Raw genomic sequence first — 42232 nt, forward strand, 5'->3', positions numbered from 1 at the left:
AATACCCAGCATATATCCCAAAAAGTCCGGCGATATACTACAAAATATGAATTTTTCAAGGTAATATAGGAATAGGGGCAAACTTATTTATGGTTTTGACCCCAACATCATCATTATACCAGTATATCACGATGGCAACAATAGGATGATATAAATGAACTCAGCTATTCAGAATGATATTCTATAATTACAGAACTCAGAGGGAATCATGAAAAAGATAATGACAGTAAATCCTTCCAAAATGTGCCATGCATCTACAATATTAAAACGGAATGATCACGAATTTCTGACCGCATGGTTTGGCGGAAGCGCAGAAGGTGCCGGGGATACTGCTATCTGGCTGGCCAAAGGAGACGGAAAGCATTTTGAGGAACCAAAAATCGCGGCATCTTCCGATGAATCGCACTGGAACCCGGTCCTGTTTCGTCTGAATAATGAAAAGATTCTTCTGTTTTACAAAGTTGGAAATGAAATCCGTACCTGGCGTACGATGTATCGTATTTCCGAAGACAATGGTGAGACCTTTGGAAAAGAGCAGGAACTTGTGCCTGGAGATAAGGGCGGAAGAGGTCCTGTAAGAAATAAGCCGATCCGGTTGAAAAGCGGACGGATTCTGGCTCCCGCTTCCACCGAACAGGGAATATGGAAAGCCTTCGCTGATATTTCTGATGATGACGGTATTACCTGGAGAAAGTCCATGGAAGTGGCAATCAATGGGATCTGTTATACAAAAGGAGAACGGATGTCTGACAGATCCGAGGGCAGTATCCCGGTAAGTGAGCAGTCTTTTTACGGCAGAGGAGTGATTCAGCCCACACTGTGGGAGGACAATAGGGGACGAGTTCATATGCTTATGCGCAGCACGGAAGGGAAAATTTACCGAAGTGATTCGGAGGATGGCGGAGAATCCTGGTGTGCTGCATATCCCACAGATCTTCCGAATAACAATAGCGGGATTGATCTAGTGAAGGTCGAAGACGGAAGACTTTTTCTTGTATATAATCCGGTTGAAATAAACTGGGGAGAGAGAACACCCATATCCCTGGCAGTATCATCTGACAATGGAATTACCTGGAAAAAACTGATGGATTTCAGTACAGGTGAAGGCGAATTCTCTTATCCTGCCATTATATGCGATCACGATTATCTCTATATTACTTACACCTATAAAAGGCAGAATATCGCCTTTTGGAAAATAGATATCAGAAAAGGAGAAGATAAGAATGGAGAATAATTTTCCAGGAGGTTCATGGCCGGTGATGCTGACCCCTTTTACCACTGATAATCAGGTGGATTATCCGGCACTGAAGGAATTGACAAACTGGTATATCGCAAATGGTGTTTCCGGTTTGTTTGCGGTTTGTCAGTCAAGTGAGATGTTCTTTCTGACTTTGGAAGAACGAATTAAAATTGCTCAAAAGACCGTCGAATTTTCGGCAGGAAGGGTACCGGTGATTGCATCCGGCCATATTTCCGATGACTTCAAACAGCAGGCAGAGGAATTAAACGCAATGGCAAGAACAGGAGTGGATGCTGTCATTCTCATTACCAATCGTCTGGCTGCACAGGAAGAAAGTGATGAAGTCTGGATCGAAAACTGTGCCAGATTACTGGACAAGATAGACAGCAGCATTCCGCTTGGTTTTTACGAGTGTCCCTACCCTTATAAAAGAATACTTTCTCCAAAGATGATTCGCTGGGCATCACAGACAGGACGATTTTATTTTCTGAAAGATACCTGCTGTGACATCGATCAGATAAAAGAAAAGCTGGAATGTATGAGGGACACAAATCTGAAACTTTACAATGCCAATACCACAACTCTTCTTGAATCATTAAGAGCCGGCGCGGCAGGCTACAGCGGGGTCATGGATAACTTCCATCCGGCTCTTTATACCTGGCTCTGCAGCCATTATGAAGAAAAAGAAGCAGATGGGCTGTCTGATTTTCTTACCATAGCCTCTCTGATTGAACGCCAGTACTATCCTGTGAACGCGAAATATCATCTTGGAACGAATGAAGGACTTTCTATTACAACAGTCAGCCGGACAAAAGATGACAAAGGGCTGACCGAAACATTCAAAAAAGAAGTAAATATGCTGGATCACCTTGCAAAAGAAAAAATAAATCAATTTATCCTGTAGATAAATCTATCTTGAAAATAGTAATCAGGAAGGTGAAACCAATGTTTACATCTTCCTGATTACAGAATATTCCTTCATCTATAAATCAATGTTTATCTCATACTTATTTTCAATAAGAATGTAATCTACATTGTACTTTTTAGCAAGTTTTAAAAACTGTGCATTTTCTTCTAAAACGTTCTCCAGCGTACACCATTCATCATCCGGCCGTTTTTCTATGACACTGGCATATTTTTTATACTGGCAAAATTATTCTTTATATAATTCTCACTCATCACAAGCTGCCTCACAGCCAGCTTGTCCGGCAGCTCCTCATCTCCACATAGAAATGGTCTCTACCAATGCTTCTATATTTTCATACGGAAATCCATTATCTGCTTCTACATAAAACCATGAACCGCCATCCATCATATGAAACGTTTCGAACTCTCTTTTTACCAGTTCTCTTACATCATCAGGTGTTCCATAAGTCATTGTTCTGGCACGATCAGTATGAATCGCCACTGCAAGCTGTAAACTTCTGCATAGATCAGCCAGTTTTTCCATGTTGTATGCCGGCAGCTGGGGCCAGATTGAAGTAACACCTATCTCCTTCAAGTCCTCCAAAATCGGCGTAACTAAACCGCAACTGTGAAAATGTATGTCCACACCTGCTTTTACAGCCGGCTCGAACAGACTTTTTAACCTCGGTTTAAAAAAATGCCTCCAGCACTCAGGGCTCATCAACATGCTTCTTTCTGTGCCGTAATCATCTCCAAAGGCAATTCCATCCACACCTGCTTTCAGCGCTCTCTGTACCAGAACTCCGTTATAATCTATAATCCGGTCAGCGAGCGTATGAAGTCCGGACTCATCTGCCGCAAGATCGCAAAGAACATTTTCATCTCCATACAGAGCAATCATTCTTTCATACAGATTACCGCAGCCCTCCAGAGTATAATAGCCGGATTTTTTCCGTTCTTCAATCATCTCCCTGAATATTTTAAATTCCACCCCATCCAGTGAAGGAGGTTCCGGCGCCTGATATGCTGCCAGCTCGTCTTCATTCTGAATCCGATACTCTCCAGGGATTCCCTGTACGCCAAAAATACGAAACTCCCTTGTAACGCCCCACTCATCTGTCTCTACTTTGTGATAATTCCCATCTTTATCTAAATCTGTTTCCGATATAACCGGTATTGGTTTTCGTTGATATGGTTCGAAATCACCCGGATGTGCCGCAAACAAATCATTCAGCTTTTCACCATGCTCATAAAATCCTACCGGAGTATAGTAATACTGCAATGGCACCTTATCTACACTTTTATAATGCATAGCATTTTTTACACGTTCACGACCTGTCATAAACAAAAATCTCCCTTCTTAATCCCTTTCTCTTTTGATAAAAGCCTGTTTTACTATGACGGAAATACTTTCGCCAGTTTTGCACACCTGATATATTTCTCCTTGTCAAATGGTGCCTCCCATGTCACATAATGACTATGGTGTTTTTCTCCGTCTGCAGTCCAATCTAGCGCAAAAAAGGCATTTCTGTTATCTGAACTTATCTTTCCGATCTCAATCGCAGAATTGGCAGGCAGCAATACCTCTGATTCCGAAACCATTCTTCCTGTCACCACATCTGCTATGCAATACTGCATTTTCTTAGCGGTCAGACAATCATTTACTCCTATAAGACATACATTTCCATTATCATCCGGTTCTCTGCAGAAAAGTGCCACGCGCTTCTGAGAATTCCTAATATAATCATAAGCAAGTTTTTTGTTGAAATAATAATCCACCACCGCATCTGAAAACTGAGGACATCCGTCCAGAATATTCCACCATATAATGCCTGTTCTTCGCCATTTTTCTGTCCGGAATTTCTCAATAAAATATTTCACCGCTTCCGCCTGAGAAATCTGGCTCAAAACCGAAAATTCCTCAAGAGATTCCGCTTCGCATCCGAAAAGTACTCTGATCTGACTTGCCATCAGCTCAATTCTGTAAGCAAAGGGCTCATCCGGTTTATCAGTAGGGCTGGATGCATGAAGCAGCCATTCTCCATTTTCATGATATGGCCAGAGAGCTTCTTCGGAAATGAATTTCCTGACAGACTCTGGTGCAGGACATCCATGATACCCGATCTCAGAAGCAAAATGTGCCGTTGTCTCGCTGTAAAACTTTCCTTTGTAGTAATCACGCGGTCCCCAGAGATGTTGCTCCGGCAGCATGGTTTCTCCTGTGCCGCTTTGATATGCCTTTCTATCTACATAAGGAGAGCTTGGAATATAATCTCTCACATAGTCATTCTCTCTGACCGCCCGGCGAATCATACCTCTGGTGTTCCGGTTTACATTCGGATCCACATGCCCGTTTGTCTCATAAATATAACTCTGGTCATTCTCATTATCGCCTGCCCAGACTGCAAGGCATGGATGCTGGCGAAGTCTTCTCACTTGAAAAACCGCTTCTTTATAGATTTTTTCCAGAAACTCCGGTGTCTCCGGGTATCTCCCGCATGCTTCCATAAAATCCTGCCAGATGAGAATGCCTGCCTCATCGCATCTGTCATAAAACTCATCATCCTCATAATAACCGCCTCCCCAGCAGCGGATCATATTACAGTCAAGATCTTTTACAAGTTCCAGGGCAGGTTCAATTTTCTCTTTTCCCCTTGACGGAAGAGAATCCAAAGGCACCCAGTTTGTACCCAGAATAAAGGTCTTTACATGATTTACATAAAAACAGAATTCTCCTGTACCTTCTTTATCCGTCAGGCTGGTTCTCTCCAGATCTATTGTACGAATACCGGTCTTGAATTTCTTTGATGCATAAACCACCTCATTCTTTACAAGTCTCACTTCAGTCTCATAAAGATTCTGTTCTCCGGATCTACGCAGCCACCAAAGTTTCGGATGTTCCACATCAAATTTTATCCGTCCTGATTTTGACCAGACATCTGCCGTTGCGAAAAATTGAGAATCCCCACATTTTCCCTCCACTTCCACAGCAAAATCCATGTAGGGCAAATCTCCTGCTTCCAGTTCATAAAAACACTCCAATGTGCATTTGGACCAGTCATCCGCCAGAAATTTAGTAAAAAGATAACTTTGAAGGAATTTGAATTCCGGTTTTTCCAAAAGCCGTACATCTTTCCAGATACCACCGGAAAGAATTCTCGGAAAAATGTCCCACCCGAACATATAAGCTGACTTTCGAATGTAAAGACCATCTGCTCCGTATTTCTGTGCATATACCAGCATCGGATAATCGTACTTTCTTGCTTCAACTGCAACAGGAATGATATGTACCAGAATTTCATTGTCTCCTTTGACAAATTCCTTCCCGTGAACCGGAAGGCTGTGTGTCATCAGCATATTATCCACCTTCGCAAGAAACCTTCCGTTCAGATATATCTCGGCAACGGTATCTATCCCGTCAAACTCCAGCAGATACGTACGGTTCTCTTTCGGCTCAAACTCAAACACTTTCTCATAAAACAGATGATTCATTTCCCGTTCCTGTTCCATAAGAAGATTTTTTCCAAAAAACGGATCCCGAATATATCCGTTTCTCTCCAGATCAATCTCATAATTCCCCGGAACCGTTCCATCGGTCACAAGAATTCCGCTTTCATCCAGAGATTTCATGTCTGTTATCTTACAATCAAGACCTCTGTATATTTCGTCTGAGCAGATTCCAATCTGCCATTTTCCATTAAGACTGTATATTTCCCCCATATCTTTTTCCTTTCCTGTTATATTCCTGAGATTTTTTTAAAAAACAGCAGGAGATGTTCTTCTCCTGCTGTTTTAAGACATCGTATCTGTTCAATACCTTCACGGATAATGGATTCTGAACAGTTACAAGGCATCTGTCATTCTGCCTTATTTTCATAAATTTCTCATCAATTTTACACATATTCCTCAATGAGATTTACTTCATTCCATTTTCCATCCGGCTCAATCAGAAACGTTTTTATCTCATATGGACGGAAAACAGCTTTATGATGACTGCCCATAAATTCCACTTCACATTCCGTTTCCTGTCCGATGCTCTCATAGAATCTTATTACAGTACCTTCTTTCTTCAATGGTTTTTTCAGAGCACTCATAATGATATTATTCGCATCTACAGAAATATAACTGTTCTTCAGAGGCAGTGAACCCTCATGAAAGGTTTCAAACATTGTAATCAAGGGCTGATTCAGAAGCAATGCGTCCTTCACCACCGATGTCTCTTTCCAGCTGCCTTTATGAGGTTCAATAATATACGAAAATTCACTGATTCCCTGATCCATAAAGGAATATTCTTCTTCCTCCTGCTGATTCAGTTCATACGGCTGGTGATGCGCAAATACCGGACTTCTCAGAACCGTAATGCCAATTCTGCTGTCTGTAAAGTCCACACCATTTTTACAGTCATTGAGAATAGCAAGACCATAAGATTCGTCCGAAACATCTGCCCATCTCTGCATAGGCTCTTCCAGACCGATTTTGTTTTTCGTCACATATCCGTATGGAATCTCCGCACAGGCATCACAATTATCGTCCAGTGCTGCTGTATAATACATCTTTACAGCCTTCATATGACCCTGCCAGTTTAATTTTGCCCGGACACGTACCACGTTCTCATTCTTATACAGGGAAAATACCTGTGTAAGTGTAGAATTCTCATATTTCGATATAAACTGAACTGCTTTTCTTACTTCTCCAAAATCAGCCACTTTCGCAGATACAAGCTGAAATTCCCCAATCTTTTTATCCAGTTTTTTCAGCTGATGTCCCCATGTATCATTCAGATCCTCTATAACAGAAACGGAAGAGCGCTCTTTGAGCACCTCTCTATGATTTTTCTTATCATAAATGGACTCTATCGTACCGGTTTCTTCTGAAAAAACAACTTTGAGCTGTTCATTTTCCAGCACAAATGGGTTCTCCGCATCCGTCTGCTTATCTTTTGCAGCTGCCTTATCACTCTGTTTTGCAAAGTATACCGCGTACCCCAATGCCGGTACATCCGCCATGAACGTAATTCTTCTTCTTCCCATAACCCGGCAGGATGGCGCGATGAGCTGATAATCAACAGGATTCCCTTTATCATCCAGCACTTCCAGGTTCTCAGTACGGATCGCATTTCCGAACATTCCATTTTCAAATTCGACAGGCGCCTTCACCGCCCATGAATTCGGATTAAATACGACCAGCGGAAGTCTGTCAGGATCCAGAGGTATATTAATGTCAAAGGAAATTCCATTTGTCGCTTCCGTAGTACAGCGGTCTGCAATTGCCAGTGCCTCACCCAACTGATTTCCGGCATCATAATAAGCAGACTCAATGGCAGATCCGGCCAGTGTATCATGGAACTGATTAAACAGGACATCTTTCCAGGCTCTTGTCAAACCGGTGTCATCCACATGCTTTCCCTGTGCCAGCGCAACTACCGATAAGGCCTCTGCGGCATACAGGGAAGCCTCCGCTCTTCGATTCAAACGCTTGATCATGGATTCCGCTGTATAGCAACCCGGAGAATGATGCTGAAGTTCTTCATTCACCACAGGAAGTTTACAGTCATTAATAGATGCAAAATAAGTATCCGGATCACTGAAAACAATATTAAGATCCGGTCTCTCCTTCTGAAGCGCTTTAATTGCTTCGATGTTTTTTATCGTGGGGCCGCCTCCATGATTACCCACACCATAAAAGCACATCATATGGTCATTATTCTCTGAATACTCCTGTTCACAAAGTTCAACACCTTTTGGTACATCTTCCCAGAAGCAGTACTGCACAGGAATACGGAATGCTTTTACGCGGCTGCCGTCCGGTGCCTGCCATACAAACGCCCTGGCCGGCAGATCTTTTTCATTCGGATCCGGTCTCATGAAAACATAGTTTTCCATTCCCGATAATTTCAGAATCTGGGGAAGCATCGCATTATGACCAAAGCTGTCCACACAATACCCGGTAAGTGCTTTCACACCAAATTTTTCCAGGAAATAATTCTGTGAGATCAGACCATGTCTGGCAAAAGACTCCCCTGATGGAATATTACAGTCCGGCTGTACCCACCATCCACCACAGATCTTCCAGCGACCTTCCTGTACTCTCTTTCTGATCTTCTCAAACATCTCCGGTTCGTTCTTCTCGATCCATTCATAGAACTGCGCAGAACTGGATGTAAAAATAAAATCATCAAATTCATCCATGCGGTCCAGCGCAGATTTCAGTGTTGCTTTGTTTTCCTGATAGCCTTCCTGCCAGTTCCAGAGCCACACCGGGTCCAAATGGGCATTTCCTATCATATGCATTGTTTTCATAGTAATTCTACCTCGCTTATACTGTAATATCCGTATCCGGATTATGAACTTAACACAAAATGACTGTTTCAGCCTTTTGTAGCTCCTCCCATACTGAAGCCCTGTGACATGTTATCCTGTGAAAAATGATACAAGACAAATATTGGAATGATGTACAAAACAGAATATGCTGCCACCTGACCGTACATAACCAGTCCATGCACATCATATAGTCGGTAAATGTTAACAGATGCCGGGAATTTATCCGCACTCATCAGCATCAGGAACGGTAAATAGAAATTTCCCCAGGCATTGATAAAATTATAGGTCGTAACGGTAATCAATCCCGGAAGCATCAAAGGAAGGAGCACTTTTGTAATTGCCTGAAATTTTGTCGCACCATCGATCCATGCCGCTTCTTCCAGATCAACGGATACCGTATTCATAAAATTCCTCATCATCCAGATTGCATAAGGTGTTCCTCCGGCGGACATTACCATAATTAATCCGAAGATACTGTCAATCTGGTGAAATTTAATCAGCAGCTTATATGTTGACAGCATCATTGCAGATGCCGGAAGAGAAGTCAAAAACAACAAACCCAGAGAAAAATTATTTGCAGCCTTTGATTTATATCTTGACAACGGATATGCAGCCATAATCGATACAACATCAATAATCACCGTTGTTCCGCCGGCAATGATCAAACTGTTAAGAAATCCCCTCAACATACCGTCCTTCTGAAGAATAAACGTGAAGTTTTCCAGAGTCCACTTTTCCGGCAGCTTAATCGCCAAAGTCGCCGTCGGGTCAAAGGCTGCAAAAAAAAGCCACAGCGCAGGAACAGCAAAAGCAATGCCGATCAGTATCAGGACTGTATAGGATACTGTATGGCCAAAGATTTTTCTTGTATGCATTTTCATAAGAATATTCCTCCCTTCCTAATCCTGATTTGCTTTTATCAACCGCATATAAACAAGGCTCAGCAGCGCACCGATAAAAAGTAAAATCAGCGCAATTGCCATTCCATAACCTACCTGAAAAGCTCCAAATGCCTGTTTATACATATAAACGGAAAGCGTTGTAGTCTTAATTCCGGGACCTCCTCCTGTAAACGCATAGATCATTCCAAAAGTTCCAAGCGTTCCTAGCGTTACCATGATAAAAGTGGTTGCTGTCGTTCCCTTGATCATCGGCAGTTCAATGGATTTAAAAATATCAAACTTGCTCGCCCCGTCAATTTTTGCCGACTCAATGATATCATCCGGTATGCTGTCCAGCGCAGCCTGGAACATCAGCATACTGTACGCGGATCCCTTCCAGATATTTGCGATTACAATACTGAGAAGCGGATATGTATAGGTCCAGCTCACTTTTTGCATTCCAAATAATTTCAGAAAGATATTCAAAGTTCCTTTGTCATTAAAAAACGCAGAAAACATATATGCAGCAATGATTTCCGGGGTAATCCATCCCAGAACCACCATAAATCCTGTAAATTTACGAACAGATGCTCTTCTTTTTTTCATCAGCTTTGCAATTACAAAGCCAAAGCACTGCTGTCCGATAATTCCGGAAAACAAAAGAAAGATCAACGTATTTTTTAATATCTCCGGAAACTTCGGATCTGTCAGGATGCTCTGGAAATTTCGCAGCCCGACAAAATGAACCGCTGTTGCAGATGATCCGGTCAGAGTCATATCTGTAAATGCGTAATAAACGGTCATCACCATCGGATATATAAAATAAACTCCGATCAATAATATCGCCGGGAGCATAAGTAGTCCGGCTGTAATCAGCTTTTTCCTCGAAAAGCTCTTTCTGGTTTTCATATCCAAATACTCCTTTCTGCTAATATCTCCCGGCATGAGCATCGATTCTCAGGAACATCTCAAAACATCCGGAATTTTTTATATCACAGAAAAATTCGAAACACTTTCCTGTGATATGAAAAACCAGCTGCAGAAAAATCTTCTGCAGCTGGCCATAAACACCTGTTACTTAACAATCACGTTTTCTTCACCAAACAAACGGATCATTTCTTCCTGCAGTGTGTCAATTGCCTCTTCCGGTGTTGCATCACCAGTTGCTATGCTTTCTACTGCTGCTGTAAAGGATGTTGTAATAGAAGAATATCCCTCATAAGCCGGACGGAAATGAGCAAAGGACAACTGTTCCTTGGTAAACGGAATTGCAGACGGAGTCTGATTCAGATAATCTTCTGCTTCAGCAACATCGGTTCTTGGAGATGCTTCTCCACAATACATAACTCTTGCATGGATTCCATCATAACTGCAAAGGTATTTCAGAAGCTCTACTCCGCCTTCTTTATTAGCAGCTTTTTCCGGAATTGCCCATGTCCAGCCACCGGACATTGTAGTATATCCAGGATCCTGTCCTTCAGATGTCGGCATGTTTGCGCATCCCCATACATCCATTACTTCCGGCCATGGATACTGTGTTGCAAACTGTCCAAGAGTCCAGCTTCCTGTTACATAAAGGCCAATTTTGCCATTCTGCATATAATCTGTCACGAGAAGATCTCCCATACTTGGATCTGCTGCCTGTGCAGGAGTTTCTGTTACACCATATGTATTGAAGATATCATTGACAAAGTTAAATGTTGTAAGAAGATTTTCTTTATCTACTACCCATTTTCCGGTCTCAGCATCATATAACTGTGACGGCCACTCTCCCTTTGTGCCGGACAGGAGCAGCTGGAATGTACGCATGGAAGTTTCTTCCGGATAAGTACTGGAAGCATACATAAACAATGGAATAAAATCTTCTACGTCCGCATTTGCTTCTTTTAATTTGGAAGCAACATCAATAACTTCCTGCCAGTTTGCCGGCTGCCAGTCTCCTTCAATACCAATACCAGCCAGAAGTTCTTTGTTATAAAACAGAATCTGTGTATCTGTGGAGCACTGAACCGCATAGGTCTTTCCATCTGCGCCTTTTCCGCCTTCCAGCATCGCATCGCTGAACTTGGAAAGATCTTCCCAGTCAGCGAGTGCATCATCCAGACAATACAGTTTTCCGGCTGATGCATCTGATTTTACCATGAATCCATCTTCTGCAATTACATCCGGACATGTTTCTTCGCTTTCCATAAGAAGCATCGTTTTGGTATACATATCCTGATCTGCCGGGATCAGAATCGGTTCTACTGTATAACCGGTTTCTTCCTGGAATTTGTCGACGATTTCCTGATGCCATGTCAGAGAATCGCCCTGGACTGCGATTTTCACTACCTTGTTCTCTTCTGCAGATACTGTAGTCGCTAACATTGTAGCAACCATAGCTGCTGTCATCACTGTTGATACAATCCTTCTGTTCATTGTGTATCCTCCTTTTATGTTTTAATATAATTTTAACCATCATAAAGAAATGGTTATGTTCCAATTAATCCTGCCCGAAGAAAAAAGCTTCCAGCATGGAGCATATCGTATGGTAAACGATAATATGTTTTTCCTGAACAAATGCCGTCTCCGTTTCCGGCACACATATGCATACATCAGACATTTCTTTCAGCATACCGCCTGTTTCGCCGGTAAAACCGATGACATGCATTTTCTTTTTTCTGGCAACCTCTGCTGCATACAATACATTTTTCGAATTACCGGAAGTCGTAAGTGCAATCAGCACATCTCCTTCGCAGCCATATCCGTAAACCTGCTGCGCAAATATCATGTCCGGATTCACGTCATTCGCATATGCTGTAGCCAGGACATGATTCTGTGTCAGTGAGATCGCAGGCAGCGCTCCCTGCAGAGAACCTGTAAGTTCTCCAAACTGACTCCCCTGATCCGATCCCAATGGACGGTCCAGATGAAATCCCTTCATCAGTTCCCCTACAATATGATCTGCATCCGATGCACTTCCTCCGTTGCCGCATGTGAGCAGCTTCCCATTTGCGCAATAGGATCGTTTCAGTATCTCATATGCAGTCTCCACATCTTTCGAAACACCTGCAAGATCCGGATGTCTGTCATTCATCTCCCTGAGATACTCCTGTTCGGTTTTCATAAGTCTTTATCCTTTCCTGCCTGTTTACAAAAACGAAACATTGCTCAAAACAATCGACAGCGCTGCAAAATCGCCAATGTATTCTCCCAGGCCGGAGCGTACAATTCTGCAAACAGACAATGATCTGGCCAGTGCTTCTCTTTGTAAAACTTCCGATGCCAGGTGCCATATCAATTCATAACTTCTTGTAAACACACTGCCGCAGACAATAATCTCCGGATTCAGAATATCGATCAGAACCGCCAGGGCTGTACCCAGATGTTCACCGCTGATTGCGAATACTTCCTTTGCAAAGCTGTCACCTTTTTTGGCTGCGTCTGCAAGAACCTTCGCCGTCAGGGTCTCCAGCCGGCTCATATCAGGACAAATCGACGGCGGGTTTCCCATCTGAATCAGTTCCATTGCCTTCATTCTGGCAATCTGAGCGATTCCCATGCCACTGCACAAACCTTCAAAGGATCCGGCTTTTCCATAGCCTACAGGTCCCATTTCTGCCAGTCGTATGTGACCTACTTCACCAGCCATATCATTTGTTCCATGGTATAATCTGCCATCCAGAATCAGTCCGGCACCCATGCCCGTCCCATAAGTTAAAAAAATAGCATTTCTGCATCCTCTGGCAGCGCCAAACATATATTCTGCAAGTGCACCTGCATTTGCATCATTCTCAAGGAAACACGGAACATTAAATTTTTCTTTAAAACGCTTCACAATCTCGACATTGTCCCACCCGATCAAATTCGGCGGGCTTAAAATAACTCCACTTTCATGATCCAGCGGTCCGCCGCAGCTGATACCTATTCCAACCACTTCACTCAAATCTACATGATGCCTTCTCATAATCTCTTCTATAATGTCATAGATCTGGGAAATAATCTTATCCGGACCATCCTGTATAATTGTCGGCATTATTACTTTATCTAAAATAAAATCCTCTGTTCCATAATCAGCGACAGAACCTTTTCCCAATACCACGGCGCATTTGGTTCCACCAATATCCACCCCAATAGCGTATTTCTTCATTTCCACCGCCCCTTTGTTTTGATGGCTTTATTATATCTCCCCCCCTTTCTATTTGTCAATTCATTTTATTATAATCATCTTTATATACAATTTAATTTGCCATTCATTGTGCATAATGCTACTTTTATTCTTTTTTTGTCAAATTTTATCATTAATTATTTTTTATCTTAGTAAATTCTATTTATTATAAGGGTTATTATTCTGATCTGACAGAACCGATTCATTACACTTCAGCAAATTTATTTTCATCTTTTTATTGCATTCCGACACACAGATGATAAAATACCTATAAGGATCTTTTATGACTTTTTATTTAAATTCGTAACTGTTCAGTACCTTCACAGTTACGAGCAAAAATCCATTTAAAATCGCCTGCGGCGATGGGATTTTTGCTTGTATGTCTCGGGATTTTCATGCATAAATGCATGAAAACACCTCGCGGGATATCCCTCCTGAATAGTTACTTAAATTCAACTTGGGTTTTATCTTCATTTATATCACCTATACCATATCATCTATACAGAATAAGACGCAGCATTCAGTTAAACACCATCGGCATATGACACCCATCTGCTCACAACGCATAGTGATACATATTTTGTATCTGTTCAGTACCTTCACAGATAATGTATTCTGAACAGTTACCATATTTCAATGAAACTTATAAAAAATATAATCATAACCGAGGCAGATCAATGAATAGTAAAAAAGGTACGAACAATCAGGATATTAAGCGTCAGAACAAATTATTAATTCTTAAAATGATTGCTACCGAAAGTGGGTTATCACGTGTCGACATCGCCCATAAGACCGGTTTAACCAAAATGACTGTAGGGAATTTAATCGCTGAATTGATCGAAGAAAATCTGATCTCCGAAAGTGAACATACATCCGACAGCGAAACAGAAAATAAATATGGGCGAAAGCCAATCACGTTTTCCATTTCTGACCGGTCACCGTGCACCCTGGGAATCCTGATCAAAAGAGAATTGTGTCAATTAATTATCGGGGATCTGAGCGGAACTATCCTTGATTCGATAAAGTACACCTACGAATCCATGAACAGTGCTTCCGAACTCCTTGAACTTCTTTATGAAGGATATCGTCAGCTGCAGGCACGCACACAACGCAGGATCATCTATATCGGAATATCGTCGGTCGGACCAATCGACACTCAGAAGGGCATTATTCTGAATCCCCCATTTTTTTATGGGATTCAGGATCTCCCTATTACTTCTTTTTTCAAAGAAAAAACAGGGCTTCCCACCTATCTGATCAATGACGCAAATGCCGGAGCTCTGGCAGAGAAATTATACGGAAAGATGACCAATGTTAAAAATTACCTCTACCTTCACATCATGAATGGAATCGGTACAGGAATTATCATTAACGATCTTCTTTATGAAGGAAACACCGGACAGAGCGGAGAATTCGGACACATCTCCATCAATTACGCAGGTCCGAAATGTGACTGTGGAAATCAGGGCTGTCTTGAATTGTATGCAAATATAAAAACGATGAGAAATTCTATCATCGAGCATCAGTCTCTGTTTCCGGATTCCCCGCTTTTGAAAATAAACAAACCAAACTGGGAAAACATTGTATCAGAAGCAAACAGAAAAGATCCGCTGGCAGAAATGGTATTGGCCAACTATTGTTCCTACATCGCATATGCACTGGTCAATATGCTGAAGATACTGGATGTATCTACTATAATCACCGGATATACCAATCCCGGAAATGGTGATTTTATTGAACGCCTGTTACAGGTTAAGCTTTCAAGGGCTTTACGTCATCGAAATTTTGGAGATATTATCGTCAGGCATTCCTCCTTTGATGACAATGCACCATTGATCGGTTCCATTGCCTTTATCAATAACAAAATATTTAACGGTGAACTTCCTCTTTAACAAAAATATCTGCTAACACAGTAATGCAGAATACACATGCTGCATTCAATGGCCTCTGCCGGTCCCGTAATTGATCAGATCTGCCGGATAATCCGCAAACCATCGGCTCTGAAGGAATAGAAAAGCAAAAAGAGTCTTTGCGACAAAAATATTCTGCAAAGGCTCTTTGTATTTTTTCATATTTTCAGCATCCGATCAGCACTTTTTTTCCCTCAAATGCAAATCCGTAATGCCTGATCTTTTCTCCGGGAATTCCTCTGGCAATCAGTTCTGTATCGTATCCTTTATCCGCTATCTGCTTCAGCGCATTCTGAACCGTTTCTTCCAGATTCTTTTCTTTTTGCGGTCTTCGTACCTTAAATTCAAAAACATATGCATTCAGACCATCCTTCAACGGTTCCAGCACCACATCATATCTCCCAAGACCACTTTCTCTGTTTGACATGATTCTGTATTTATCCGCCAGATCAACAATCAGTCCCAGAAGAAATCCATGATAAAATTTTTCCGGCTCCGCTTTTTCAGATGGCTTTTTCCCAGCATCAAAGCTGCTGAAGGTCTGCAGTGCAATCTGATTCATAAATTCGTTCATATAATCTACATCCTCATCCAACAGGGCTTTCACAAAATCATTGTATCGAACAGATGTATTTTGAAACCACTCATGAATCATTCGCCTGAACATTTTCTCCACTTCATAGTTCGTCAGTGACAGAACATAAATTCCCCCGCTTCCTTCCATCGGCGCTTTTTCCACCTTCAGGTAACCGGAAGCAAGCAGCAGGCTCCAGATTGCCGCAGTATTCTGATTCAACTGGCTGTATACAATTTCTTCATCAATCACCGATTCCATCTGCCTGCCTTTCAGCAGATCTTCCATAGCAATTTTAATGTCCGGTGTTCCTTCACGGATCAGTTTGCTTATCAACGAGTTAGAACTGGTATTTGCCCAGTAACTGTCAAATTTCCCGGAATCCAGGTATTTCGTAATTGACCATGGATTATAAATATCCTTTCTGCTGCCAAACCGAAATCCATCATACCATAACCTTACTTTTTCCATGGAGTCTGAAAGTTCAAATTCCTTTAAAGCAAACTGAACCTCTTCCTCTGTAAAGCCAAATGAAGTTTGATATTTCACGGATGTCGTCGTCACCACTTCAATATTATTGAGATCGGAAAAGATCGATTCCTTTCCTACTCTGGTAATTCCAGTCAATAGGCCCCGTTCCATATATGGATTGGTTTTAAATGTAGAATTGAACAGACTTCGCATGAATTCCGACAATTCCTCCCAGTATCCATTCACAAACGCTTCCTGCAGAGGTGTATCATATTCATCAAGAAAGATCAGCACTTTTTTTCCCGAATATCGGTACAGATATTCACAGAGATAATTCAGGGACACCGCAGCAATTTCATCTGTCATATCTGTTTTTATGGATCGAATATAATCCCAGTCTGCTCCTCTCAGTACATTGTCCGTTTTCAGATAATCATACATATTATACAGTCGGATCAATTTCTGAATAATGGCACTCCTGGCAACTTTGTATGTGGAGGCTTTGATATCTGCGAAGCTCAGAAATATCGTCGGAAAGCTACCCTGCATTTCCCGATATTCAGGATCATTCCATACGGACAGCCCTTCAAACAAGTCTTTTCGTCCCGCATACTGGTTCGAAAAAAAAGCTTCCGTCATGCTCATATTTAATGTTTTCCCAAAACGCCGGGGGCGTGTGATCAAAGTAACGACATCACGATTTCCCCACCACTCTTTTATAAAAGAAGTTTTATCAATATAAAAGCTGTTATTTTCTCTTATAGATGAAAAATCCTGATTTCCGATGGAAATAACCGGTTTCATAACCTTCGCCCTCCCTGCTTTTGAATATACAGGTTTATTATAGCAAATATTCTCTCAAAATAATATCTGTTTTTGTTGTCGGGTTATATAACCCCAAATCATTAAACTCTCAAGCAGCTGAAGCGCTACTTACTTCATTAGTGGGGAACCGTTGGCTTTCCCTCGAAGGTTCACCAGCACTATATTCATGTGCCTTACCTGATTCGCCCAGACCTGAATGAAACCGACTCCGATTCCCTTCCTGATTTTTCACTACCCCTTTAAGTGAAACCCAACTGCCAGCGCAGGAGAGAGACGGGAGAGCGGGGTGTGGAAGTGCTTACGTCCTGTTTCAGTGCACTCTGCAGGCGTCTTAGAAGTACTTGTCTCGTGGATTTTTGCGTTGCGGACCGGATTTCTGTTGTTTGAGCCGAAGGCGAGTTCAGAAATCCGGTTCGCGTTCTTAGCAAAAATACAGGGGGCTAGTACTTCTTAGGCGCCGAAGCCCGCACAGAAACAGAACGTAAGCACTTCCGCACCCCGCTCTCCCGTCTCTCTTCTGCGCGTCCAGTTTTTCACGCCCCCTTCACTGTCTTTCGCCTTGTATTAAAGTTCCGGCGAAAGCCAACGATTTTCCGCGTACCGTAAAGCTTCCCCCCGGCACCTTCAGAATCCCATTTTCCCATACCGCATCCCCGCCATAGGACAGCAGTACCTCACCCGGATTCTCTGCCAACGGACACTCTGCTTCTTTCTCAGAAGGATTTAAGATCACCGTTACGCACTCCCCTTCGTCCGTACGCTCATACACAAACGGAAATGCCTGTTTTTCCGCATAAAGCATACGGATATCTCCCCTGCTTTGAAGAGCAGGATGCGCATGACGAAAAGCCACCAGTTTCTTCACCATATTAAGAAGAGAATCCGGATCCTGCATCTGTTTTTCCACAGTAGGACGCTCTTCATCCGGATCCTGAGGAAGATACAGTTCATCCTTCGGGGCGCAGGAAAATCCGGAATTTGTGGTATGATCCCACTGCATCGGAGTACGGGAACCGGTACGGTTGTAGCCGCCCTCTTTAGAAACCAGATTATGTACATAACGCATACCAATCTCGTCACCATAATAGATATACGGACATCCCGGCATAGTAAGAAGAAACGCAAAAGCGATCTTCATTTCTTCCTCATCCAGATATTCACGCATACGCACCATGTCATGATTTCCGGACGGAATACAGCTCAGTCCGGCACCGTTCACCCGGCTGTGGATATCCATATAGGTTTCGGCAAATTCACTGATATCGCCGGTACCTTTTCTGGAAAAATAAGGATTTGTACGAAACAGATCCATATAATGAGTTGGACCGTTATGAAGCAGAAAATCCATATGAAAGCCTGCTTCCAGCGCTACTTTCGGATCTCCCCATTCCGATACCAGAACCGCTTCCGGATACTTCTCATCCAAAAACTTACGTATCTTCTGCCAGAGAAGCTTCGTCCATTTTCTGTCCGGGTCAGCCTTTACCAGGCTGCCCGCCATATCCACGCGGAATCCGTCACATCCCATATCCAGCCAGAACGCCATAATATCCTGCAGAAGGAGTCTTCCTTCTTCCGCTTCCGGTGAATCCGCTGCAAACTGCCAGTCCTCCGTCACTTCGCCAAATCCATAATTCAAAGCAGGCTGTGAGGAAAAACAGTTCACTCCTACAGCACCGTCTCTGTCAAAAAAACCTCTCAGCCACCCTCTGATCCCGGGTGTGGAATTGTCCCCTTTTTCAGCTCCGTCAGTCCAGACATAACGGTTTGTATACTTATTTTTTTCCGGTTTGCAGGATTCTTTGAACCACTTGCACTCCAGAGAAGTATGTCCTGCCACAAGGTCCAGAAGAACTTTCAGACCGCGTTTGTGCGCCTCCTCAAAAAGCATCTTCAGGTCCTCGTTGGTCCCGTATCTGGGCGCTGCTTTGTAAAAATCCGTTACATCGTAACCCGCATCAAAAAACGGGGATTCAAAACAGGGATTCATCCAGATCGCATTGCATCCAAGATCACGGATATAGTCCAGTCTCCGGATCACCCCCTGAAAATCTCCTATTCCATCTGCATTACTATCCTGAAAAGACTGCGGATATACCTCATAAAAAACCGCATCGTCAAGCCATCCAGCCATTATTCATCCTCCCAAAAACGAAAATATTTTCATATCCGGCAGATTATACTGCCAGTCCGTGCTTTTATCATCATATATCCGGATACCATGTTTTTGCTTGTCTTATAGAAAGAAATAATAATACAAAATCCTGATTTTCCGACTTTCAATTCCCTTGACATAATCTTTATTTCAGATTATAATATCAGTAATCATTACTATTATATATTTTTATCAAACGAAAGGAGGAAATGATATGGCTTTTAGATGTTCTGTATGCGGATATATTTATGATGAGGAAAAACTTCCGGATTCTTATGAGTGTCCGGTGTGTCATCAGACAGGCAGATTTGAACCATATACGAAAGAAAATCAGGCATTCCCGGAAACATCAGACGGGTCGAATGTCCGGGATCTGTCCTACGATCCATTATTTGCAAGGCAGGACGCTTCCTGCCGTTATATGAAAGAGATTCACGAAATGGCTGTAAGCGGCAAATCTCTCCACAGCTCCATGGGTACACAGATGAGCATGCCCGGATGGGATGATATCCTGCTTCTCGGTGCACAGCTGAATCCCCCGCCTCTGGATGACGGAGAGCCGGTTGTGACCAGAACCGTAATCGGCAGACATGCGAAAAAACCGCTCGTAATTGAAAATCCCGTATTTATCTCTCACATGTCCTTCGGTGCTCTCTCCAAAGAAACCAAGATTTCCCTTGCCAGAGGAAGTGCTCTTGCCTGCAGTGCCATGTGCAGCGGTGAAGGCGGTATTCTTCCGGAGGAAAAAGCAGCCGCAGACAAATACATATTTGAATATGTTCCGAACCGCTACAGCGTAACTCCCGAGAATCTCCGCACCTCTGATGCAATTGAAATTAAAATCGGCCAGGGAACCAAACCGGGTATGGGCGGTCATCTCCCGGGAGACAAAGTGACCGGAGAAATCGCGGCAATCCGCGGCAAAAAGATCGGGCAGGATATTCAGAGTCCGTCAAAATTCCCGGATATCCATACCAGAGACGATCTGAAAGAACTTGTATACATGCTTCGGGAAGCCTCTGAAGGACGCCCGATAGGCATCAAGATCGCTGCCGGACGAATTGAGAAAGACCTGGAATTCTGTGTTTACGCAGAGCCTGATTTCATAACCATCGACGGCCGCGGAGGAGCTACCGGATCCAGTCCGTTTTTCCTGCGTGAATCCACCAGCGTTCCTACAATTTATGCACTTCACAGAGCAAGAAAATACCTGGATTCTGTGGGTTCTGATATTTCGCTGATCATTACAGGCGGCCTGCGTGTATCTTCTGACTTCGCCAAGGCAATCGCCATGGGTGCAGATGCTGTAGCAATTGCTTCTGCCGCACTTATCGCCGCAGCCTGTCAGCAGTACCGGATCTGCGGTACCGGAATGTGTCCTGCCGGAGTCGCTACTCAGGATCCCTCTCTCCGCGCAAGACTGAATCCGGATGCAGCTGCCGCAAGAGTTGGAAATTTCCTCAACGTTTCACTGGAAGAACTGAAAACCTTTGCCCGAATCACAGGGCATAAAGACCTTCACGACCTCTCTGTCGATGATCTTATCACCATTAACCGTGAGATATCGGAATATACCGACATTCCGCATGCATAATGCTTTTCACGGATTTGTCCGCACTTGCATTTTGTGCTCATTATGCAACAAATATAAAAGGTTAAACACAAAAGGCTGCATCATTTGCAGCCTTTTGTGTTTGTATCAATATTCGCTTCTTCATAATCAGAGATCATTCAGAGATAATTCAAAAATCATTCAGATTACTATTCACTTTCTGCCAGCAATTCTCCATACAGATTTCTATTCACTTTCCATCAGCGATTCTCCATAGGATTTCCCCGCCTCATAATCTCAGAGCAGTGTAAGAAAATTCAAAGCTCCCGGCACGTTCTGCGTACCTTTTTCCAGAAGAGAGATCAGACCGCGGATGGTCTCCTCGATTTCCCCCGGAGTACCCGGAAGCAGTGTATTATCCATCTTAACTGCAAGCACGATCAGAACAATCTCCGCCAGTGCTGCCGGATAGTCAAAATAAATCTCCCCGTTATCAATACCCTGCTGAATAATCTCTGTCAGAGCAGGCTTCAGCTGAGTGATCAGATGTTTCAGATATTTCTGGTGAATATATGCTTCTTCGTGTGTATTATCTCTGACCGGCTTACCGGAAGTACCATTATTGATCTGTTTTCGAAACTCTGCCGAAGACTTCCTGCAGGCCTGAAAAACCATTGCCATTCTGGTAAAAGGCGGAATATCCGTCTTCTTCGCCAGTTCTTTGGCCGTTTCCAGAGGTTTCTCATAATTCCGTTCTACGAGCGCATCCAGAATCGCATCCTTGGACGGAAAATAATAATAGATACTGCCCTTACCGATACCGGCCTTCTGCGCAATTGCAAGAACGCCATGCTGGCCGAGCCCCACGAGGATGTCTGGATTCAGTCTGATGACGGACTGAAGCTTCATGCCACCTGGTTTCCTCAGGAAGAATGCAAAAAGATCGTCATCTGCTTTCATGGCTACACCAGCCGGGGCATGAACGATTACACCGGACTTTCCAGTTACTATCTTCCCCATGGATATTCCATGCTTCTGGTAGACGAACGCGCCCACGGGGAAAGCGAAGGCACTTACATAGGTTTCGGCTGCCTGGACCGTATGGATGCTCTGAAATGGTTCGACTGGGTACTGGAAACCTGCGGCAAAGACGTCCGGATCCTGCTCCACGGCACCTCCATGGGTGGTGCCACTGTCCTGATGGCAAGCGGTCTTGCACTTCCTGAACAAATAAAAGGGATCATCTCCGACTGCGCCTTCACCTCTCCAAAAGAGGTATTTACTCATGTACTTCACACCATGATCCACCTTCCGGCTTTTCCGATTATGCAGATTTCCGACAGAATCAACCGCAAACGCGCCGGCTACGGTCTGGATGACTGCAATGCAGCAAGAGAAGTACAAAAAGCAACTGTTCCCATTCTTTTTATCCATGGATCCGCTGACACCTTTGTTCCATGCAGCATGTGCGATACCATTTACGAAAACTGTGCTTCCCCGAAGAAAAAACTGATCGTGGAAGGCGCAGCACACGCAGAAAGCTTTTATAAAGATACGGAAGCTTATGAAAACGCTATGACTGAATTTCTTGGAGGAATTATAAAATGATGAGAAAACACAAAGGATATCCTGTATATCCCCTGACTGTTGCACAGAAATTTCATACCTATTATCAGAACTTCTGTCCCAAAAAAGAAGTTCTGAACATCGGTACCAGCCTTACCATTGAAGCGGAACTGGACATCGATATGCTGAAAAAAGCCATCTACAAAGCCTATGAGCGCTGCGATTCCATGCGCCTCCGCTTTGCTGCTGACAAAGAAGGCACCCTGTATCAGTATGTTGTAGACAAAGAAGACCGCGACATCGAATATGTGGATTTTTCCGGCAAAACCATGGAAGAAGCTGCCTGGATATGAAATTCCCGGCCGGAACCATTATGATGTCTGTCCTGCCTGTACATCATGCCTATTGCCTGAGCATGGATTTCCTCAAGGGATTTTCTACAGGCGCAGTTGTGTGCATCAATGATTCACTGATCCGTATGGTAAAAAATATCAAACTGTTCCGTCCGAATTTGATTCTCATGGTTCCGCTGATGGTTGAGACCATCGCCAAAAAACTGGAAGATGCTGCCGGACTTCCGCCTGAAATTGTAAAAAAAGAAGTCTTCGGAGAACAGTTCCATACCATCTGCAGCGGCGGCGCATATCTCCCGCCTGCAATGGTAGATCTCTTTGCCAAATACGGCATTGCTATTCTCCAGGGTTACGGTATGACCGAATGTTCTCCGGTAATCAGTACAACCGTAAGCTGGGATATCCGCAAGGGCACCGTAGGCCAGCTTCTCCCCAACTGTGAAGCCAAAACTGTGAATGAAGAGCTCTGGGTACGCGGAAGCAGTGTGATGCAGGGTTACTACAAAATGCCGGAGGAAACCGCTGAAGCTCTGGTAGACGGCTGGCTCCGCACCGGTGATCTGGGTTATGTGGATGAGGAAGGTTTTGTATATCTCACCGGCCGCAAGAAAAACCTGATCATCACCAAAAACGGCGAAAATGTATCCCCTGAGGAGCTGGAAAATAAAACCGGCGAGAACCATCTTGTTCAGGAAATTCTGGTCCGAGAAAGCGAAGGCGTCATCGAATCAGAAATCTTCCCGGATCTGGAATACGCCGCCAAAAAAGAAATCATCGATATCCCGGCAGAACTCCAGAAGCTGATCGACGACTACAACAGTTCTGCGCCTGCCTACAAGCGTGTATACCGCCTGAAGACCCGCGACACAGAATTCCCGAAGACACCGTCTAAAAAAATCAAACGTTATTAAAATATCTGACATGGTCAGGAAACCAGACTTTATTTTGAATATCATCTTACAATCTCTTTCTGATGAAAAAGAACCAGTCTTCATTATCTAGTACATCGAAAACCTGGCTCTTTTTCTCTGTTTGTAATGAGCAGTAATCATTTTCACACATCCCGGTTAGCTTTTCCTTTTACGTCATTTTACGTTTCACACTTCTTTCACAAATAATTTTGATTTTTCTCTTGACTCTCATAATGTTAAGTGTTATATTACACATAGAACAAAGGAAGAGAACAAAAAGAGAATAAGAAACAGGTTCTATGAGTTCTCCGGACATCCCAGTTCCAAAGAAACAGGTAAATATGCATAGTATAAAAAAGGAGAGATGACTTATGTTAATGCCTAGTATTTTTGGAGAAAACTTATTTGATGACTTTTTTAATGATTTTCCGTTCTACGGAGACCGCGATATCAGGAACACAGAGAAGAAACTTTATGGCAAGAACGCCAACCACATTATGAAAACAGATGTAAAGGAAATGGACAATGGCTATGAAGTCATGATTGATCTGCCTGGTTTCAAGAAAGACGAAGTAAAAGCTTCCCTTGAAAATGGTTACCTGACCATCAGCGCAGCCAAAGGTCTGGATAAGGACGAAAAAGAAAAAGACAGCGGACGTTACATCCGCAGGGAACGTTACGCAGGTGCCTGCAGCAGAAGCTTTTATGTAGGCGAAGATGTCCGTCAGGAAGACATCAAGGCAGAATTCAAACACGGAATCCTGAAATTATTCGTTCCGAAGAAAGAAGCAAAACCAGCGGTGGAGAAAGATCATTTTATTTCCATTGAAGGCTAAAAATAGCGAGAGGTCAGTCAATGGCCTCTCGTTTTCACATACTATATTTCTGAGAGAAGGTGAAAGCGTTGAATAAGAAAAGAGATTATTATGAAGTGTTAGGCGTCAGTAAAAATGCGGATTCCGCCGATATCAAAAAAGCATACCGGAAGCTTGCCAAGAAATATCATCCGGACAGCAACGAGGGAAATACCCGTGCAGAAGAACGCTTTAAGGAAATTACAGAGGCCTATGATGTTCTGAGTGATGAAAAAAAGAGAAAGCTGTATGACCAGTTCGGGCATGCCGCATTTGACGGCGGGGCCTCCGATGCAGGTGCCGCCGGTGGATACGGTAATCCGTTCGGCAGCGGGCAGGGAAATCCATTTAATCATGGCCAGTACAGAGAATACCATTTTGAAAACGGTGAAAACATGGATGATATTCTGAAACAGTTCTTTGGCGGAAACGGTTATCACTCCGGTGCTGCCGGCGGATTCAACGGAGCAGGCGGTTTCGGTAACGGATTCAATCATTTCCGTGATTCCGGCAATTATGGCAATTTCGGAAGTTTTGGCGGTTTCAGAGATTCAGGACACTATGGTGATGCAAGGACTTCCGGCAATTTCAACGGATACAGCGATTCCAACAAAGGACAGGATCTGCAGGCAGAAGTAGAGGTCACCTTCGACGAAGCAGCCTTTGGCGGCAAAAAAGTCATCCGTCTGCAAAACAGTTCCGGTCAGATACAGTCCTACGAAGTCAATATCCCTGCAGGAATCGAATCCGGCAAAACCATCCGTCTGAAGGGCAAAGGCATGCCGGGAATCGGTTCTTCCCGTCCCGGAGACCTGCTTCTGAAGGTTACCGTACAGGACAAACCGGGATTTCGAAGAGAAGGCCAGGATATCTATACCACTGTGACAATCCCCTTCATCACTGCTGTATTCGGCGGAGAGGCCAAAATTCCCACCCTCTACGGAGATGTCATCTGCAAAATTAAGCAGGGCACCCAATCAGGCACCAAAATCCGCCTCCGGGGCAAAGGCATTGTATCCATGAGTCATCCTTCTGTCAGAGGTGACCAGTATGCCACCGTAGAAATTCAGGTTCCCCGTACCCTTACCCCCGAAGCTGCACAGAAGCTCAGAGAATTTGAACAGATTCAGAAAAAGCAATCCTTCCGAAACGGAGGTGCAGCATAACAGGAAATCCAAAGTTGTGATTGCGATGTATCCGTGAATTGTTTATAATAGAAGTATAAATTATTTTATATAACAATAGAGCCAGAGGATACCCTTTTATTTTTCCTCTGGCTCTTTGCAATAATCGCAGAATGAATTTTTAAACACGCTCCGGGCAAAATCACATTTTTTCTCTACAGTCCCATCCTGTCACCCATAATTCCATGGTCGGTATCATCCATGCGCTTCTCCATCTTTTCCATACATACCCTGCTGAAAAACTGCAGTGCAGGAAGTCCGTTCACTGTATCTTCACGCTCCCATGCCAGACACATCCGTTCCGGATGCCACTGTACACTGTAAACAGGAAGAATAGAATGGTGCATTGCCTCCACAGTTCCATCTTCCGGGCAATAACTGTCCGGCACCAGATTTTCACCAAATCGGTCAACAGCCTGATGATGAGCACTGTTATGAAAAAACTCTGTTCCATAAATCTCTGCCAGCCAGCTTCCCTGATTTACCAGACAGCGATGAACTTTATCTGGATCCTCCAATCTTCGTGCATGACGGAAAGAGGTAGGAAGATGCTGGATCAGCGTTCCTCCAAAATATACATTGATCACCTGATGACCCCTGCAGATGCCAAAAACCGGTTTTCCGCTTTTCACAAAATCATCCAGTACCGCAAACTGAAGCTTATCCAATACATCCACGACCATCGTACTTCCCTGATTCTCCTGTCCGTAACGCACAGGATTGATATCACCTCCGCCCGGAAGCAAAAGCCCGTCATAGTCTTCCACTTTCATCTCCGAGTAATCCAGATATTCCTGCTGATACGTCTGCGGAAGCTGCTCCGACTGAAGAGAAACCGCAACCGGTTCCATCCCCGCAGCCCGAACTGCATCCATATAATTTTGAATATTCTGATTGATCTCCGGAATTACAATTCTCGGTTTTTTCATAGCCATTTTCCTGCCTTTACATGATTATCTCTTAGAGCATTATAATACATAGATTCCTCCATATTGCACTTTACTACCATTTTTAATGATCCCGGATAGAATTCAGAAAATCCTGTGCACGCTGTGTTGCAGGATGCGCAAAAAACTCTTCCGGTACATTTTCTTCGATAATCTTTCCGCCATCCATAAAGATAATTCTGTCTGCCACACGTCTTGCAAAATTCATTTCATGAGTAACGACAACCATCGTCATTCCTTCCTTCGCCAGCTCTGTCATAACATCCAGAACTTCACCGATCATCTCTGGATCCAGTGCACTTGTCGGTTCGTCAAACAGAATTGCCTTGGGATGCATGGCAAGAGAACGGGCAATTGCCACCCTCTGCTGCTGACCGCCGGAAAGCTGAGCAGGCATTTTTGCAGCCTGGGAATCTACACCGACTCTTTTGAGAAGTTTCATTGCTTCCTCTCTTGCTTCCTTTTTCGGCACCTTCAGTACATCTGTTGGACCAAGAGTGACATTATCAAGAATGTTTTTATGTGCAAATAAATTAAATGACTGGAACACCATTCCCACCTGGGCGCGAAGACGGGCAAGATTTTTCCCCTCCTTGGGAATTGCAACACCATCAATCAGTATTTCCCCGGAATCAATGGTTTCCAGACGGTTAATCGTACGGCACAGGGTGGATTTTCCCGAACCGGAAGGTCCGATAATCACGACAACCTCGCCTTTTTTTACACTGAGATTAATATCTTTCAGCACATGAAGTGCCCCGAAATGTTTATCCACATGTTTCAGTTCAATTACCGGAACCGTCCCCTGCGTATTTGTCTGACTTTCTTTCTGAACCATATATATCGCTCCTTTATATCTGTTCTGCTACAATATCCTCACCTGTATGGATCTCTGTCATGGATCTGTTCCTGCTATGGCTATAATATTCTGCTGAGTACCATTGATAAACGCAAACCCATGGAACCCCAGATTGAACATCTCCATACACTGAACTGCCAGGGAGCTGTCATTTTTGGAACAGAAATGCAGGATGAAGATATGGATGCATTTCTCTCCCTCCACATTCCCCTTGTTGTTATGGATAATGACCTGACCCGCCTTCCCTGCAATACCATTTCTATCAACAACCAGATGGGAACCTATCAGGCAATCGAACATCTGATTCAAATGGGTCATACCCGCATCGGCTATCTCAAGAGTCAGATCCGCATCAACAGTTTCAAAGAACGTCATCAAGGATATGTCAATGCCCTCACTCATTTTGGCCTTGCCTTCCAGCCTGAACATATTTTGACCGTACACTATACGGAAGAAGGCAGTTATCGGGATCTCAGACAATATCTGGAAAACCATACTCCGGAGGAACTTCCTGATGCCTTTGTCTGTGATGATGATACCATGGCTGTGGGTGCACTTCGCGCATTTCAGGAAAAAGGGATCCGCGTCCCGGACGACATCTCTGTCATAGGCTTCAACGACAGACCAACCTGCGAAGAAACGTTCCCTCCTCTCACTTCCATCAATGTCTCCAAACGTTCTCTGGCCTTTGAAGCAGTAGAAGAGCTAAGAGCTGATCCGGCTGATCAAAAATCAGGAACAGACAAACAGACAGGATCCGATAAATGAAGAAACACGTTCACGGAAAATACGCATAGGGACCAAGCTGATCATCAGAGATTCTGTTTCCCGTCATCTTTTCTGAAATCAATCCGGACCAGCTTTTTTCCATTGGGAAGCATACATTCCAAAGACCGGATGGCATGGTAATGAATTTCAGCCATTGCCTTATTCAATGCTGCTTCTTCCATTAAATGATGTACCTGTTCCAATCCGTCAAACACATGCAGATATGGGGAATCAGAGACCCAATGGTTCTCCATATTGATCTGAATGATACAGGAAACATATTCCGGATTTACCTTCTGAACTGTTTTCCGGAAACATTCATATCCTATATATTCGATCAACAGGTTCGCAATAATCATATCCGCCTCTGGCAGCTCAGCTTCCTCATCTGTCAGATCCCTGCACAGACATTCCAGAACCCCATTCAGTTCCGGATACCTGGAAACCGTCTCCCTCAGATAGGCAGCATTCACATCAATACCATATACTTTCTCGAATTTCTCCTTTTGTACATGCTCCAGACCATTTCCGCCTGCGATTCCCAAAATCATCACACTGGATACCGGATATGCATCAAACTGTCCTTTCATCATTTTGTTCAATGACTGCAGCTGCATGACAGAACCGAGCTTCATATGGTTTTCATAATCATCTAATGAAATCTCTTCCCATGGATTTTTCATCTGTTTCTCCTCTTTGTATTTTGTTCATATATATAATGATGGGGTCAAAAAGTATTTTGATTCCTCCGATACACGGATTTCTCCGCACTTTGTGCTCCCGAAATCTTATCATATATTACTTCAATTACATACAATCATCCCGAATATTACTGTTTATCCCATTCTCAACAACATCCAGATAAACTATTTCCCAGTTTACCATACAGGGCATAAGAAATACATATCCTTTACAAAATTTCCTGTATAAAATTATGAGATGATACACAGGTCAAAAGGTCATGTGTTTCATGCTTGCATGAAAAAACATGACCTTTTGACCCTTGTATCTTTCTATTCTTCTGCTATAATAAATCCAATTAAAGATCACCAGCCATGAAGGTATCATCATGACAGCAGATCAAATTGTTTTCACGAAAGGAAAAAGAAATGAATTACTTTATGGCCATCCTGCCCAAAATGGCGGGATTTCTCCTGCTGGTTCTCATTGGTTTCACAGCAGTCAAAACAAAAGTCATCAAAAAAGAAGCCATGCCATCAATCTCCGGATTTCTGATCCGCTTTGTACTGCCGGCCCTTACCATATCACTGATCTACGGCAATCAGACCACTTTCCGGACACTTGTCCAATATGGACGTATAGCCGGTACACAGGCCGTCATGTATCTTGTAATGGCAGGAGCAGGCATTTTCGGAAGCAAAATCTGCCGTCTGAAAGGAACCACAGCCAATGTTTACTGCGGCTGCTCCGTAGGCGGAAACTTCGGCTTTCTTGTCATCCCTCTGATTATGGCTCTGTTTGCCGAGGAAGGCGGAAGCCTTTATATCCCCATCTGTACTGTTATGGATACGACCTTTGTATGGACCGTCGGCTTCGCACTTTTCACAAATGGAATTGCCCAAAAGGAAAACCCTGTAAAAAAAATCCTCCTGAATCCCATATTTATATCCGTGATTCTGGCACTGTGTCTGACCAGTTTGCACATCACCGTACCAGCCCCTGTCATGGATATTATTGATTCCGTCGGAGCCACCAGTTCCAGCTGGGGACTGATCTATCTGGGCTGCAGCCTTGCTTTCATGAACCCGCGAAATCTGCTGAAATACAAGTCCATCCTTCTTCTGGCTGCAACGAAACTGTTCCTCATTCCACTGGGTGTGTATGCAGTTTCCCACCTTTTCCTGACGCAGACAGAAAGCCTGATCCTGATGCTGATCAGTGCCGCACCATCCATGACCACCTCCAGCATGATTGCCGGACAATATCATCTGGATGAAGAATATGCATCTGCAGCCGTGGTTGCAACAACACTTCTGTGCATTGTGATCATCCCGGTTTTATTTTTACTTGTATCTTTATGATGCCACAAAGGAGGCCTTCAAATGACACTGCGCGTAAAAGATATCGAAAAAATATGGAGCAACGGATGTGCGTCTCTTGTTGCCGGAAAAGGCGGTGTGGAGCGTATTGTCGACACCTATGACATGATGGAGCAGCCGGATGTCAAACAGTGGGTGCGAAAACATCTCCTTCTCATCACCACCGGCTACGCCATACGCAATGACAAAGAAGCGCTTCTGAATCTGATCCGTACTCTGGATGAAGCAAATGCATCCGCTCTCGCTATCAAAACCAGATTTTTTGACGATTTTCCAAAAGAAGCACTGGAACTGGCAGACAAACTGAATTTCCCCCTGTTTCTTCTGAATAATAACACAGGTTTTATTGAAATCGTATTCCCGATCATGGTCGCTATCGTAGAGGCCAAAAACCACATGCAGATAGATACCCGCTATCAGATGACCCGACACAACAAAAGCGAACTGGATGAAAAGCTTTTTACAGATCTGCTTACCGGAAAACTCACCCAGGAGGAGGAAGCCGAATACCGCACATCCTCCCTGCAATGGCCTGCTGCCCCCACCAGACTGATTCTTATCCATCTGAATAAAGAAAAGCCTTCCGTACTTCTGGAAATGGACAGCCGCAGGCAAAATCAGGCTGCCAGCCGTATTTTTGCAAAGCATCATATCCATGGTGTTTCCATCTGCAGAAAAGATTCCTGTATCTGCATCCTTCCTGCAGATACCCCGGAACAGATTCTTGAAAAAGCTGCAGCGGAACTTGTGGAAAAAACGCAGAAAATTCACAGCTGTCAGACCTTTGCCATTATCAGTGACCATCTCAAAGACTATCTGGATCTTGCCGAAACCTACAACAGGCTCAAAGAATGTCTGCTGATCCGCCAGATCAAAAAAGCCAGATGGAATGTCTGTTTCCTGCAGGATCTCCAGTTTGACCTGATTCTCCTGCACCTTGCCGGTCAGGAGGAATCACGGAATTTTATCCAGAAAAAGCTCGGTCCTCTGGAACAGTACGACCGCACTCACGACAGCCACCTTCTGGAAACTCTCGAAACACTCATTCAAAAAAAAGGGTCCCGGAAACTTGCCGCAGAAGCTCTCTTCCTGCACCGGAATACCATGGCTCACCGGCTGGACAAAATCGAGGAGATTCTGCACATCAGCCTGGACGATCCGGAACAGTTCACACAGCTTGATTTCGCCTGCAGCGTTCGTCCCTATATTCAATGACAACAACCGTTCACCTTACCTTCAGCAACTGCAGCTATTCAATCAGAAACATATCTACTGTCATCTACTTAAATATAGCTTCTGCTTTTCAACTGTGCATCATGCACAATGTCTTTCCAAAAACAGTGGCTTTGGAAACGATGACTTCAGCATATTAAAGTGGTATATTGTGATTACAACGTGTGAAGCCGATGTGGGCATTATCTGCATCGGCTTTTTTTATAACCTGGATAATTTTTTCACAACCATTCATCCTGACCGGATGGCTGTTTTTTCCTGATTATCCGGTTATGATCACGCGAGTTTCAAAGACGGAGGAGATAAAATGTCTATCAAAAACACAAACCAGGATTACGCTCAGATGAACATCAAAGCCTCTGAGCATCCAAAAGCGTATGCTCCGCATATTCTGATTCTGAATATCGTGATGAGCGTACTGGGAGCTATCATCGGTCTGGAATTGATCGTGCGTACCGGTGTAACCCCGAACACATCCATCGTAGGTGCTCTGTTTGCAATTATTATTTCACGTATTCCCATTACAATACTGAAAAAATATCAGAGCATTCACTGCCAGAACCTGATTCAGACATCCATTTCTGGCGCAACCTTTTCCGCTGCAAACTGTCTGCTGCTTCCAATCGGTATCCCTGTAATCATGGGCAGAACAGAGCTTATGTTCCCGATGCTGATCGGTGCATTCCTTGCAACTGTGATTGACGCAACCATTCTGTACAAAACTTTCGATTCCGAAATGTTCCCTGCAGAAGGCGCATGGCCTCCGGGGGTCGCATCTGCACAGTCTATTCTCGCAGTTGTGGAAAAAGGTAAAAAAGCAGTACTCCTGTTAGTAGGTATGGCAATCGGTGTCGGCGGTAAAATGATCGGTATCCCGACTGACCTTCTCGGTGTATCATGGTTCGGTGATTTCGCAGCCATGGCAGCACTTGGTGTCGGCAGTATCGTGATCGGCGTCATCAAAACCAACGGTTTTATTATCAACATCTTCAATACCAGCTTCCCGATCATTACCAATATCTTCGGAGAAGGTGCAGACCTGATGTCTCAGACCATGTTCAAATACATGCCTCACGGCATCATGATCGGCGCAGGTCTTGTTTCCCTGATCCAGTGTGCACGTATGCTGTTCAAAAAGAGCGACAGCTCAGACAGTGCAGCAGATCATTTCACCTCCAGCATGGCTAATATGAAAAAAGCTCTTGGCGGCGGATACGTTGCATATCTGGTTGTTGCTATCCTTCTCGCAGTCATCACCGGTATCTGGTCTGACATGGGCATCATCCAGCTGATTATCTGGATCATATTTGCTGCTTTCGCTGCAATCGCATCCGAACTGATCGTTGGTATTTCCGCTATGTATTCCGGATGGTTCCCGGGATTTGCAACCGCTCTGATTTTCCTGATCGTCGGTATGCTGATCGGCTTCCCGGCTATGCCTCTCGGTATTCTTGTAGCATTTACATCTGCGACCGGTCCTGCATTCTCCGATATGGCTTACGACCTGAAATGTGGTTATATCCTTCGTGGAAACGGTGCTGATCCGGAACTTGAAAAAGAAGGAAGAAAACAGCAGTATTACTCCGAACTTATCGGCTTTGCCGTAGCATTCATCCTTGTAGCAATCATGGCAAATAAATACTTCAGCCAGGGACTCTTCGCACCGGTTGACGCTACTTTCGCAGCAACCATCGAAGCAGGTGCAGGCGGAGACGTTGCCAAATGGCTGATCATCTGGGCAATTCCGGGTGCCATCATTCAGCTCCTCGGCGGTTCCAGACAGGTTGGTATTCTTTTTGCAACAGGCTTACTGGTTGGCTCCACCATCAACGGTCTCACCATCCTGATCGCTCTTCTTATCCGTTTCGTCCTTGTAAGACGCAACAAAGAAAACGAACACACACTCAATATCCTTGGTGCAGGTTCCCTTGCAGGAGCAGCTCTTTACAGCTTCTTCACGGCTACGCTGGCTTTGGGTAAGAAAGAATAACGTAACCATTCAACTTCATATTTTTTATATTGCAGAAAAATGCAAAGCACTTTCCTGCGACATAAAAAATCCGGCAGCCATGAGTCGTGTATGCATCTGCATTCCGGCTCATGGCTGCTGTTAAAAACTATGAACAAATTACAGGATACCAGGAGAAAAAGAACTGTTCTCCCCGGAATCCTGTTGTTATATAATTCCCAATAATCAGGAAAGAGGGTAAGAAACCATGAAAAACAAAGGAATCCGTCTTACAAAAGAGATCCTGGATGCCGCACTTGCCGGAGGTACCATCCTTGGAGGAGGCGGCGGCGGTGATCCAAAAAAAGGAAGAAAATACGCAGAAATCGCAGTGGAGTATACCGATCTGCGTCTGATTTCCGCAGACGACCTGGATGACAGCGATACACTGCTGACAGCCTCTCTGGTAGGCGCTCCAAATGCGGAAAACCAGTTTATGACACCCAGAGATATTGCCAAAACTGTAGAAATTCTCCAGAAAAACTGTGATTTCCATATTGGCGGAATCATTACCAATGAACAGGGCGGTGAAGCAACTGTAAACGGATGGCTGCAGGCTGCGATCCTCGGTCTTCCTGTTGTAGACGCTCCATGCAACGGCCGTGCACATCCCACCGGAGTCATGGGAAGCATGAATCTCCATAAAATCAAAGATTATACCACGGTTCAGGCATGTGTAGGCGGAAATCCGGACACCGGAAATCATGTCGAGTGCTTCTTCGAAGGCAGCATTGAGCACACCTCAAAAATGGTGCGACTTGCTTCTATCGAAGCCGGCGGTCTTGTCGCAGTAGCGAGAAACCCGGTCACCGTATCCTATGCCAAAGAAAACTGTGCGCTCGGCGGTGTCAGCTTCGCCATTGAAACAGGAAAAGCATTCCTGAAAGGTCTGGAGACATCTGTAGACGAAGCTGTAAAAGAACTGTGTGCATTCCTTGGCGGACGTGTTCTTGCAAAAGGAACCGTCAAAGACTTTTCCATTGAGACCACCGGCGGATTTGATGTAGGCTATGCAACGGTAGACGGCTGTGAACTGACTTTCTGGAATGAATATGCCACTGCTGAAAAAAACGGTGAACGTCTGGCTACTTTCCCGGATCTGATCATGACCATCAATGCCAGAACAGGAGAACCTGTGACAACTGCCATGATGGAAGAAGGGCTGGACGTGTACGTCATAGCCGCAGATAAGAAAAATCTGAAACTTTCCCCGACCATGTATGCGCCGGAACTTCTCAAAGCCACAGAAGATGTTATTAAAAAAGATATTATCTCCTATCTGGATAAATAAAGATATCTGATACTCAAAAATATTCGGAATACAAAATATCAAATAAAAAGTATCCGGGATACAAAATATCCGACATACAAAAATATCGGACATACAAGATTATCAGACCAAAAACATCACATTATAAAAATCAGTTATAAAAATCAACCATAAAATATCATCTCAGGAGGATTTACCACCATGTTAATGAAACAGATTATCGAAGCTTACGACGTACTCGATGATACTTATGTAACAGGAGAGAAAGTCAAGGAATACCTGCTTGGCATCAAACCGGACGCCAACATTGAAGTTTATGAACTGGTAGGACCGAAAGGAAGCACCGACATGCTCAAAGTCCGTATCCCGGGCAAAAACGGCAAAATGAACGGCGGCGACGCTCCTACAATCGGTCTCCTCGGCCGTCTCGGCGGCATCGGTGCACGTCCGGAAAGAATCGGTTTTGTATCCGACGGCGACGGAGCTCTCTGTGCAGTAGCACTTGCTGCCAAGCTTCTGGATATGCAGAACAAAGGCGACATTCTGGACGGAGATGTCTTTATTTCCACTCACATCTGCCCGGATGCTCCTACAGCTCCGCATGACCCGGTTCCGTTCATGGGTTCCCCGGTAGAAATGTCCCAGGTAAACAAAGAAGAAGTTTCTCCTGAACTGGATGCCATTCTCTCTGTTGACACCACCAAAGGAAACCGTGTCATTAACACCAGAGGCTTTGCTATCTCTCCGACCGTAAAAGAAGGATATATCCTGAGAACCTCTGAAGATCTTCTGGATCTGATGCAGATCACCACCGGAAGACTTCCGTATGTTTTCCCGCTTGCGACACAGGATATCACTCCTTACGGAAATGACGTTCACCATCTGAACAGTATCCTTCAGCCATGTACAGCTACCAATGCTCCTGTAGTCGGTGTTGCAATTACAGCAGAAACCATGGTTCCCGGATGTGCTACCGGCGCTACTCACGCTGCAGATGTAGAAGAAGCCGCACGCTTCATGCTGGAAGTTGCAAAAGCATTCGGAAGAAAACAGTGCAGCTTTTATGACGAAGCAGAATACGCAAGAATTCAGAAACTGTACGGAAGCATGAACCATCTGCAGACCCTTGGACAGGAATAAGGAGGCGTTCTTATGAAAATTGGAGCAATCACCATCGGACAGGCTCCGAGAGTGGATGTCACCGCTGATATCCTTCGTATTTTTGACGATTCTCTGGAGCTGGTACAGGCCGGAGGTCTTGACGGACTCACCAGAGAAGAAATTGCAGAATTTGCCCCGGGCAAAGACGACTATGTGCTGGTTTCCCGCCTTCAGGACGGAAGCTCTGTAACCTTCGCGGAGCGCTATATTCTTCCGCGTCTCCAGGATGCCATCACCAGAATGGAGGAGGAAGGCTGCAGTCTCATCATGATGTTCTGCACAGGAAGTTTCCCGGAAACACTTTCCACCAAAAAGATCCCTATGATCTATCCCTGTGAACTTCTCAACCGCCTTGTTCCGCTGATGACAAAAAAATCCAGCATCATCTGTATGACTCCTTCTCCTCTCCAGACAGAGCAGTGCGAAAACAAATGGCGCAATTATGTCAAAGAAGTCAAAGCCATTGCCGCATCTCCTTATGGTGAATGGGATGCACTGGAACAGGCTGCCGAAGAAGTGAAACATATGGATGCTGATCTGATCGTACTGGACTGCATCGGATACACACAGAAAATGAAAGAAATGTTTGCCGAAAAGACCGGCAAAAAAGTCGTTCTCCCAAGAACACTTCTTGCCAGAGTCGTTTCTGAGCTGACAGATATCTGAAACGAGGTCAAATATAATGAGTAATCTTATAAAAATAGCAGAAGGAGTACTGACTTCCTGTCTGGCTGTAAAACCGGAAGAAGAAGTTCTTATTATCACCGATGACAGCCGCAAAGAAATCGGCGAAGCGATTTATGAAGCAGCCGGAAATCTCGGATGTGAAAAATTATTAATGGTCATGACCGAACGCGAACTAAGCGGTGAAGAACCGCCAAAAGCCGTAGCGGAAGCCATGAAAGCCGCTGATGTGGTAATCGCACCGACCGCCAAGTCCCTGACTCACACCAATGCACGCATAGAAGCTGCCAAAGCAGGAACCCGTGTTGCTACCATGCCGGGGATCACAAAAGAAATGTTCTCCCAGGGTGCTATGACTGCCGACTATACGGAAGTGGAAAAACTCACAGCAACCGTCACCGAAATGCTCACCAAAGCATCCACAGCCCGTATCGAAAAGGACGGCAAAGTACTCACCATCCAGATCAACGGAAGAGACGGTGTTCCAAGCCCCGGTGTTTACCGTGAAGCCGGAAAATGCGGCAATCTTCCATCCGGCGAAGCCTATATTGCACCACTGGAAGACGGTTCTGACGGAGAAATGATCATCGATGGTTCCATGGTTGGAATCGGAAAACTGGACAGTCCTCTTCATATGGTCATTTCCGGCGGAAAACTCCGCTCTGTAACAGGAGAAAAAAGTGAAGCACTGGATGTCCTTCTGAAAAATGAAATTAACGGAACTCTCTGTGAACTTGGTATCGGAACCAACGAAGCAGCCATCCTCAACGGAATTATTCTGGAAGACGAAAAAGTATACGGAACCGTACACATTGCTTTTGGAACCAATACTTCCTTCGGCGGAACCAACAAAGCAGAATGCCATATGGACGGAATCATCCTGAAGCCAACCCTTTATCTGGATGATAAAAAAGTCATCGAAGACGGAGTCTTTCTAGTTTAAATCAAAGGAGAGCCACCATGAATCATAAATTTAAGATTGGTCTGATCCGTGTCCTGACTACCGAAGATCAAGAGGTTCTGCAGGCACACGGCAAACAGATTATGGAATATTTCCCCACTCTTGAAGTGGAAACCAAATGCATCCCTGACCAGTATGAAGGCATCCACAGCCCCAAGCTTTGTCAGATCGCAATTCCGAAAATTGTGGAAACCGCCAAAACATTCCACGATGTCGATATGATTATTGTAAGCTGCGCAGATGATCCCGGTGTGGCCGAGATCCGGGAAGCAATTCCCGGTATGCCGGTTACCGGCGGCGGAGAAACCACCGTATCACTTGCCCTGAAATACGGAGACAAAATCGGTGTTCTCGGAATCACCGACTACGCTCCTCAGGCATATGTGCGCATGATCCCTGACAAAATGATCCTGGGAAAACCGGAGGGAGTCAACAGCACGCTGGATCTTATGACACCGGAAGGCAAACAAAGCGTTCTCGCAATGGGACAGCAGCTGAAAGCTCAGGGTGCACAGGTCATTGCCCTGGCATGTACCGGCCTTGCCACCATTGGTGTTGCCAGAGATCTGGAAGAAGCTACCGGCCTTCCTGTCATCGACCCGGTCCTCGCAGAAGGATTATTCGCATATTTTGAATCCCTGCGAAAATAATGCACTACACACACAGAAAGGATGACGCAATCCATGGAATTATATGACGCAATCAAAAACCGTCACAGCATCCGCTCTTTTTCTCCGGAGCCTGTCCCGGAAGATCTCCTGCTCCAGCTTGCAGACGCAGCCCAGCAGGCACCTACTGCCAGCAACCTGCAGGCATGGAAATTTCTGTTTGTCACAGATCCGGCTCTGAAAGAAAAAGTAGATCTGGTAAGCCCCGGGCTTTCCGGAAAACCACCGGTTATCCTCGTGATCTGCTCTGACATGGAAAAAGCCTCCAGAAAAGGAGGACGGAATTCCGAAGTTTACGGCTGTCTGATGGACGCCTCCATGGCAGCCGAAAACCTGATGCTGAAAGCGGTCGAACTGGGTCTTGGCACCTGTGCCATCAAATCCTTCAATGAAACGGCTGTACGAAAAATTCTGGAAATTCCGCAGAAATACCGGATTGAAATGCTGATTTCCATTGGATATCCCGAAGGAAATCCCCGCTGTCCCAAACGTCCGCCTGCAGATGAGATTACTTTCTTTAATCATTTTCCGCAGGATGACGTTCAGCCACAATCAATCGCCTGCAATGATTTTCCTGCGTCGGATAGCAAGCCTGTGATCAAAAGAAAGTCCACAGATCCCGAACTTGAACTTTTCATCTATCTGATCACCAGTGCCAAAGCCCTTCCTGATGAACCGGTAAGCTACGGCCCCATCCGCCTGACCGAAGCGGCCTCAAAATTGTGCCGCATCCTGTGCGGTAAGTATCCGGAATCAGAGGAATACCAGGCACTGCGCAGCTGCATTGATCAAGATAAGGGAAAAGCACTGACCGAACCGGAAGTCTTTTCCCAAATGCTGAAGCACGTTTCTGAAATGCTTGTAGAGTGCCTGTAAGATATGAAAAAGAGTGTGATAAAAAGTTGTATCTATTGATACCTGCTTACTTTCTATCACACTCTTTTAAATATCATAATTCCATTCATACCTTACGCGTCAAAATCCACATGATATACCGTATCGCCATCATGAATATCCACATAATGCAAATCAAACTGGCTGTCCATGATTTCCATACATCCCTGATAAAATACCGTATCCGTTTTCTTTATCAGAAAAATATAGGTTCCGTTTTCCTTCTCGTCCGCTTCATCACTCACTTCATTGTAGAATTCCCTGCCATCAACATGACCCGGGTATCCTGATTTCTTTATTTTTTCTTCAATAATCGCATATAATTCTTCCATACAGAACTCCTTCAAATTTTATCATTATTCCGATTTTTCCGGCGATCCACCGCAACCTCCTGGTAATGCCGTCTTTTGGCTTCATACATTTTTTCATCCATCGCAGAAAGAAATTTCTCTACATCTCCGGAAGAAACATCCAGTCTGCTGTAACCTATGGCAAAAGAAATAACATACGGTTCTGTGTGTAAATCATTAAATGTTTCCGCATTCTTTTCCACTCGCTGTATCGTATCCCTGACTGTTTTCTCGTCATCCGTACGCAGCAGTATGATAAATTCATCTCCGGCATATCGGATGACTGTCCCATTATCCGGAACAGAATTCATAAGAATCCTGCCGATATTACGAATAGCATCATCCCCTTTGGAATGACCATAAACATCGTTAATATTCTTGAAATTATTGACATCAATCATAAGACCGTAAATTACATTTCTCGTATTCCGCTTCATCTGACTCAGGATACAATCCATATATCTCCGGTTATAAAGACCGGAAAGTTCATCCATAAACGCATTCCTGGACTGTGTCTCAACATAAACAAACAGGAATGCAACGGCAACCGAAGTCCACCCGACAGTAATCCCGTAACATAATCCCTGAACAATCGTCCCAACCATACAGGGTATCACAAAATAGTATACCGGCAGAAAAGAGATATGAATTCCACTCTTTCTTGAATACTCCACAAGCCAGATACTGTATATAAAAAAGAAAAACAAAATCACATACACCACCAGTACCAGACTGCCGCGCTGATATACATTCTCCTCTGACACAGTAAAAATAATACCGCACCCGCTCAGATTTACGATATTCAGTACAATATCCAGAATCAGCGGTAATGCAAGAACTTTCGCTCTTCTGCACACTCTGCCGGCATTATTAAAGATGCGGAAATCCACGTACAGGCACCACAGAAAACCAACACTGCACGTACCAATAAAGCACAGACTGTTTGTCAAATAAGACAATACTCTGCTGAACGGAAATGTTCTGCCGTCAATCACAAAGGTCAGAATTTCCAGAGAACAACCAATAATGGTAATCCATATCATCGTATCAAAAATAATATCCCCGGCAAAACGTTTTTCGATATTCTCAATCCTTGTAAAAAGCAGAAAAACCATTAAAATAATTCCGATACCATTCACGACCAGAATCTCCGCCATGTTTACCGGATTCAATCACATCACTCCTCCGAACAGGAATCGCCATCCCATTTACCCAGACTTATTTTCTTTGCACCGAATCAATATTCATTTTTAAATTATAACATTCAAATAAACGAAAGACAATCATGACTTTCCAAAAATCATCTATTATTTACATATCTTAATTTTAACCAAAAAATCATCTTGAATTATTTCATTTTTGGTTAATCTGTTTGTTATATAACGTCTATAATACGTAGTGTAACAAAAAAGAAAACATACTTAACAATACCTCTTTGAAAAAAATAGAAGGATGCTAAGCAATCAGATTTTTGGAGGAAAAGATAAATGAATACTTTAAAAGCTGAAAAAAGAAGCATGGACGTAAAAGCCAAAAGATTAAGAAGAGAAGGTTATGTCACAGGAAATTTGTTCGGTAAGGAAATCAAAGAATCCATTCCTGTAAAGATGCAGAAAAAGGATGTGGAGCACCTTCTCAAGACAGATAACAAAGGCAGTCAGATTATGCTGGAAATTGACGGACAGTCCTATGATGTTCTGATCAAAGATGTTAATTATAATTCCATGTCAAGAACCGTGGAAGAAATCGATTTCCAGGCACTGGTAAGCACCGAAAAGGTTCACTCCGTTGCAGAAGTCATTCTTCTGAACCATGAAAAGGTAGTTGGCGGCGTAATTCAGGAAAATTTAAGTGAGATATCCTACCGTGCACTTCCTGCAGCACTGGTAGATAAAGTAAAGATTGATGTCAGCACCATGCATGTCGGTGATGTCATCCGCGTAAAGGATCTTGAAATTGCCAGAGATAAAGATATTGATCTGCTGACCAATCCGGAAGCAATTGTTGTTATGATGACCGCTGTTCACAGTGCAGAAGTTGAAGAGACGGATGAAGAAAAAACCGCAGAAGAGAAATAAAGGATAAGCTTATCAGGATAACTCATTTCCTGCTTAGCTCAGTTTTATACCATGCTGTACCTCAGGAAACAGGGGTTGTCTTTTGACAGCCCCTGTTTCGTTTTATTCCTTTTACGAGATGCTTCTTTTTTGATGAGACAAAATCCTGTTCCGCAGAATTCTCCGCCTGCGGCAGATTGTTTTAGCAATATCATTTCTCTCTGCCGCAGTGCGATCCTGCCCTGATGGCTCTTTTGTATCACAGGAAAATACAGGAAACTTTCTATGATACAAAAAAAACAGCTGTCTCCAGCTGTTTGCTTTCCTTGCACCTTCAAAACTACATACATGCCTGACATTTCCCTGAAAATCTCTTAACCTTGCTTTTGGACAAGCCCTCGACCGATTAGTAGCAGTCAGCTCCATACGTTACCGTACTTCCACCCCTGCCCTATCTACCTCG

36 protein-coding genes and 1 pseudogene are annotated in these 42232 nt (G+C 44.0%); 20 read left to right on the plus strand and 17 right to left on the minus strand.

Annotation, left to right across the window (positions count from 1 at the left end; genetic code table 11):
* The first annotated feature begins 208 nt into the window (after window positions 1–208).
* Together ACTNEW_RS13875 and ACTNEW_RS13880 are read left to right on the plus strand one after the other, a co-directional pair.
* On the plus strand, window positions 209–1234 hold the full coding sequence (locus ACTNEW_RS13875; RefSeq protein ID WP_441062080.1) for a sialidase family protein: 1026 nt from the start codon (window positions 209–211) through the stop codon (window positions 1232–1234).
* On the plus strand, window positions 1224–2144 hold the full coding sequence (locus tag ACTNEW_RS13880; RefSeq protein ID WP_441062082.1) for a dihydrodipicolinate synthase family protein: 921 nt from the start codon (window positions 1224–1226) through the stop codon (window positions 2142–2144). The genes ACTNEW_RS13875 and ACTNEW_RS13880 overlap by 11 nt, the downstream gene beginning before the upstream one ends.
* 312 nt (window positions 2145–2456) lie before the next feature.
* Here the strand turns inward: ACTNEW_RS13880 and ACTNEW_RS13885 are convergent, their stop codons facing one another.
* The 8 genes from ACTNEW_RS13885 to ACTNEW_RS13920 form a co-directional block, all read right to left on the minus strand.
* Entirely contained in the window at window positions 2457–3488 is a 1032-nt protein-coding gene (locus ACTNEW_RS13885; protein ID WP_441062083.1) for a uroporphyrinogen decarboxylase family protein, read from the minus strand.
* Window positions 3489–3541: 53 nt separating this feature from the next.
* A complete protein-coding gene (locus tag ACTNEW_RS13890) occupies window positions 3542–5866 on the minus strand; it encodes a glycoside hydrolase family 2 protein (protein ID WP_441062085.1) in 2325 nt (774 codons plus the stop codon).
* A gap of 173 nt (window positions 5867–6039) precedes the next feature.
* Window positions 6040–8445, minus strand: a complete 2406-nt coding sequence (locus ACTNEW_RS13895; RefSeq protein WP_441062087.1) for an alpha-mannosidase — start codon at window positions 8443–8445, stop codon at window positions 6040–6042.
* Between the two features lie 68 nt (window positions 8446–8513).
* Window positions 8514–9347, minus strand: a complete 834-nt coding sequence (locus ACTNEW_RS13900) for a carbohydrate ABC transporter permease (RefSeq protein WP_441062089.1) — start codon at window positions 9345–9347, stop codon at window positions 8514–8516.
* 18 nt (window positions 9348–9365) lie between these two features.
* The gene (locus ACTNEW_RS13905; protein WP_441062091.1) at window positions 9366–10256 is read right to left on the minus strand and encodes a carbohydrate ABC transporter permease; all 891 of its coding nucleotides are present in this window, start codon (window positions 10254–10256) and stop codon (window positions 9366–9368) included.
* 165 nt (window positions 10257–10421) lie between these two features.
* Window positions 10422–11765: an extracellular solute-binding protein gene (locus ACTNEW_RS13910; protein ID WP_441062093.1), complete on the minus strand. Its 1344-nt coding sequence runs from the start codon at window positions 11763–11765 to the stop codon at window positions 10422–10424.
* A gap of 64 nt (window positions 11766–11829) precedes the next feature.
* Window positions 11830–12453 carry a D-sedoheptulose-7-phosphate isomerase gene (locus tag ACTNEW_RS13915; protein WP_441062095.1) on the minus strand — a complete coding sequence of 208 codons (624 nt, stop codon included), beginning with the start codon at window positions 12451–12453 and terminating at the stop codon, window positions 11830–11832.
* A 24-nt stretch (window positions 12454–12477) separates the two neighbouring features.
* Window positions 12478–13476 carry an ROK family protein gene (locus ACTNEW_RS13920; RefSeq protein WP_441062097.1) on the minus strand — a complete coding sequence of 333 codons (999 nt, stop codon included), beginning with the start codon at window positions 13474–13476 and terminating at the stop codon, window positions 12478–12480.
* A gap of 695 nt (window positions 13477–14171) precedes the next feature.
* On the opposite strand from ACTNEW_RS13920, the gene ACTNEW_RS13925 reads away from it, so the two are divergent.
* Window positions 14172–15386: an ROK family protein gene (locus ACTNEW_RS13925; protein WP_441062099.1), complete on the plus strand. Its 1215-nt coding sequence runs from the start codon at window positions 14172–14174 to the stop codon at window positions 15384–15386.
* Between the two features lie 45 nt (window positions 15387–15431).
* Here ACTNEW_RS13925 and ACTNEW_RS13930 read toward each other — a convergent pair whose 3' ends face one another.
* From ACTNEW_RS13930 to ACTNEW_RS13940, 3 genes are all read right to left on the minus strand, one after another.
* Complete coding sequence (locus ACTNEW_RS13930; RefSeq protein ID WP_441062100.1) at window positions 15432–15566, minus strand: hypothetical protein; 135 nt, start codon at window positions 15564–15566, stop codon at window positions 15432–15434.
* Window positions 15567–15570: 4 nt separating this feature from the next.
* Window positions 15571–17253: an AAA family ATPase gene (locus ACTNEW_RS13935; protein ID WP_441062102.1), complete on the minus strand. Its 1683-nt coding sequence runs from the start codon at window positions 17251–17253 to the stop codon at window positions 15571–15573.
* Window positions 17254–17818: 565 nt separating this feature from the next.
* Window positions 17819–19408, minus strand: coding sequence for an alpha-amylase family glycosyl hydrolase (locus ACTNEW_RS13940; RefSeq protein ID WP_441062104.1), 1590 nt, complete (start codon window positions 19406–19408; stop codon window positions 17819–17821).
* A 235-nt stretch (window positions 19409–19643) separates the two neighbouring features.
* Between ACTNEW_RS13940 and ACTNEW_RS13945 the strand changes: the two genes are divergently transcribed.
* Window positions 19644–21023: a glutamate synthase-related protein gene (locus tag ACTNEW_RS13945; protein WP_441062106.1), complete on the plus strand. Its 1380-nt coding sequence runs from the start codon at window positions 19644–19646 to the stop codon at window positions 21021–21023.
* A gap of 255 nt (window positions 21024–21278) precedes the next feature.
* Here the strand turns inward: ACTNEW_RS13945 and ACTNEW_RS13950 are convergent, their stop codons facing one another.
* On the minus strand, window positions 21279–21890 hold the full coding sequence (locus tag ACTNEW_RS13950; protein ID WP_441062108.1) for a TetR/AcrR family transcriptional regulator: 612 nt from the start codon (window positions 21888–21890) through the stop codon (window positions 21279–21281).
* On the opposite strand from ACTNEW_RS13950, the gene ACTNEW_RS13955 reads away from it, so the two are divergent.
* From ACTNEW_RS13955 to ACTNEW_RS13975, 5 genes and pseudogenes are all read left to right on the plus strand, one after another.
* Entirely contained in the window at window positions 21831–22589 is a 759-nt protein-coding gene (locus ACTNEW_RS13955) for an alpha/beta hydrolase (protein WP_441062110.1), read from the plus strand. The genes ACTNEW_RS13950 and ACTNEW_RS13955 overlap by 60 nt on opposite strands.
* Entirely contained in the window at window positions 22589–22900 is a 312-nt protein-coding gene (locus ACTNEW_RS13960; RefSeq protein WP_441062138.1) for a condensation domain-containing protein, read from the plus strand. The genes ACTNEW_RS13955 and ACTNEW_RS13960 overlap by 1 nt, the downstream gene beginning before the upstream one ends.
* Window positions 22888–23811, plus strand: a pseudogene (locus ACTNEW_RS13965) (AMP-binding protein); the annotation flags it as partial. The gene ACTNEW_RS13960 and the pseudogene ACTNEW_RS13965, both read left to right, overlap by 13 nt.
* Before the next feature lie 371 nt (window positions 23812–24182).
* A complete protein-coding gene (locus tag ACTNEW_RS13970) occupies window positions 24183–24647 on the plus strand; it encodes an Hsp20/alpha crystallin family protein (protein ID WP_441062111.1) in 465 nt (154 codons plus the stop codon).
* Window positions 24648–24715: 68 nt separating this feature from the next.
* On the plus strand, window positions 24716–25831 hold the full coding sequence (locus tag ACTNEW_RS13975) for a DnaJ C-terminal domain-containing protein (protein WP_441062112.1): 1116 nt from the start codon (window positions 24716–24718) through the stop codon (window positions 25829–25831).
* Window positions 25832–26004: 173 nt separating this feature from the next.
* Here ACTNEW_RS13975 and ACTNEW_RS13980 read toward each other — a convergent pair whose 3' ends face one another.
* Complete coding sequence (locus ACTNEW_RS13980) at window positions 26005–26778, minus strand: gamma-glutamyl-gamma-aminobutyrate hydrolase family protein (RefSeq protein WP_441062114.1); 774 nt, start codon at window positions 26776–26778, stop codon at window positions 26005–26007.
* A gap of 82 nt (window positions 26779–26860) precedes the next feature.
* Entirely contained in the window at window positions 26861–27634 is a 774-nt protein-coding gene (locus ACTNEW_RS13985; RefSeq protein ID WP_441062116.1) for an amino acid ABC transporter ATP-binding protein, read from the minus strand.
* Between the two features lie 120 nt (window positions 27635–27754).
* Here ACTNEW_RS13985 and ACTNEW_RS13990 point away from each other — a divergent pair, with 120 nt between their 5' ends.
* Window positions 27755–28423: a substrate-binding domain-containing protein gene (locus ACTNEW_RS13990; RefSeq protein WP_441062117.1), complete on the plus strand. Its 669-nt coding sequence runs from the start codon at window positions 27755–27757 to the stop codon at window positions 28421–28423.
* A 44-nt stretch (window positions 28424–28467) separates the two neighbouring features.
* On the opposite strand, the gene ACTNEW_RS13995 is transcribed toward ACTNEW_RS13990, so the two are convergent.
* Window positions 28468–29106 carry a class I SAM-dependent methyltransferase gene (locus ACTNEW_RS13995; protein ID WP_441062119.1) on the minus strand — a complete coding sequence of 213 codons (639 nt, stop codon included), beginning with the start codon at window positions 29104–29106 and terminating at the stop codon, window positions 28468–28470.
* A gap of 426 nt (window positions 29107–29532) precedes the next feature.
* Here ACTNEW_RS13995 and ACTNEW_RS14000 point away from each other — a divergent pair, with 426 nt between their 5' ends.
* The 9 genes from ACTNEW_RS14000 (at window position 29533) to ACTNEW_RS14040 (ending at window position 39344) form a co-directional block, all read left to right on the plus strand.
* Window positions 29533–30465 carry an AEC family transporter gene (locus ACTNEW_RS14000; protein WP_441062120.1) on the plus strand — a complete coding sequence of 311 codons (933 nt, stop codon included), beginning with the start codon at window positions 29533–29535 and terminating at the stop codon, window positions 30463–30465.
* Between the two features lie 21 nt (window positions 30466–30486).
* Window positions 30487–31698, plus strand: coding sequence for a PucR family transcriptional regulator (locus ACTNEW_RS14005; RefSeq protein ID WP_441062121.1), 1212 nt, complete (start codon window positions 30487–30489; stop codon window positions 31696–31698).
* A 325-nt stretch (window positions 31699–32023) separates the two neighbouring features.
* On the plus strand, window positions 32024–33706 hold the full coding sequence (locus tag ACTNEW_RS14010) for an OPT/YSL family transporter (protein ID WP_441062123.1): 1683 nt from the start codon (window positions 32024–32026) through the stop codon (window positions 33704–33706).
* Between the two features lie 226 nt (window positions 33707–33932).
* Window positions 33933–35015, plus strand: a complete 1083-nt coding sequence (locus ACTNEW_RS14015) for a DUF917 domain-containing protein (RefSeq protein ID WP_441062124.1) — start codon at window positions 33933–33935, stop codon at window positions 35013–35015.
* A 180-nt stretch (window positions 35016–35195) separates the two neighbouring features.
* Window positions 35196–36134 carry a DUF1177 domain-containing protein gene (locus ACTNEW_RS14020; protein ID WP_441062126.1) on the plus strand — a complete coding sequence of 313 codons (939 nt, stop codon included), beginning with the start codon at window positions 35196–35198 and terminating at the stop codon, window positions 36132–36134.
* A gap of 12 nt (window positions 36135–36146) precedes the next feature.
* Window positions 36147–36821 carry an AroM family protein gene (locus tag ACTNEW_RS14025; RefSeq protein ID WP_441062128.1) on the plus strand — a complete coding sequence of 225 codons (675 nt, stop codon included), beginning with the start codon at window positions 36147–36149 and terminating at the stop codon, window positions 36819–36821.
* Between the two features lie 16 nt (window positions 36822–36837).
* Complete coding sequence (locus ACTNEW_RS14030) at window positions 36838–37782, plus strand: aminopeptidase (RefSeq protein ID WP_441062129.1); 945 nt, start codon at window positions 36838–36840, stop codon at window positions 37780–37782.
* A 17-nt stretch (window positions 37783–37799) separates the two neighbouring features.
* A complete protein-coding gene (locus ACTNEW_RS14035; RefSeq protein WP_441062131.1) occupies window positions 37800–38450 on the plus strand; it encodes an aspartate/glutamate racemase family protein in 651 nt (216 codons plus the stop codon).
* A 33-nt stretch (window positions 38451–38483) separates the two neighbouring features.
* Window positions 38484–39344 (plus strand): DUF6092 family protein, encoded by an 861-nt coding sequence (locus ACTNEW_RS14040; protein WP_441062132.1) that lies wholly within the window; start codon window positions 38484–38486, stop codon window positions 39342–39344.
* 92 nt (window positions 39345–39436) lie between these two features.
* Here ACTNEW_RS14040 and ACTNEW_RS14045 read toward each other — a convergent pair whose 3' ends face one another.
* Both ACTNEW_RS14045 and ACTNEW_RS14050 read right to left on the minus strand, forming a co-directional pair.
* A complete protein-coding gene (locus ACTNEW_RS14045) occupies window positions 39437–39694 on the minus strand; it encodes a hypothetical protein (RefSeq protein ID WP_441062134.1) in 258 nt (85 codons plus the stop codon).
* An 11-nt stretch (window positions 39695–39705) separates the two neighbouring features.
* A complete protein-coding gene (locus ACTNEW_RS14050) occupies window positions 39706–40884 on the minus strand; it encodes a GGDEF domain-containing protein (RefSeq protein ID WP_441062135.1) in 1179 nt (392 codons plus the stop codon).
* A 315-nt stretch (window positions 40885–41199) separates the two neighbouring features.
* Here ACTNEW_RS14050 and ACTNEW_RS14055 point away from each other — a divergent pair, with 315 nt between their 5' ends.
* Window positions 41200–41790 (plus strand): 50S ribosomal protein L25, encoded by a 591-nt coding sequence (locus ACTNEW_RS14055; RefSeq protein WP_441062137.1) that lies wholly within the window; start codon window positions 41200–41202, stop codon window positions 41788–41790.
* Window positions 41791–42232: the final 442 nt, after the last annotated feature.

Source organism: Blautia sp. HCP3S3_G3 (genome assembly GCF_052063365.1).
In the GTDB taxonomy this organism is placed as follows: Bacteria; Bacillota; Clostridia; order Lachnospirales; family Lachnospiraceae; genus Blautia_A.

What these genes read in the sequence shown, in the direction of transcription:
- ACTNEW_RS13980 (WP_441062114.1), bottom strand. Translation starts at nt 26,778, where the DNA reads ATGAAAAAACCGAGAATTGTAATTCCGGAGATCAATCAGAATATTCAA.
- ACTNEW_RS14055 (WP_441062137.1), top strand. Translation starts at nt 41,200, where the DNA reads ATGAATACTTTAAAAGCTGAAAAAAGAAGCATGGACGTAAAAGCCAAA.
- ACTNEW_RS13970 (WP_441062111.1), top strand. Translation starts at nt 24,183, where the DNA reads ATGTTAATGCCTAGTATTTTTGGAGAAAACTTATTTGATGACTTTTTT.
- ACTNEW_RS13885 (WP_441062083.1), bottom strand. Translation starts at nt 3,488, where the DNA reads ATGACAGGTCGTGAACGTGTAAAAAATGCTATGCATTATAAAAGTGTA.
- ACTNEW_RS13985 (WP_441062116.1), bottom strand. Translation starts at nt 27,634, where the DNA reads ATGGTTCAGAAAGAAAGTCAGACAAATACGCAGGGGACGGTTCCGGTA.
- ACTNEW_RS13925 (WP_441062099.1), top strand. Translation starts at nt 14,172, where the DNA reads ATGAATAGTAAAAAAGGTACGAACAATCAGGATATTAAGCGTCAGAAC.
- ACTNEW_RS14010 (WP_441062123.1), top strand. Translation starts at nt 32,024, where the DNA reads ATGTCTATCAAAAACACAAACCAGGATTACGCTCAGATGAACATCAAA.
- ACTNEW_RS13940 (WP_441062104.1), bottom strand. Translation starts at nt 19,408, where the DNA reads ATGGCTGGATGGCTTGACGATGCGGTTTTTTATGAGGTATATCCGCAG.
- ACTNEW_RS13915 (WP_441062095.1), bottom strand. Translation starts at nt 12,453, where the DNA reads ATGAAAACCGAACAGGAGTATCTCAGGGAGATGAATGACAGACATCCG.
- ACTNEW_RS14035 (WP_441062131.1), top strand. Translation starts at nt 37,800, where the DNA reads ATGAATCATAAATTTAAGATTGGTCTGATCCGTGTCCTGACTACCGAA.
- ACTNEW_RS13935 (WP_441062102.1), bottom strand. Translation starts at nt 17,253, where the DNA reads ATGAAACCGGTTATTTCCATCGGAAATCAGGATTTTTCATCTATAAGA.
- ACTNEW_RS14005 (WP_441062121.1), top strand. Translation starts at nt 30,487, where the DNA reads ATGACACTGCGCGTAAAAGATATCGAAAAAATATGGAGCAACGGATGT.
- ACTNEW_RS13905 (WP_441062091.1), bottom strand. Translation starts at nt 10,256, where the DNA reads ATGAAAACCAGAAAGAGCTTTTCGAGGAAAAAGCTGATTACAGCCGGA.
- ACTNEW_RS13900 (WP_441062089.1), bottom strand. Translation starts at nt 9,347, where the DNA reads ATGAAAATGCATACAAGAAAAATCTTTGGCCATACAGTATCCTATACA.
- ACTNEW_RS13955 (WP_441062110.1), top strand. Translation starts at nt 21,831, where the DNA reads ATGCTGGCCGAGCCCCACGAGGATGTCTGGATTCAGTCTGATGACGGA.
- ACTNEW_RS14015 (WP_441062124.1), top strand. Translation starts at nt 33,933, where the DNA reads ATGAAAAACAAAGGAATCCGTCTTACAAAAGAGATCCTGGATGCCGCA.
- ACTNEW_RS13950 (WP_441062108.1), bottom strand. Translation starts at nt 21,890, where the DNA reads ATGAAGCTTCAGTCCGTCATCAGACTGAATCCAGACATCCTCGTGGGG.
- ACTNEW_RS14045 (WP_441062134.1), bottom strand. Translation starts at nt 39,694, where the DNA reads ATGGAAGAATTATATGCGATTATTGAAGAAAAAATAAAGAAATCAGGA.
- ACTNEW_RS13990 (WP_441062117.1), top strand. Translation starts at nt 27,755, where the DNA reads ATGGAACCCCAGATTGAACATCTCCATACACTGAACTGCCAGGGAGCT.
- ACTNEW_RS14040 (WP_441062132.1), top strand. Translation starts at nt 38,484, where the DNA reads ATGGAATTATATGACGCAATCAAAAACCGTCACAGCATCCGCTCTTTT.
- ACTNEW_RS13890 (WP_441062085.1), bottom strand. Translation starts at nt 5,866, where the DNA reads ATGGGGGAAATATACAGTCTTAATGGAAAATGGCAGATTGGAATCTGC.
- ACTNEW_RS13945 (WP_441062106.1), top strand. Translation starts at nt 19,644, where the DNA reads ATGGCTTTTAGATGTTCTGTATGCGGATATATTTATGATGAGGAAAAA.
- ACTNEW_RS13895 (WP_441062087.1), bottom strand. Translation starts at nt 8,445, where the DNA reads ATGAAAACAATGCATATGATAGGAAATGCCCATTTGGACCCGGTGTGG.
- ACTNEW_RS14025 (WP_441062128.1), top strand. Translation starts at nt 36,147, where the DNA reads ATGAAAATTGGAGCAATCACCATCGGACAGGCTCCGAGAGTGGATGTC.
- ACTNEW_RS13920 (WP_441062097.1), bottom strand. Translation starts at nt 13,476, where the DNA reads ATGAAGAAATACGCTATTGGGGTGGATATTGGTGGAACCAAATGCGCC.
- ACTNEW_RS13910 (WP_441062093.1), bottom strand. Translation starts at nt 11,765, where the DNA reads ATGAACAGAAGGATTGTATCAACAGTGATGACAGCAGCTATGGTTGCT.
- ACTNEW_RS14020 (WP_441062126.1), top strand. Translation starts at nt 35,196, where the DNA reads ATGTTAATGAAACAGATTATCGAAGCTTACGACGTACTCGATGATACT.
- ACTNEW_RS14030 (WP_441062129.1), top strand. Translation starts at nt 36,838, where the DNA reads ATGAGTAATCTTATAAAAATAGCAGAAGGAGTACTGACTTCCTGTCTG.
- ACTNEW_RS13960 (WP_441062138.1), top strand. Translation starts at nt 22,589, where the DNA reads ATGAGAAAACACAAAGGATATCCTGTATATCCCCTGACTGTTGCACAG.
- ACTNEW_RS13880 (WP_441062082.1), top strand. Translation starts at nt 1,224, where the DNA reads ATGGAGAATAATTTTCCAGGAGGTTCATGGCCGGTGATGCTGACCCCT.
- ACTNEW_RS13995 (WP_441062119.1), bottom strand. Translation starts at nt 29,106, where the DNA reads ATGAAAAATCCATGGGAAGAGATTTCATTAGATGATTATGAAAACCAT.
- ACTNEW_RS14000 (WP_441062120.1), top strand. Translation starts at nt 29,533, where the DNA reads ATGAATTACTTTATGGCCATCCTGCCCAAAATGGCGGGATTTCTCCTG.
- ACTNEW_RS13930 (WP_441062100.1), bottom strand. Translation starts at nt 15,566, where the DNA reads ATGAAAAAATACAAAGAGCCTTTGCAGAATATTTTTGTCGCAAAGACT.
- ACTNEW_RS13875 (WP_441062080.1), top strand. Translation starts at nt 209, where the DNA reads ATGAAAAAGATAATGACAGTAAATCCTTCCAAAATGTGCCATGCATCT.